This window comes from Streptosporangium sp. G11, assembly GCF_051192615.1.
GTDB lineage: Bacteria > Actinomycetota > Actinomycetes > Streptosporangiales > Streptosporangiaceae > Streptosporangium.
The window spans coordinates 1-54,761 of the sequence record NZ_JBPJUQ010000005.1 but is presented as its reverse complement, the minus strand read 5'-3'; the positions used below and the strand labels follow the sequence as shown (position 1 = coordinate 54,761).

Sequence of the window (54,761 nt, the reverse complement as noted above, 5' to 3'; positions counted from 1 at the left end):
ACGGCTTCCTGATCATGGCCACCTACATCGCGGCCCAGTATCTGCTGGCCTCGGGCGTCGTCGGCCGCCTCCGTCCCCGAAACCCGTCCGCGCGGAACGAACGCCCCGGCCCTCTTGGAGAAGTCTTGGGACCGGTGTGAGCGTGAAGGCGATCCGGGCGCGGTAGGAGACGGGGTAGTCCCGGCGCCCGTACGCGGGTACGGGCCGCGTCACGTCCGGTCGCGAGTGTCGGCGACCGTGACATGGCGCGGCGCGAGGCGGGCCGACGCCCCGGACGCCAACCGGGACGCGCCGCCACGGGTGACACCGACAAACCGATGGGCGACAGGCCCCGGCGATGGCTCGTCGAGCCCGGGACCGGCCCGAGCCCCAGGAGAGTTCAGCCATGGAAATGCCCGCGGTCAACGAGTGCCAGGTCGAGGCGTGCGCGTACAACACGGAACACGTCTGCCACGCCCTGGCCATCACGGTCGGCAACAGCAGCCACGCGGAGTGCGAGACCTTCTTCAAGGTCCCGTCGAAGGGCGGCGACCCGACCGCCACCGGCCGTGTCGGCGCCTGCAAGATGGCCAACTGCCAGCACAACGTCCAGTACGAGTGCCAGGCCTCCGGCATCGTCGTCGGCTACGCGCAGCAGGACATCGACTGCCTCACGTACGCGCCCGCCTGACGGTCGGCGACCCGGTTCGGGGCGGCGGTCACCATACCCTCGGGAAGTCGCGGTGACCGGCGAAGAACCGGGCCCTGGCGGTGGCGGCGGCTCACATGGTCAGGCAGGCCCGCGAGAGCAGGCGTCCCTTGGACGACGCTCCTGTCGGACGCCTTCGCCGTAGGCCGAGTCGTCCTGTATGAGGCACTCGGCGGGCTCGCCATCGGTCAAAACAGCTGAAGCCATCAGGGTGATCGAGGTGGTCGAGCACCCTGACGGTTCGCGGGGCAGGGGCAACGACGGCCGGTCATCCGTTCGCCTGGTCGACAGGCGCCGTGTCGCGTCGAACTCACCCCGAATGACCATGGCCTTCGAGCCGTGCGATCAGGTCGTCCATGTTTCTGGGTTCCGCCCATCCCGAGCGAGTGCCCGCGACGTCCAGCGGCTCGATTCCGCCCACGGGGGTCCGACCGCCCGCGCTTCTCTGCCGGACGAGTGTCTGATCCTCGAACACGAGGCCCTGGGGCAGCGGACTGGTGAGCACGGCGTCATCGGAGACGGCGGCTCCAGGCCTTACGACGGGATCTTCGCGGGGGATGTGCTCGGCTGTGAAAACCACGGCCCTGGTGCCGGTGGGGATGGAATTTTCGAAGTCTCCCAAAGATTTTTCGGGCAGCCACTCCTCGGGCTTCTTGGAGTCGTCTCGGACCACGGCGCTTCGGAACAGGTCGACGAAGACCATTTTCTTCTCCCCGACTCCCTTCAAAGGGTGGGTGACCTTGATCCTGAGAATGACACGATGTTCGAGTGGCCCGTTGGGGTAGGTGGCCAGAGCCGGACCCTCCTGCCAGCCGTCGACCACGCCCGCGGCGACGATCGACTGGATGTCTGCCAGTGCCTCCGGTGAGGGCAGGGCCTGGAAGTCGGATTCCGCGACCCGGAGAACCGAGACGTCGAGTGCCCGGTGATTTCCCTGGGCGATCTCGGCCGTAGCGGGGGCGCCGAAGGTCTCATCGCCTGTGCACCCGCTCAGGGCAAGGGCCGAAACAAGGGTCAGGGCAGCGATAGGGCGCTTCATCGACGGGCTCCTTTCTGTTTCAGGGCCACCAGGAGTCCGCGTGATCGAGGGGCCTGAACCTTCAGGCGGACGACTCCCCATCACTACCGGAGTCGGGGAGGGCAGGGAAGGTCAGGCGGGCGGGGAGGGCGAATATGACGGCCTTGCCGGGGGTGCCGGTGGTGTGGGTCGTGGTGGGGTGGACGTGACACCGCCCTTGGGAGAGCCGGTGGACCAGGAGCAGGCCGCGGCCGTTCTCGGCGAGCAGGGGCAGGCCGATCTCCTCCACCGAGTGGAGAAGGCCGAGAATGATGCGGACCTTGTGGAGGTCGGGGTTGCCGCCGCCGACCTCGCACCAGGCGGAGTGGGGTGAACGTCGAGCCCTGCTCGTTCGCCGAGGCTTCGGGAACAGCGTGCCCGGCGTGGCCGGTCTCTGGTCGTTTCCCCAGTTCGAACGGGCACGTGAGACTAAAGACGGTGCAAGCTGAATTCATGCGGACGTATAGGCAAGTCTGTTGCCTTGATGCTGGCAACCGCATTGACTACGCTGAATGAAACGGAGTGATCTGCTCGCTCGAATGGCGCGACTGGCCAGGCGGTACGGCTTCGAGTTCTCCAGGAAGCCCGATGTGCACGGTGGCGGTCATGACAAGTGGTACGTCCGGGGAGACGCGGTGATCGTGCCGCGTCACGTTGAGATCAACGAGCTGACGGCCAGGGGCATTCTCAAGGAGTGGGAGGCCCTGCTCGCCGAGGCTCTGCGGGACATGGAGAAGGACGACGAGGGGGAGGGCAATGAGTGAGTTCCGGGTCACGGCTCAGCGGTCCGGTGGCTGGTGGGCGCTGGAGGTCGAAGGGCCGGGATTGCGACGTCCCGCGCACACCCAGGTGCGGCGCCTTGACCAGGCAGAGGAGACGGTCCGCGATCTGCTGGCGCTCCGCTTCGACACCGAGGTGGACAGCCGGCTCGCGACCGCCTGGCGGATCACGGTCGTTCCCGTGCTGGGGGACGAACTCGCGACGGAGGTCGCACGGACCAGGGAGGTCCGGCGGGAGGCCGACAGGCTGCGCGACGATGCGGTCAGCCGTTCACGCCAGACCGCGCGGCACCTGCACGAACAAGGACTCCCGCATCGCGACATCGGCCTGCTCCTCGGGGTCTCCCACCAGGCGGTCGGCAAGCTCCTGGCCGGTTAGCGCCGTCCCCGGTGGTCGATCCCTGGTCGTTTCCCGGGGTGGGGTGGTGTTGGGCGCCCCTCCGTGATCACAATGGGTGGTCATTCGGCTACCGGTGGAGGGTGTCATGGGTGGGCAACGGAGTCATAAGGCTCGTCCCGAGCTGGTGAGGGCGCGGGTGCTGCGGGGGATGAGCCAGGAGGCGGCGGCGGAGGCCCTCGGGGTGACGCCGACGACCTGGGCGCGGTGGGAGCGCGGCGAGCAGGGAGTGCGTGCCTGCTACCGGCCGCGGATCGCCGCCGTGTTCGGGGTGGAGGCCGTCGAGGTCGAGCGGTGGATAGACGGCTGGTCCTACGGGGAGACGTCATCGTGGCCGATCGCGGGCTGTGGCGACGGCTCACCGGCGGCTACCGTGAGGTCGGCCGCGCTTCTGTGGAGGTTGGATGGATCCGTCCCGGCGTCACCTGCTGGCCTCGCTGCCGTTCGTGCCCGGAGCCCTGGGGGAGTGGCTGGTCTCCTGGAACTACGGGACCCCGGTCGCGTTGGCCGCCCGGCAGGGTGCGGGGCGCGTGGTGGGCCTCGCCGACGTGGCGCGGATCGTCGAGGCGCAGAGGGCGTTCGGCCAGGCGCTGCGACTGGCCAAAAGCGGCGACGACCCGCTGACCGGCGCCTGGGTGCTGGCGACGCTGACCCGGCAGGCCATTCACCTGGAGCAGGGCGCCTGGGCCGTGTGGCTGGCCCGAGCCGCCGTCGACACCGCTCGGCGGGCTGAGGCGTCCCCGCATGTCATGGCGTTGATGCTGGTCAGAGAGGCCTGGGCGACTGATCACCGAGGCTGAGCGGGCTTACGCCCAAGGAGTCAACGACCGTGATCCAGAGTGGGTCGGCAGATACGAAGAAGTGGAGCTGAACGCTCAGGTGGGTCGCTGTTGGAGCATGCTCGGTGAACACCGGCGGGCGGTAGGCCCTGCGGAAGCAGCCGTGATCGAGTTCAGTGAGCGGATCCCTCGGACCGCCCAGTTCAACCAATTGCATGCCGCCGAGGCGTATCTCGGCATGGGCGAGCTGGAGCAGGCCCTCGACTCCGCCCGAGCCGCGATCCCGGCGACCAGAACGCTGACTTCCGCCCGCACGGTGGAGCTTGCCCGTCAGTTCGCCGGACAGCTCGACCCGTACGGGGACAGCGTGATGGTCCGTGAGTTCCGCGATCACCTGAACCGTGAGCTGGTCGCCTGACCAGGTGCGATCTTTCATGGGGGGCGAACCGTCCGGGAGTGCGACGACGGTGAGCCAGGCGGATGGGGTGAAGTTCGCGAGAGTCATTTTTCGCCGATGACCACCGTCGGAGAGCTGATCAAGCCCGGGGTGGCCACCGTCCCCCAGGCGCCGATCAGGGCCGGGTGGCCCGGCGGGAGGTGGTCACGTCGATGACGGCCACGACCAGCGCGACCAGTACGAAGGCGATGGTGACCAGCAGCGAGTGCCGGAACGCCGAAGCGTAGTCGCCGTGCGAGGAGGCGACCTCGGAGAAGAACGCCGAGCCGATCGCCGCGATGCCCACGGCGGCGCCGATGCGCTGTCCCGTCTGGAGCACGCCCCCCGCGGCGCCCGCTTTGGAGACCGGCACCTCGGAGAGGGTCAGCGTCTGGTTCGGGGAGATCACCAGGCCGCTGCCCAGGCCGGCGAGGAGCAGTGGCACCGCGGTGGCCCAGGCCACGTGCGTGCCGGGGACCAGTTCCACGGCGAGCGCGGTGACGGCCAGGAAGACCGAGACCAGCACCAGCCCGGCCACCACCAGCGGGCGGCCCAGCCGGGTGACAATCCTGCCGCCGAACAGGGCGGTCACGGCCGACCCGGCGGCGAACGGCGTGGTCGCCAGCCCCGCCTCCAGGGCCGAGTAGCCCAGGCCGTTCTGCAGGTACAGGGTGAGGATGAAGAAGATCGCGGTGAAACCCGCGAAGTAGAGCGCCCCGAGCAGGGCGCCGAGCGCGTACGAGCGCCTGCGGAACAGGGACAGGTCGACGACCGGCTGGTGGTGCCGCCCGTACCGGCGCTCCCAGGCCGCGAAGGCGGCGAGCACGGCGAGCCCGGCGAGCAGGGCCGGCCACCTCGCCGAGGCCTGCCACTCCTGCCCCTCGACGAGCGGCAGGAGCACCAGCACGACGCCGGCGGCGAGCAGCAGCACGCCCACGGGGTCCGTGCTCTCCCTGGGGCGCCTCCCGGCCGCCGGGGGCCGGATGTAGCGGTACGCCAGGACCACGGCCAGGATGCCGATCGGCACGTTGACGTAGAAGACGAGGCGCCATCCGTCGGTGTCGCCGCCGAGGTTGATGAGCACCCCGCCGAGCAGCGGGCCGATCGCCGTCGAGACGCCGATGACGGTGCCCAGCATCCCGAACGCCCGGCCCCGCTCAGATCCCCGGAAGAGCTGCTGGATCAGACCGCTGACCTGCGGGTTGATCACTCCGCCCGCCACTCCCTGCACGAGTCTCGCGATGACCAGCAGGATCGGGTTCTGGGCGATTCCGGCCGCCGCGCTGGCCACGGTGAACAGTACGACGCCGAAGACGAACGCGTTGCGCCGGCCGTACATGTCGCCGAACCGCCCGGCCGGGACCAGTACCAGCCCGAAGGTGAGCGCGTACCCGGACACCACCCACTGCAGGGTGCTCTGCGGGGCGTCCAGTCCGGTGCGGATGGAGGGCAGCGCCACGTTGACGATGCTGACGTCCAGCAGGGTCATGAAACCGGCGACGAGGCAGACGGTCAGCGCCTTCCACCGGCGCGGATCCGGCCCCTCGTGATCCTGGGTGGACGTCACCCCGTCCGGCCCGGTGCTCATCCGGTCGGGTGGGAGAGTGGTGCCCCGGCCCGTGATCGGAGGATCGTCATGACCGCCTCGTTTCCCGTCTCCGGCTGAGCTCTCCACCTTTCAGCAGCGCGTATGTACCCTTTTCCACCTTCTCAACCACAATTCACGATCCGGGCCGCGATCCGCCCTTCGCGGGGTACCCGCGAGAGGCGAGGGCCACCTCGCAGGGGCCACTTAGCGGGGCCGTCTCGCGGGGATCGCCTGACCGGGGTGGGCATGCGGCGTGCGGCGGGCGTGTCATGTGGGGGCGTGCGGCGTGAGGGCGTGTGGCGGGCGTGTCATGTGGGGGCGGGCGGCCGGGCGTGCCACGTGCGGGAGCGCGGTCGAGCGTGTCGCGTGAGGGCGTGTCGCGTGAAGGCCGCCGCGTGAAGTGAACGTGAAGTGAAAAGGTGCGGCGGGCGGCCCCAACGCCGCCCGCCGCACCGGTCCGTCCGGGTATGGCCGGTGAATCCCCCGGACGACGTGGTCACCGTCGGCCCGGGGGACCGTCCTGTGTCACGGGCAGGAAACCTCGCCGCTCGTGGCCGGGACGTTCACCGCGCTCCAGGCGGCCTTGACCGCGTTGACCTCGACGCACCCGCTCGGGAAGAGCGACTTGGCGGCGGCCACGGTGGCCCTCCGCGCCTTCGCGTGCGTCCACGGGGCGGTCTTGGTGTTCAGCCCGGCCATGTAGATCCGTCCGGCCTTCTGGATGCCGATGCCGGTCAGGCTCGTCGGGCCCGAGCAGACGGAGCTGGCCGGCTTGCCCACCGGGTTGGTGCCCTCGGAGAGCAGGTAGAACCAGTGGTTCTGCGGGCCGGCCGCCGCGTGCACCTGGGTGGAGGGGATGGACGAGCTGTAGCAGTTCGGGTGTCCCTTGGCCGAGGGGTTGTACATGTTGCGGATCTCGCCCGCGCCGGTCAGGTTGACCTCCTCGCCCACCAGGTAGTCCGGCGGGTCGAGGGTGGCGGGCTGGTTGGCGTAGTGCTCGGTCAGCGCGCCGAAGATGTCGCCGGTCGACTCGTTCAGGCCGCCGGACTCGTTGCCGCTGCCCCCGCCGCCGCTGCCGGAGGTCTGGAAGATGGCGTGGCCGTACTCGTGGCCGACCACGTCCATCGGGGTGGCCTGCCTGGTGTTCGCGCTGTTGCGCCCGAAGCTGGTGTAGCTGCCGTTCCAGTAGGCGTTGACGGCGCTCAGGCCGACCCGGGCCGGGAAGGCGCCGCCGGAGCCGTTGAACCCGTTACGGCCCAGCCAGTTGCGGAGCATGTCCCATTCCTTCTGCGCCGCGTACAACGCGTCGACGCAGGCGGTCTCCAGGTTGGTGCCCGAGCCGTTGCCCCAGGAGTCGTCGGTCCCGGTGTAGGTGGCACCGTTCTGCCCGCCGCAGCGCAGGCCGGGGCGGGTGGTGTCGGTCATCGAGTACGAGCTGCCCGAGCCCGAGGTCTGGATGGTCACCGGGTTGCCGTTGTAGTAGCTGTTGCCGGTTCCGGCGTGCACGTCGTCGTAGGAGTCGACGATCGACCCGTCGAGGGCGTCCACGAAGACGTGCAGGACGCTCGGGGCCTCGGCGGTGGCGCCGTTGACGACCACCTCCCAGGCCAGCTTGGGCGTCGTGGTGGTCGCGTGCACGACCAGCTTGGGCGTGGCCACGGTCTCCACCACGGGCAGCTGCGCGCGGGCGGTGGCGGCCGCGGTGGCGGCGTCCACCTTGCTCGTGACGTCGACCGTGATCCTGGCCTGCTGGCCCGAGCTCACGGACCCGACGAGCTCTCCGGCCCTGTCGGTGGCGACGACCACGTCACCGCCGTGGACCGGCAGCCCGCGGTAGGTGCGCGTGTAGGTCAGGTACTGCAGGCCGTGCGCACCGGCGATGCTCTTGCTCAGGGTGAACTTCTCGTTCTGCCCCTTGAGGACGGCTTCGGATCTGGCGGCGAGGGTCGCGTTGGCGGTGGTGACCGCGCGGCTGCGCGACTCCGCGTCCGGCGGTGCGAACACCGGCGGCTCGGCGGACACGGTGCGGGTGGTGTCGGCCGGGGCGGTGGCGGCGTTCACCGCCGTGGGGGTGGTCATGGCGGCGACGGCCAGTACGGCCATGGCGCCAAGCTTGACCTTCGGATTCACGCGGGGTGACTCCTCTCGGTGTCCCTGGGGGGGTAGGAGGGATGCAAGGAGCCCTAAGAGTCCGGGCTCCATAAAGTTGGCACCGGGAAGGGCCGCTGAGTACCTCGCAAAGTTCCATAACGTCGTGATATGGGCTGGTACGCATACCGGCGCAGACCTCCATGCGGGGCCTTCACCTGCGCGGGAGCGTCCTCGGACGGGCCGGGCCGTGCCCGCCGTTTCATGACCGGGGAGGATTACCCGAGTCGGGAGAGCCCGCAAGGTTGGGTCTTCTCAAGGGCCCGCCCGGCGGGTTATCAAGAGCCGTGGGGCGCGTGCGCTCCAGCGCCTCCACCCCTCCACCCCGCTCCAGCGCTTCCACCCCCTCATCGGACCCGCCGTGACCCACCCCGTCCCGGCTGCCCGCGGCTACCCGCCCCGAAGTTGATCAAGGACGACATGCGTCAGCACCGGCAAGTGATCTCGCGAATTCTCCGCGTCGCCCTCATGCTCGCCGCCATGCTCGCGGCCGGGCCTCCCCCGGCCGCCGCGAGCGCCGAGGCGGCCGGCCCCGGGCCGTGGGGATTCGCGTACGTCAGGAGCGCCTCCGTGGTGGACGCCAACCGCCAGGGAGGCTCGTGGCCGGCCGGGCTCAAGGCCGAGGCCTCCCCCGGAGGACCCGGCCAGGTGTTCGTGAGGTTCCCGCAGATCGGCATCGCCTCCGGGGGAGTCGCCCACGTCACGGCGATATCCCGGTCCGCCGACTGGTGCCAGGTCCAGGAGTGGCGGCAGTCGGGCACCGACGAGATCGTGGCGGTGCAGTGCTACCGCTATGGCGGGACCCCGGTCTTCACCCCGTTCTCCGTCGTCTTCGGGCACAGCACCGAGATCCTGCGCCCGCCCGCGGCGTTCGGCTACGTGCACTGGGACGGCTCCGCGGTGGCCGGGCAGTTCAACTCCTCGGCACCGGCCGCCGTGAACTCCGTCCTGGCCTCGTCGTCCCCCGGGATATGGCAGGCCACCCTGCCGGGGCTCGGTTCGGCGGGCCACGCCGGAAACATCCAGGTCACGGCGGTCGATCCGGCCGTGCCCGCCCGCTGCAAGCTGGGAGGGTGGACCTCGTCGGCCACCGAGCAGAAGATCGTGGTGAGGTGTCACGACGCGACCAACGTGCCGCTCAACACCGGGTGGAGCCTGACCTACCACCGCGAGCGTGCCGTCGCCTCGGCCTTCCCGCAGTACCGCTTCGCCTACACCTTCGACAACGCGCCCGACACGATAGGCGGCTACCGGCCGTCGCCGGTGGCCCTCAGCCACAACTCCCGGGGAGGAGGCGTCCAGATCGACCACGTGGGGACCAACCGCACGAACGTGCTTTTCGGCGAGGTCAACGGATACCGGGACAACGTCCAGGTCACCGCCTTCGGCTACGGGCCCGAGTTCTGCAACCTGTACACCCCCTGGGAGCTCTACTCCACCTACGTCACCATCCGGTACGTCATCTGCTACAACGGCACCACCCAGGTCAGGCACCCCTTGATGGTCACCTACCTCTCCGCCTACGGCTCCATTTCCTGACCACCGGGCGGTTCCCCGGACGGACGACGGCGACGCGGCGTTCGATCGCGAGGCGACCCGTGTCGGAAAGGACAGGAATCCCAGGTTTTCCGACCTGTGCGACCGCCCCCCTTGGCGCGTCCCCGGTACGGCGGCACGGTTGGACCATGACACAGACAGCACCGACCGCACGCCGCCGGTGGGGCCGCTTCGCCTGGCACTACGTCGAGATGGTCATCGCGATGTTCGTCGGGATGATCGTTCTCGGAACGCTCCTGTCCGCCGCCGGGCTCGGCTTCTCCCACGACCGGCAGCCTGAGCTCGCCTACCTGCTCATGGCGCTCACCATGTCCGTCGGCATGGCCGTCTGGATGCGCTTCCGGGGCCACGGCTGGATTCCCACCCTGGAGATGTGCGCCGCCATGTTCGTCCCCGTCATACCGCTCTTCCCGCTGCTCTGGCTGGGTCTCATCGACGGCGGGTCGCTCATGGTGATCGCCCACGTGGCGATGTTCCCGCTGATGCTGGCCGCCATGCTCCGGCGCCGTGACGAGTACGCGGGCCACGCGGCCTGAGGTCGGCGACCGCTCGGATCGCGTTCCCCGCGGGGCCGGAACGGGCTCCGGGCGGCCGGCCTCTCGGATCACACGAACCTGGCCGGATCCGGCCTGCCGCCCGGGTCGCGACATGTCCGGCCGGGCAGGGCCTTCCCGTACAGAATCCCGGACAGGGGCGAGCCCGGCACGGGTGTCTCCGAACGATCCTCTCGATGGAAAGGCGCGTGGAAGACTCGCATACTTGTGCGCATGGAAACACACGTCACCGACGCGGTTGCGGGAGAGCTGACGCTCACGCTGGATCGAGACGGCGGCACCATGCGAGTCGAAGGCGACGCGATTCCCGCGATCGTCGTGCGCCGATCCGCCGAAGCCGTCGTGCGGCGGCACGTTCCCATCGGCACCCGCGACCCCGACCGGCTGACCATGACCCTCGACGGCGCCCCCGTCCCGCTACGCCCCGGGCCGGGGCGCGTCACGCGCCACTCCTACCGGATCGAGGTGGACCGCGCGGGGAACGTCTACACCCTGATCCCCACCTCCGAGGAGTCCAGCTCCCTCTTCCGCGGTGAGCACCACCTCGGAAACCTCACCACCATCACCGACGGCGAGGTCAGGGCCGAGTGGGTCGCCTCACCGACCCCGGAGGAGGTCGCCATCGGCTACGCGCTCGCCACCTGCTTCGGCAGCGGAGCGGAGCATCCCCTCTCGGCACTCGTCGGCATGTTCACCTTCTGAACCGGCGCCGGACAAGGTCGGTGGCCCGCCGCCGATCCTCCTGCGTGGGGTTCACGATCTCGTGGTCGCCGGTGGTCGGCTGTTCGAGCGGCGTCGCCTCGAGAAAGGCGCCACGCCGTGTTGGAAGGTCGGGTCGCGAGCGCGAGCCCTCCGGCAGGCGCCGCGAGACGACAGAGGACCTGTCCGGCGGGCGATCAGCCGGTGGCGTGTTCCCAGTAGGGGTCGCGGTAGAGCATGACCGAGGTGCCGCGGAGCAGTTCGTCGGGGGCGGAGATCAGCGCGAGCTCGCCCGCCGCCTCCAGGCCGCGCAGGATGTCGCGGACGCGCGGGCCGACCGGCAGGCGGCCCGCCGGGAGGTGGAGGGTCTCGCGGACCAGGTCGGCCACCTGGGAGAGCCGGAACGGCTCGGTGAGACCGGCGATCAGCTCGCGGACGATCTCGACGGTGATCACGGACTCGGCCTCGAGATGGGCGAGCTGCCAGGTCAGCTGGATCCTGCGCCGGCCCGTTCCGGCGCAGGCGGTGCACCGCTGGGAGAAGCCTGGCACGACGTCCTCGACGGCGGTGCCCAGGCAGACGGTGCACTGGCCGGTCTCCGACGCGTGCGACTCCGCCGCCGCCCGGTCGGCCGGCCGCCTGCCGCATCCGCACAGATAGACCCGGAACCCGCCGCGCACCAGCACGAGGTCGTCGGCATTGTCGGGGATCTCTTCCCACAGTGCGGTGATCGTGTGCTTTCTCATCGTCGTGTGACTCTACCCATCCGGGGCCCACCCGGGTCCCGTCACCGGAGCATGACCGGGACCAGCCTCATCGGAGCGCTCCACAGCCACTCCTCGGTGATGTAGGTGGAGGTCAGCAGCGTCATCAGGCCGAGGGTCCGCTCGGTCGCGGTGGAGGGGTGGGCGCCGCAGTCGCCGAAGCGGCACATCCACAGCTCGAACATGCTGTCGTCGGAGAGCTGCTCGTGGACCGAGGGCCGCCCCGCGGGGAGCCCGTCGCGCCAGATGTCGACCGACGGGCTGCTGGACGGGAACGCCCCGGCCAGCACGCCGCCGCCCGAGGTGACCGCCCGGCCGACCCCGTCGCGCACCGGCAGGATGCCGCCGGACTGGAAGAGCACCACCCCGCCCCCCGGCGGGCTGGCCACGCGCAGGACCTCCACGTGGGAGGCCTGCTCCGCGCTCCGCAACTCACCGGTCTCCATCGGCGGGCACGACTCCGGCGCGGCGCCCAGGCGCCGGATGACCTCGTCCTCCGGCACCTCGCCGACGAACGCCACGCACAGTTCCTCGTTGTAGTCCTCGTACGAGAACATCATCGCGTCGACGGTGTTCTGGAGCTCGCGGAGCCTGGGGCTGACGCTGGGGGCCCCCGGCAGGTGGGCGAACAGGTCGGCCATCTCGGTGAAGAGGGCCTGGGCGCCGGGGGAGCGGCCCGCGATGCACGGCCGCCAGGGGTCGGCGCCCGCGGCGAGCAGGATTCGTACGGCGTCGTCCCAGCCGTGGCGGACGGCCTCCCACAGCGGAGTGGCGCCGTCGGTGTCGACGGGGTCGACCTCCGCGCCCGAGGCCAGCAGCAGCTCGATCACCCGGGTGGCGCCCTCCTGGGCGGCCTGGTGCAGGGGGGTCGTGCGCAGCCACGGCAGTCGTCGGCCGGGGTCGAACCCGTTCGCCAGCCGCTGACGGATCTGCGCCAGGTTGGTGTCGCGCCACGCGTCGACGTCCTCGGCCCACTCGTCTTCGCCCACTTTTATCCCATCTTGTCGTACTGAGCGGATCCAACCAGTTCCGTACGACAGTTCTCGGTCAGTGTCCGTCGTGAGAGGCGGTCGGAGGCGCGGGTGGTCTCGGGGAGGCGGTAGCGGGGCGTCAGGTTCAGCACGTTGTGGCAGGCGGTGTCGAGGTCGACGCGGTGACCGGTGGAGACGAAGACGGGCTTGACCCCGTCCCGGGTGCGCAGCACGCGGCCGACGACGTCGCCGTCCAGCGTCAGGTCGGTCCACGCGCCCCGCTCGGGCGCGGGCTCGGGGTAGGTGCCGACGAAGGCGGTCTTGCCGACGCCGATCGTGGGCAGTCCCGTGAGCACGCCGAGGTGGCAGGCCAGGCCGAAGCGGCGCGGATGCGCCAGCCCGTATCCGTCGCAGACGACCAGGTCAGGGGGCATGGACAGCCGTTCAAGGGCGTCCAGCAGCGCGGGGACCTCCCGGAAGGCGAGCAGTCCCGGGACGTAGTCGAAGGTCACCCTCCCGGCCACGGCGACCTCTTCGACGATCTCCAGCGTCGTCCCGTCCAGGACGGTCACCGCCGCCGCCAGCCGGTCCCTGTCGTAGGCGACGTCCACTCCCGCGATCCTGGAGGGGTGGTGGGGTCCAGGGCCGGTCAGATCGAGCAGTGCCCTGAGCTCGTCCTGGATGGCCTCGGCCTCCGTGACAGTGCGCGGCATTTGTACCTTCATGACTCCATGATCGCTACTTTTATAGTATGACGTCATATTTCGGTACTGTTTATCGGATTCTTCGGTGGCCGGTGAAGTCCCTGCGGGGCGAGGAGCTCCGCGAGGCGCGTCTCGACGATCGGGGGCTGGCCGGAGACCGGGCCTACGCGCTCGTCGACGAACGGGAGAACCACGCGGGCAAGGTGCTGTCCGCGCGGCGCCGGGTGGAGACGCTCCACTGGCGCGCCACCTACGGCTCTCCGGAGAGCGGTCCCCAGGAGAACGCCTCCCCCGAAAGCGGTCTCCCCGAAAGCGGTCTCCATGGGAACGGCTTCCGGGGGGACGGCGACGCGCCGACACTGACCGGGCCTGACGGCACCACATGGCACTGGGACGCCCCCGGCCTGGCGGACGCGCTGGCGGAGTCGCTGGGCCGGGTGAGCCTGCGTGCCGCCGACGGGCAGCAGGACCGGGGCCCGACCGTGCTGGTCACCTTCGAGGCGTCCCTGGCGGCCCTGGGCGACGAGCTCGGCAGGCCGGTGGACCTGCTCAGGTTCCGGCCCAACCTGCACCTCACGACCGACGCGCCCGCGTTCGACGAGGAGGGCTGGGCGCCCGGCACCACGGTCACCGCGGGCGAGGCCGAACTCACCGTCACCGGCGAGCAGGCGGGGCCCTGCGTCAGGTGCGTCGTGCCCAGCTGGGACCCCGAGGGGCGCGAGCGCTGGCCCGATCTGCAGAAATGGCTGATCGGCGAGCACGAGAACAAGTTCGGCGTGATCATGCGGGTCACCCGCCCCGGCACCGTCCGCCTCGGAGACCGTGCCACCGCCACCCCCGTCCGCCCCTGACCCCTCACCGCAGCCCCGCCCCCCACCGCCCCGTTCGGTACGGCGCCCCGGCCCTCGGCCGCGCCGGATTGCCCGCCGGTCCGGCCGGAAACTAGGGTGCGGGGGAGAGACGCGGGGATTCGGGGAAAGGGCGATACATGTCGGTGCTCGTGGCGTTCAGCGTGACCCCCATCGGAGCGGGGGAGGACGTCGGCGAGCTCGTCTCCGAGGCCGTGCGCGTCGTCCGCGCCTCCGGCCTGCCCAACAGGACCGACGCCATGTTCACCACGGTCGAGGGCGAGACCTGGGACGAGGTCATGGCCGTCGTCAAGGACGCCGTCGCGGCGGTCGAGGCCCGCGCCGGCCGGGTCAGTCTCGTCCTCAAGGCGGACATCCGCGAGGGGGCGGGTGGCCGCCTGGAGGCCAAGGTCGCCACCGTCGAGCGGCATCTCGCCCCGTAACGTCCCTCGTGGCCGGGGACGCCCGCCGTGTGCCGGTCATTCGCCGTGCCCGCTCGCTCCCCGGCGGCCCGTGACGTCCTTCGGGGCCGGGAGACGCGCACGCGGTGTCTTCCGCCGAGGGCTTCAGGCCCCCGCGCGTCCTCGTGGCCCGGGTCGCCGGTCTCGCCCAGAGCGTAATGGGAACACCAACGGGGGCGAGATCGTTCTGCAGGCACGGGCGACTTCAGGAGCGTGAGCCGCATGGCGGGCAGCAGATCGATCGGGCGTCTCCTGGCGGGCGGGCTGGCGCTGGCCGCCGCCGGGTGGGTGCTGAAGGACATTCCCTCGGAGCTCGGGGGCAAGGCCGAGGGGGAGCGGCTGGAGCGGATGCGCCGCTCACCGCAGTTCCACGACGGCGTCTTCCGCAACTCCACGCCCGGCGGCTTCGTGCCCTCCGCGCAGAGCACGCGGGAGATCGCCTGGAACATGCTCCGCGACCCCGAGGAGCGCCGTCCGGCCGCGCCGATCCCCGTGGTGACCTCACCGGCCGGTGGGCCGTCCCCGGCGGGGCTGAGCGTCATCTGGTACGGCCACGCCACCGCGCTGCTGGAGATCGAGGGGCGCCGGGTGCTCGTCGACCCGGTGTGGAGCAGGCGCGCCTCGCCCTCCCAGCTGGTCGGCCCGCGGCGCCTGCATCCAGCGCCGGGGCCGCTGGCGGGCCTTCCGCCGCTCGACGCGATCGTGATCTCGCACGACCACTACGATCACCTCGACCGCGCGACGGTCCGCGGGCTCACCGCGCTGCAGACCGCCCCGTTCCTGGTGCCGCTGGGCATCGGCGCCCACCTGGAGCGGTGGGGCGTGCCCGCCTCGCGGATCATCGAGCTCGACTGGGACGAGGAGGCGATCGTCGCGGGCCTGCGGTTCGTCGCCACCGCCGCCCGCCACTTCTCCGGCCGCACCTTCAATCGGAACGTCACCCTGTGGGGTTCCTGGGTGATCGCCGCAGGGGAGAAGAAGGTCTTCTACGCGGGCGACTCCGGATATTTCGACGGATACGCGAGGATCGGCGCCGCGCACGGCCCGTTCGACCTCACGCTCATGCCGATCGGCGCCTACAACGCCGCCTGGCCCGACATCCACATGGACCCCGAGGAGGCGGTCAACGCCCACCTCGACCTGGGCGGCAGGTTGCTCCTCCCGGTCCACTGGGCGACCTTCGCCCTCGCCACGCACCCGTGGGCCGAGCCGGTCGACCGCCTGTGGCGCGAGGCCAAGGCCCGCGATGTCCGCATCGCCGTTCCCCGTCCAGGTGAGCGCGTCGACACCGCCGACGTGCCCATGCTGGAGAGCTGGTGGGAGATGCTGCACGGTGGTGAGACGTCCCGTCCGCCCCGGCAGGTGCCGGCGTCGCCGCCCGCCTCTCCACCCCTGGGCTCCGACCCCAGGCTCTGACCGGCGGGTGCGCGACACCCCGGGGCCTCCAGCCCTGACCGGCGGGCGCGACGCCCCGGGGCCTCAGATCCCGGCGGTCCTCGCCGACAGGCGGGTACGGACGACGAGATCGTGCACCGCGCCCGCCGACGGCGCGGTGTCGGGAAGGCGGGAGGACTCCTGTGCCTCCTCCAGCTCCCCGGCCAGCCGGGTGACGTCGTCCGCCAGCCGCTCTGGGCCCGGTGCGCCCGACGGCAGCGGGCCGTGCTCGGCGGAGCGCTTGGCGGCCATCAGGTCGCCGAGATACGGCGGGCCGCCGGGCAGCCGGGTGAGGTCGGCCTCCAGCTCTCCGGTGCGCATCAGGTGGATGCCGGTGAGCAGCACGCGGAAGGTGTAGAGCAGGGGCTTGAGCTCGCCGGAGCGCTCGAACAGCCGCCACTGGGTGCGGGCGAAGCCCAGATAGTGGTGGGCGTGGTGGCGGGTGACGCAGCCGGGGGCGACGGCGATCATCTCCTGGTGGACCGGTGAGGTGGTCACCACCAGCGGGGAGAGCAGCTGCTCCAGCACGTAGCCGTTGCGGCGCAGCAGCAGGCGGCAGAACTTGGCCAGGTCGTGGGTGACGAGGTCGACCTCGACGCCGTCGCGGACCCAGGAGCGGGTGAGGGTCTCCTCGCCCGTCCGCAGGCCGACCACCTCCTCCAGCGGCAGCAGGTGCACGCCGCGCAGGTCGACGTCGGAGTCGGCCGAGGGAAAGCCGTACAGGTGCGCCCCGCTGACCGTGGCGAACGCGGCGGGGTGCGCCTGTTCGGCGGGGATCTCGGCCAGCCAGGAGGGCAGGGTGACGGTCACAGCGCGGCCTCCCTCGTGCTCGTCAGGTATCGCTCCACGCGCCGCAGGTCGGGCTCGGCGGGCAGCACGCCCGTACCGTCGAACCCCGCCAGCAGCTCGCGGCGCCAGCGGTCGACCTCGGTCCAGGGGAGCTCGCCCCGCCGTACGGCGAGCAGCCGGTCGCGGTGGGCGTCCATCCGGACCAGGGGCTCGCCGTGGCGGGCCAGGTGCAGGCCGCTGAGCAGCAGGCGGATCATGTGCATGGCCTGCTTCCATTTGGGGTGCGCGGGGTCCAGGCGGCGGAACTGGGCGTTGGCGTATCCCACGAAGGTCTGGTTGGCGCGTTCGGACAGGAAGGCGTCCCGGATGGCGAGGAGTTCCTCGCCCGCCGCCGTGGTGTGCTCGACGATCGGAGACCACAGGCACTCCAGGACCGTCGGGTTGGCCTCCAGCGCGAGACCGCAGAACCGCTCGACCTCCCACGAGAACTGCTCGGGCAGCGGCCCGTCGAGGTGCGTGGGCGGCTTGGCCAGCCGCCAGAACAGCCGGGTCGGCGCCACGAAGACCCCGCGCCGGTCGACGTCCGACCCCTCGGTCTCCAGCCCGTATGCCCGCGAGCCGACCACCACCGACAGCACCGAGTGATCCGGGACGTACCGTACATCCATCCGCACAGCCTGCCAGGCCCGCTCCCGGCGCGGGTACGGGTTTTCGCGCGCGGGGCGGCGGGAGGCCGATCCGTTCGCGGGCGAGGAGTCGGTACGAGGAGTCGGTACGAGGTCCGTTCGCGGGCGAAGGGTCGGTATGAGATTCGTTCGCGGGCGTGGGGTCAGTACAGGTTTTCGCGGGCGTCGACGCTCAGGTCGTCGTCGATCACCTTGGCCGACCACTCCAGGTCCAGCTGGTCCTTGAGGATCCGGCCGAGCGTGGGCAGCGACTCGCGGGCCGGCCACCGCTCCGGCTGCCAGAGCGCCGAGCGCCGGAAGGCCTTGGAGCAGTGGAAGAAGCACTCGCGCACCTCGACGCTCACCGCCAGCGTGGGGAGTTTGCCCTTCACACGCAGGCGCTCCATGTACGGGGCCTGGCTGACCACCCGCGCCACCCCGTTGACGCGCAGGGTCTCCTCGGTGCCCGGCACCACGAACAGCAGGCCGACGTGCGGGTTGGCGACGATGTTGCGCAGGCTGTCAACCCGGCGGTTGCCGGGCCGGTCGGGGATCACCAGCGTGTGGTCGTCGAGGACCAGCACGCCGCCGGGCTCCTCGCCGCGCGGGGAGACGTCGCAGGTGCCGTCGGGTCCCGAGGTCGCCAGCAGGACGAACGGCGAGGCGGCGATGAAGTCGCGGGCGTACTCGTCGATGTGGCCGATGTCCTTGCGCAGGACGACCTCCCCGACCTCCCCGACGATCCGGCGAAGCTCTTCTTCCGAGGTGACCGTGACGATCTGACCGGTCTCACCGGTATCGAGGGAAGTCATGCGGTAAGGCTAGCCTTGCTCGAATCCCGCCTCAACGTCCCCTTGGCCGTTTCCGAATGGGCACGGGTGAGCCTCCGGCCGTTTCCCGGCGGGCGCGCGTGAGCGTCCCCGGGGCGGGGCCGGGCGGGCGCGGGTGGGCCTTTGGGTGGGGCCCGGCGGGACGCCCGCCAAAGGCCCTCGGCCGGTCCGGTGGCGGGCCGGATCTCACCGTCAGGCGGCGAGGGTCGCGTGCATCTCCCAGACCAGGATCTCGGTCGGGTCGGTCGCGGTGACGCGCCGGCCGCCGGTGGCGGTGAGGCGGGCGGCGTCGCCCTCGGCGAGGTGCCCGGCCCCCTCCAGGTCGACGGTGCCGCGAGGGACGAACAGGTGCAGGAACGGGGCCTCGGGCAGTTCCACGCTCTGGCCGGGCTGGAGCCTGGCCACGTGCAGCGCGGCGTACCGGTTGTTGATCCGGATGGCGCTGCGGTCCTTGTCCCTGGCCATGCCCGAGGCCACCGGGATCAGGGCGCCGCCGAGCAGTTCGGCGTCGATCTCCAGTTGCTCGTAACCGGGAGTGAGCCCGTCCTCATCAGGTACCACCCACATCTGGATGAAGTGCACCGGATCGGTATGCTGCTCACCCTGGAGCCGCCACGAGTCGTTCTTCTCCGAATGGAGGATGCCCGTCCCCGCGCTCATCCGCTGGGCCAGTCCCGGATAGATGACCCCGGAGTGGCCCTCGGAGTCCTGGTGGACGAGGGATCCGCGCAGCACCCAGGTGACGATCTCCATGTCCCGGTGGGGGTGGGTGTCGAAGCCGGTGCCGGGCTTGACGATGTCGTCGTTGTTGACGAGAAGTACGCCGTGGTGGCTGTTGGCCGGGTCCTGGTGGCGGCCGAAGGAGAAGGAGTGCTTTGAGTCCAGCCACTGGATCTTGGTGGCGGCACGCTCGCCGGACCTGCGGATGTCGATGCTCATGTCTGGTCTTCCTCTCACCCTGCTTTGTTGAAACTTAAACTAGAGAGCCGCCTGAAATGTTCCTCACATCTCCGGGTTGGGGAGATCTTGCTTACCGATCCGAATATGATGTGTGGCGATTTATCACTACGCGGGCCGCGGCTGACCTTGTCCTGACGGGAAGCGGCCTACGCGATCTACCAGGGGGAACAGTGCTGGGCTTGCTTTCGCGTGCTCCGAGGCCGCTGGGTCGATGAGCGCCCCCGCCGACGCCGCGAAAATCGCTCCCTACGACTACGAGAGGTTCAGCAGGCTCGCCGGGCCCGTGACCGAACCGGAACCCGGGGTGCCCTACCGCGTGAGCTACCGCTCCCTGCTGGCCACCGAGCCACACCGGGTGCGGGCGGTGCTGCTGATGGTCGCGGCGCTTCTCGTGGAGTTCACCCTGATGGTCTGGCTGCTGCTGCCCGACCACTGGACCGTACGGCCCGACCCCTATGGCACGATCCCGTGGTATCTGCCGGTGGCCGACCGCATCATGCTCGTCGCCATCGCCCTGATCGAGGTCTTCCGGCTGGTCAGCGTGGTCTCCAACGTGCACGCCATGCTGGCGGCCAGGGACCCGGTTCCGGTCGCGCCCGAGGCCGGCACCCGGGTGGCCTTCATCACCACCTGCGTGCCCGGCAAGGAGCCGCTGGAGATGGTCAGGGAGACCCTGGCCGCCGCGCTGAAGATCCGCCACGACGGGGTGCTCGACGTCTGGCTGCTGGACGAGGGCGACGACCCCGACATCCACGAGCTCTGCGACTGGCTGGGCGCCCACCACTTCACCCGCAAGGGCGTGCCCGAGTGGAACCGGCCCAAGGGCAGCTTCCGGGCCAAGACCAAGCACGGCAACTACAACAGCTGGCTGGACGCGCACGGCGACGACTACGACTTCTTCGTCTCGGTCGACACCGACCACGTACCGCTCCCGGAGTTCTGTGAGCGCATGCTCGGTTACTTCCGCGACCCGCGGGTGGCCTTCGTCGTCGGCCCCCAGGTCTACGGCAACTACGACGCCGGGGTCACCAAGGCCGCCGAGAGCCAGCAGTTCCTGTTCCACTCGCTGATCCAGCGCGCGGGCAACTTGTACGGCGCGCCGATGTTCGTCGGCACCAACAACGCCGTGCGCATCCGCGCGCTCAAGCAGATCGGCGGGCTGTACGACTCGATCACCGAGGACATGGCCACCGGCATCGAGTTCCACCGCTCCCGCGACCCGGAGACCGGGCTGCGCTGGATGTCGGTCTACACCCCCGACGTGCTGGCCGTGGGGGAGGGGCCGTCGTCGTGGACCGACTTCTTCACCCAGCAGCTGCGCTGGAGCCGGGGCACCTACGAGACGCTGCTCACCCAGTTCTGGAGGGCGGCGCCGAAACTCTCGCCCGGACGGTTCTTCAACTACACCCTGATGGTGACCTTCTACCCGATGTCCGCGCTCAACTGGCTGCTGGCCGGGCTCAGCGCCACCCTGTTCATGGCCGTCGGGGGCTCCGGCGTGACCGTGCCGATGGACGTGTGGCTCATGCTGTACGGCGACGCGGCGCTGCTGCAGGTCATGCTCTACACCTGGAACCGGCGGCACAACGTCAGCCCGCACGAGCCGGAGGGCTCCTCGGGGGTGGCCGGGATGGTCATGTCGGCGTTGTCGGCGCCCATCTACGTCACCTCGCTGATCGGCGCCGCGCTGCGCAGGCCCAGCAAGTTCGTGGTCACCCCCAAGGGCGACTCGGCCAGCCCCGACCAGATCGCCACGTTCCGCATCCACCTGTGGTGGGCGGCGATCTTCGGCGGCGGCCTCCTGCTGACCGTTTTCTGGACCGGCCACATCCACCTGGTCATGACCCTCTGGGGAATCCTCGCCCTGGTCATCTGCCTGGGACCGCTCACGACCTGGGCCTGGAACCTGCGGGCGGCCAAGGCCGGCCTGCGAGCGGTCGGTGACGAGTCGTGAGCCGCCTGCGCAAGCACCTGGTCGGGATGGCGGTGGTGGCCGCCGTCCTCGCGATCAACCTGCCCGCCGTCGCGGGCTTCGCCACCGAGAAGTGGCGCGACTACCGCATCAACCAGGACGAGTACAAGGCCTCCCACGGCCACTGGGCCTTCCTCGACGTCCCGGAGAAGTTCAAGGTCAACGCCATTCACGCCGCGCTGCTGCACACCGGCAAGGTGCTCATCGTCGCCGGCTCCGGCAACAACGCCGCCAACTTCGACAAGGGCACCTTCAAGACCGTGCTGTGGGACCCGGCGAAGCCGGGCGGGCCGGATGAGTTCAAGCTGGTCGACACACCCGTCGACTTCTTCTGCGCCGGACACGTGATGCTGCCCGACGGCAAGCTTCTCATCGCGGGCGGCACGGGCCGGTTCGAGGTGCTGAAGGCCAAGGTCAAGCGGGCCGCGGGCGCCCTGACCATCAAGAACGAGGACCCCGACGCCGAGCCCAGGGAGTTTCACCCCGGCACGCTGCTGACCGCCCCCGGCGGGCAGGTCTACCGCACCACCGCCCACGTCAGCGTGCCGCCCGCCAAGAAGGTCGAGACCGGCCTGCCGGGCAAGGTGCGGATCCGGCCCAGCCAGACCAAGGTCTTCGCCGAGGCGGTCGAGGAGGGCGCGGCGGGCCTGCTCACCGCCCCGGCCGGCTCCCTCAAGTACGAGATCCAGGGACTCAAGGGCCGGGAGAAGCGCGACCTGTACGCCATGGGCGGCAGCATGACGATGGACAAGCAGGACTTCCAAGGCATCAGGGACGCCTACGAGTTCGACCCCGTCACCGAGCGCTACAGCAAGGTCCAGGACATGGCCGAGGGGCGCTGGTACCCGACCATGACCGCCCTGCCCGACGGCAGGGTGATGACCGTCTCGGGACTCGACGTCGTGGGGCAGATCACCAGGGACAACGAGATCTACAACCCCCGGACGAAGACCTGGCGGCCCGGCCCCAAGAGGTTCTTCCCCACCTACCCCGCGCTGTTCCTGCTGGAGGACGACACCCTCTTCTTCTCCGGCATGAGCGCCGGGTACGGCCCCGGCCAGCTCGCGCTGCGTCCCCCCGGCATCTGGGACTACCGCCGCGACACCGACCGGCCGGTGAAGACCGTCGGCGGCGTCGGAGGTGTGGCGCCCGACGAGATGGAGGCGTTCACCCCCGTACCCGGGCTGCCCCAGCCCGAGCTGAACGAGACCGGCGCCTCCGTGCTGCTGCCGCCCGCGCAGGAGCAGCGGGTCATGGTGATGGGCGGTGGACCGGTCGGGGAACGCCAGCCGGGCCTGCCCAACGCCACCGCCAGGACCGCCATCGTCGACCTCACCGAGGCCAGCCCGCGCTACGTCAGGGGGCCCGACCTGTCCGACCCGGTGCGCTACCCGAACGCCGTGCTGCTGCCCGACGACACCGTGCTCTCCTTCAACGGCTCCAGCGACTACCGGGGACGCGGCGCCAGCGACGTCCTGCGCGCGGAGGTCTACCGCCCGGAGAGCAACAGCTTCCACCAGGCCGCGGCGCCCGCCGTCGGCCGCAACTACCACGCCGAGGGTCTCCTGCTGCCCGACGGGCGGGTGCTCGGCATGGGCTCCGACCCGCTCTTCGCCGACAAGGCGGGCTCGCTCCCGGGCACCTTCGACCAGCGCATCGAGATCTACACGCCGACCTACCTGTACAACGGCGAGAAGGCGCCGGTGTTCACCGGCGGGCGCGAGAGCGTGTTCCTGGGCCGCAGGGCCGGCTTCCAGACCCCCGACGCCGAGCGCATCCACCAGGTACGGCTGATGCGCCCGAGCGCCGTCACCCACGTCACCGACGTGGAGCAGCGCTCGATCAGGCTGGACTTCACCCGGGTGAGCACCGGGATCATCGCGGAGATACCCTCCAATCCGGCCCTGGTGCCCCCAGGGTGGTACATGCTGTTCGGGGTCACCGAGCGGGGAACGCCGTCCCCGGCTCGCTGGGTCCACATCCAAGGAGAGGGCTGACATGTTCCCAGCGGCCCTCTCGCGGCGTACGGCGCCCCCCACTTCTGCTCCCCGAAGCCGCCAGGCCCGGGATCCCCACGCCGGAGGTATTCGATGAACAGGTACGGCCTCGTAGCCGCGCTGGCTCTCGCTCTCGCGACGGCGGCCTGCACCGGTGACCCCGCGCCGCCCACCGCCTCCGGGAGCGCCCCGTCCGGGGACGCCGTCTCCGGTCCCGCGAGCGGTTTCTACGTCGACCCCGACGGCGCCGCCGCCCAGGAGGTCCGCAAGCTCGAGGGGGAGGGCAGGACCGAGGAGGCCGGGCTGATCCGTAAGATCGCCGACCGGCCCAACGCGATCTGGATCGGCGACCAGGATCCGCGCGACAGGGTCGCCGCCATCACCACCAAGGCCCGGGAGGCGGGTCGGATCCCGGTCCTGGTGGCGTACCACATCCCCAACCGCGACTGCGGGCAGTTCTCCGCGGGCGGCGCCGCCGGCGCGGAGGAGTACCGCTCCTGGATCGGCCGGTTCGCCGAGGGTATCGGCGACCGGCCGGCCCTGGTCGTCGTCGAGCCCGACGCGCTCGCCCACATCCTGGACAACTGCACCCAGGGCGGCCAGGCCGGCGAGCGCCTGGACCTGCTCCGCGGCGCGGTGGAGACGCTGAAGAAGCAGCCCGCCGCCAAGGTCTACGTCGACGCGGGGAACGCCGGCTGGATCAAGAACCCGGGCGAGTGGGCCGAACCCATGCGCAGGGCCGGGGTGCCCCAGGCGGACGGCTTCGCCTTCAACGTCAGCAACTTCTTCACCGTGAAGGAGAGCGTCGCCGTCGCCGAACGGCTCTCGGACGCGGTCGGCGGGGCCCACTACGTCATCGACACCTCCCGCAACGGCAACGGCCCCGTCCGCGACGCGCAGGGCGACGACGCGTGGTGCAACCCCAAGGGCCGCGCGCTCGGCGCGGAGCCGACCACCGAGACCGGCCAGGAGCGGGTGGACGCCTTCCTGTGGATCAAGCGGCCGGGGGAGTCGGACGGCGAATGCCACCGGGGAGAGCCCCGCGCCGGCGACTGGTTCCCCGAATACGCGCTGGAACTCGCGCGTAACGCGAGATAGCCGCTTATTCGTTATATCTTCGATCTTGCAGGTCAAGATTGCTTCGCAGGAGATTGACCGGAGTTGTCAGTTTTTCAGCGACCCTCTGGGAGCTTTCCTCGATGAACAGATGGAAGACGGTCATCGTCGCACTGGCGGTAACCCTGCCAAGCGGCGTCCTACCGGCCGCGGTGCTTCCCGCCGGTGTGCTGCCCACCGGCGCGTTGCCCGCCGCCACCGCGCTGTCCGCGGTCCCCCCGATCGAGAACGGTGAGACCCAACCGGCCTACTCGCGCGCCGACGCGCTCACCGAGACCGTGTTCGTCGAGGTCGCCGGGGTCGACAGTGACGCCGACGGCCGCCCCGACCGGGTCGCCGTCGACATCATGCGCCCCAAGGAGACCGCCTCGGGGCTGAAGGTCCCGGTCATCATGGAGGCCAGCCCCTACTACGCGGGCGGCAACGACGTGCCCAACCACGTCGTCGACCTGGACGGCTCCGACCCCGCGGGCATGGAGTACCGGCGCAACAAGTTCAACGACCTGCGCGACGAGATGTTCGGCGTCGACGGCTCCGACGTGAACCGCGCGGTCGCGGCGCCCTTCCGCGGCTACTACGACAACTACTTCGTGCCGCGCGGCTACGCGATCGCGCTGGTGGAGAACCTCGGCTCGGGACGGGCGACCGGCTGCCCCACGACCGGCCTGGACAACGAGACCGCGGGCCCCAAGGCCGCGATCGACTGGCTCAACGGCCGCGCCCGGGGGTTCGACGCGGCCGGGAACGAGATCAGGGCCGGCTGGTCCACCGGGAACGTCGGCATGATCGGCGTCTCCTACAACGGCACGCTGCCCAACGCCGTCGCGGCGACCGGGGTCAAGGGGCTCAAGGCGATCGTGCCGATCGCGGCCATCTCCTCCTGGTACGACTACTACCGCGCCAACGGCGGCGTGCTGGCCCCCGGCGGCTACCAGGGCGAGGACGCCGACGTGCTCGCCCGCTACGTCCTGACCCGCGAGAACGCCACGCAGACCTGCGGCGCGCTGATGGACCGGATCAAGGAGGACCAGGACCGGGTCACCGGCGACTACTCCGACTTCTGGGACGAGCGCAACTACCTCACCGACGTGCGCAAGGTCCGCGCCGCCGTCTTCCTGGTGCACGGCCTCAACGACTGGAACGTCAAGACCAAGCAGGCCGTCCAGTGGTGGGACGCCCTCGCGGAGCGGAACGTGCCCCGCAAGATCTGGCTCCACCAGGGCGCGCACTTCAACCCGTTCTCCTTCGCCGGGCGCAACGCCGAGTGGCTGCGCCAGCTCCACCGCTGGTTCGACTTCCACCTGTACGGCCTGCGCAACGGCATCATGGACGAGCCGCAGGCCGACGTGGAGTCGGGCCCGGGACAGTGGGCCCAGCACGCCTCGTGGCCGCTGCCCGGCACCCGCGCCGCGCGGCTCCACCTGGCCGCCGGCGGGGAGGGCCGCAACGGCACCCTGAGCGCCGACCGCTCCCGGGGCCGCACCGTCGAGTCCTTCGTCGACCAGAGCGCCCGCACCGCCGAGCAGCTCGCGGAGAACGCCGAGGCCGTCGACCCCAACCGCCTGGCCTACCTGTCGGGCCCCCTGGCCCGCGACGCGCGCCTGTCCGGCACCCCAGAGGTCTCGGTGCGCGCCGCGTTCAAGGGCGGGCGCTCGCCGTACCTGACGGCGCTGCTCGTCGACTACGGCACCGACACGCGCGCGTACGGCAACGTCGTCTACGGCGACACCCAGGTCTGCTACGGCCAGGGAGTGCCCGGCGACACCGGTTGTGCCCGGCTGGCCGAGCACGCCACGGCCACCGCCCCCTACAAGATCATCACAAGGGGCTGGCTCGACGTCCGCAACCGCCACTCCGCCTCCAGGACCGAGCTCCTGCGCGAGGGCCGCTTCTACGACTTCCGCTTCGATCTCCAGCCGAACGACTACGTCGTCAAGGCGGGCCACCGGATCGGCGTCGTGCTCGTCTCCACCGACCGCGACTTCACCCTGCGCCTGCCCCCGGGGACCGGCGTCTCGGTCGACCCGGGGTCCAGCTCGGTCACCCTGCCGGTCGTCGGCGGGCGCTTCGCCCTTCGCTGACGTCTCCGGGCTCCCTCTGAGCACGCGGGCCCCTGCGAAAAGCACGGCCCGCGCCCTCCACCGGGAACACGAAGTGCGCTCCTGAGAGCACACCCCCCGGCCCTCTCCCGGGCCGGGGGGTGTCATGGCGCGCGAGACCCCGCCGGATCAGTAGTGCTCGAAGACGCAGTGGGCCGCCACGGTCTCGCTCGAACCGTCCGCCCGCACGCCGGTGATGCGCTCGGCCGGCTTAAGCGCGCCCGGGAGGTCCCCCTCGGCGTCCTCGCCCGCCAGTCCGAGCTCGGTCCGCTCGGCGAGGTACGCGCCGGAGGCGTCGTCGCCGGGGAACATCCAGTCGAAGCCGAGGGCGTACCGCCCTCGACAGGGGCGGTGACCGGGTGATTTTCCGCGATTTAGAGGGATTTGGAAGTCCGGCGAAGGTGCGATCCCCTTCAGGTCATGGAAAACCACTGCTTCCGGGCCCCCGGACGGCAGGGAGAACCCTGGCTTGTCCCTGACATCGGGGCTCCGGCCTGCCGCCGGGCCCGGCGGGGGCCTAGCGTGGAGTGCATGGGACGAATTCTTCTGATCGTGGCGGCCGTGGTGATCGGCTTCCTCCTGCTGGGCTCGATTCTGGGCTTCCTCTTCACGCTCCTCAAGTGGGCTCTGATCATCGGCCTGGTGGGCGTGGTGGTCATGTTCGTGAGCAGGCTCTTCCGCTCCTCGAACGCGCGCGACTGACCGGCGTCCGGCGGCAGCGGCCCCGGCGAGACCGGCGCCCGGCCCGGGCGCCGGGCCGTCGCCGGTCGCCCGGGACCGGCAGCATCGTCGCCAGGACGGCCGCCCTGGTCTCGCGGGCCGGGACGCTCTCCGGCAGCCAGCTCTCCGCCTCCGGCAGGTGGTCGCCGATCAGCGCGGTGACGTCCGCGCGATCGCCCGCCGACAGGGGGGTGCGGCGCTCCAGCAGCGGGACGGCGACCTCCCGGGCGGCCGCGGCGACGTCGTCGTGGAACGAGAGCAGGGTGAGGCGGCGGTACGGGGTGGGCACGGCGGGCAAGGTCTCGGCCACCGGGTCGCCGGCCGGCCGATCCACCGGGAGCCGTGCGGCTCGCGGTGGTCGTTCGGCCGGGACACGACCTCGCCGGAGGCCAGGAGGGCGGGGAGCACGATCCGGCGTCGCCGCAGCAGGATCTCGGCCGTCCGGTCCATCGTCTTCTCTCCCCGGCGGAAACTCCCTGCCGAAGAACGCGAAGAGGGGCGGAGAGCGGACGCGCTAGACCTTTTTAGCCAAAAAAAGAAAGAAGAAGGAAGCACGTCCAGGAGCCGCCCCTCGGGGGGTGACCGTACTGGCCCCCGCCCCTTTTGTCGTCCGGTTTCCGGTCCCCGCGCCCGCCGGCGTCCCGGCGGGCACGTGCCCGCCGGGACGCCGACAGGCGGGTGTCTCCCGCCGTCTCCCGCTGTCCTTCGCCGTCTCCGGTCAGTCCCGGGACACGTGCTTCAGCTGGAGGTCGTCGAGCAGGGTCCGGGTCGCGGCGGCCACCGCCTCGACGGCTCGCTCGAAGGCCTCCGCGTTGCGCGTCGACGGGGAGCGGAAGCCCGACACCTTGCGGACGTACTGCAGCGCGGCGGCTCGTACGTCGTCGTCGGTCACATCGCTGGCGTAGGGCTCACGAAGGGTCTTGATACTCCGGCACATGACAGGACGGTACTCCGTCTCGCGGCCCTCCGGCTCCCTCCGGCCTCGCCGGGACCGTCCGGTGGGTCCTGCCCGCCGGGTTCGCCCGGCCGGGCTCGACCTGAGCCCGGCCGCCGGATCGCGCCGAGGCGGGTGGCCGCCCGCCGGGGAGCGTCGGTGGTCAGCCGTCGCGCTCGCACTGGATCGCGTCGGCGCTCAGGATGGCGCCGAGAAGCCCGGGAAAGAGCGCGTCGAGGTCACGCCGGCGCAGCGCGTTCATCTTGGCCGTGCCCCGGTAGACCTGGTTGATCACGCCCGCCTCGCGCAGCACCCGGAAGTGGTGGGTGGTGGTCGACTTGGTGATCACCAGGTCGATCGCCGAGCAGGGGGCCTCCCCGTCCTCCCCCAGCCGCCACAGGAAGCGCACGATCTGAAGGCGCATCGGGTCGGACAGCGCGTGCAGCACGCCCTCCAGACGGATCTCCCCGCACGCGGGGTGCTCCAGAGCCCTGACGGACGCGGTCGACACGGTGGTTCCTCCTGTGAGTCGACTCGATTGTACGAAATCAATCGTAGTTTGACATCTGTCGTAGTACGTAGACTATCGTATTACCTGCGAAGCCGGGGCGCCGCCCCGTGACCCCTCCCGAAGGAAGAAGGAACACGACAGTGAGCGCCCTGTTCGAGCCCCTGACGTTGAGGTCCCTCACCATCCCCAACCGGATCTGGATGGCCCCGATGTGCCAGTACTCCGCGGCGGTCGAGGGGCCGGAGCAGGGGGCGCCGACCGACTGGCACCTGTCCCACCTGGCCGCCCGCGCGGTGGGCGGTGCCGGGCTCATCCTGACCGAGGCCACCGCGGTGACGCCGGAGGGCCGCATCAGCCCGGCCGACCTCGGGCTCTGGAACGACCGCCAGCTGGGGGCGTTCACCCGCATCACCCGCTTCCTGCTGGAGCACGGCACCGTGCCCGGCATCCAGCTCGCGCACGCGGGACGCAAGGCCTCCACCCGCCGCCCCTGGCAGGGCGGCTCGCCCACCGGCCCCGGCGAGCACGGCTGGCAGCCGGTCGGGCCGAGCCCCATCCCCTTCAACGACGGCCATCCCGCCCCCACGGAGCTGAGCGCCGCCGACATCGACCGGATCGTGGACGACTTCGCCGCCGCGGCGAGGCGGGCCCTGGCCGCGGGCTTCCAGGTGGCCGAGATCCACGGCGCGCACGGCTACCTGATCGCCGAGTTCCTGTCGCCCTTCAGCAACCACCGCACCGACGCGTACGGCGGCTCGTACGAGAACCGCACCCGGTTCGCGCTCCGGGTCGTCGACGCGGTGCGCGCGGTCTGGCCGGACGAGCTTCCCCTCTTCTTCCGCGTCTCGGCCACCGACTGGCTGGCCGAGGACCCCGCGGACGACAGGGAGGGCTGGAGCGCGGACGACACCGTCCGCTTCGCCAAGGACCTGCTCGCCCACGGCGTCGACCTGCTCGACGCCTCGACCGGCGGCAACGTCGCCGGGGCGCGCATCCCCACGGGGCCCGGCTACCAGGTGCCGTACGCGGCCAGGGTGAAGGCCGAGACCGACCTGCCGGTGGGCGCGGTCGGTGAGATCACCCGGCCCCGGCAGGCCGAGGAGATCATCGTCTCGGGCCAGGCCGACGCCGTCCTGCTCGGCCGCGAGCTGCTGCGCGACCCGTACTGGCCGAACCTCGCCGCCCGTGAGCTCGGCTCCGCCGGAGCCCGCTGGCCCGACCAGTATCACCGCGCGGTCTGACCCGGCTCCGGCCGCCACCCGCGCACGTCCCCTCCGCCGGGCGGGGAGGTGACCCGTCCGGACGAGGGGACGCGCGCGGGTGGGGCGGAAGGCGACGAACCGGTCCGCCAGGGGGGACGCGGGCCGGTCCGCCCGTCAGGGGGAGTGGCGATGAACGGACCGGCCCGCCAGGGGGCGAACCCCCGGGGGTCGAGCGGGCCGGTCCGGGATCATGGGATGGCGCGGCGCAGGGCCACCGCGTCCCGGCGGACCGCGGCGGGAGCGTGGCCGTCGACGAGCAGGCGGCGCATCAGGACCGCGACCTCGCCCATGGTCTCCGGGCGGAAGCCGCGGCGGGTCACCTCCTGGGTGCCGATCCGCAGGCCCCGCGCGGGCTCACCGGGAGGCTGTCCCGGGAGACGGACACCGCTGAGATAGACGCCGCCCTCGGCCAGCAGCCGGGCGGCCTCGTCCCCGCCGCCGAACGCGGCGGCGTCCACCGCCACGTGGTGCGAGGCGGTCCAGCCCCGGTGGGCGGCGGTCACGGCGAAGCCCTCGCCGTCCAGCGCCGCGGCCAGCGCCCCGGCGCCGGCGAGGCAGCGGTCGGCGTACGCGGAACCCCCCGCGGCGTGCTCGGCGGCGGCGAGGGCCAGCGGCGCCAGGCGCGAGGCGTCGTAGTTGGCGGTCAGGCCGGGGTAGGCGGTCGCCGACACCTGACGGGCGAGATCCTCGTCGCGGGTCACGACGGCCGCGCCGGGCGGGCCGCCGAAGGACGTGTAGGTGGACATGGTCACCAGGTGCGCGCCCTCGTCCAGCGGCCGCTGGAACCGGCCGCCCGCGATGAGTCCCGCCACGTGCGAGGCGTCGTAGACCAGCAGGGCGCCCACCTCGTCGCACGCCGCCCGCACCGCCGCGACGTCGTACGGGAACAGCATCAGGCTCGCGCCGACCACCACCAGCGCGGGCCGGTGCTCGCGCAGGAACGCCGGCAGGGCGGCGTGGTCGACGTCGAGCCGCCCGGCGTCGTAGGGCAGCTCGGCGACCCGCAGGCCCCGGATCCCGGCGGCGCCCTGGGCGTGGTGGCTGGCGTGGCCCCCGGCGGTCTCCGGCAGCACCGCGATCGTGTCGCCGGGGCTGGTGAACGCGCCGTAGCAGGCGAGGTTGGCCAGCGTGGCGCTCTGCAGCCGCACCTCGGCGAACTCTCCGCCCATCAGCGCCGCGACCTGGAGCGGGGCCAGCACCTCCAGCACGTCCAGCTCGTCCAGGCCGGTCTGGCGCTTCTCTCCCGGCCAGCCCATCGACGGGCGGCAGCCCAGGGAGATCTCGTGCGCGGTCCTGGCACGCTCGCTCATCGTGTTGGTGCCCGCGTACAGCACCACGCCGTCCTCGTCGAGGCGGCCGCGGTGCTCGGCCAGCACCGCGTCGACCAGCCGGGAGATCGCGTCGAGACCCAGACCGTCCACCTCGGCCTCGAGCTCGGCCAGGCGCAGCTGTGCGCGCGGCGGCGCCCACGGGGCGACGCGGCTGCGCTCCTCCACGAGGTTCCTTTCACCGGGCGATCGGGCTGCTCCCACAGGGCGGACTCCCAAAATGAACAAGTGCGACGCTACGGCTCGGGCCAGATCGCGTCATCGTTCCGCCGCCGGAGATCCTTCCTACATCTGTAGGATTGGAACGTGATAGCGGATGACGTTCAGGACCTGCTGGAGTCGCTCGCCGCGGCCGTGGGCCGGGGCATGTCCGTGGACGACCTGGAGGGCCGGGTCGTCGCGCACAGCGCCCACCACGGGGAGGTCGATCCGGTCAGGGCACAGGCCATCCTCTCGCGGTCGGTTCCCGCGGAGGTGGGGGCCTGGCAGGAGGCGCACGGGGTGGCGGTGACCCGCGATCCGGTACGGGTCCCGAGAAATCCTGACCTGGGGATGGCGGCCAGGCTCTGCGTGCCCCTGCTCCACCAGGACCGCCGCGTCGGCTACCTCTGGATCATCGAGGGGCCGGACCCGCTGAACCCGCAGGAGCAGGACAGGGCCGTGCGCGACGCCGCCGCGATCGCAGCCCTGCTCGACGACGGAGGCAGCTCCCACACCCTCAGCCAGCTGCTCACCGGTGAGATCGGCGTGCGGCGGGCGGCCGGTGTGCTCGGCGAGGGGCCGCTGCGGATCCTGGCGCTGCGGGGCGACCCGGACGGCCTGCGCGAGGCGGTCGGCGCGGAGCTGGGCAGGGCGCGCCGCCCACCGGCCTTCACGATCCTGGACCGCCACGCCGTGCTGCTGCTGAACCGCGGCGAGGACGCGGTGGCGCTGGGGGAGCGGCTGGCCGCCAGGACCCGCTCGGGCGCAGGGATCAGCGCCCCGCACCCGGGGCTGGAGTCGGCCGTGCGGGCGCACGAGGAGGCGCTCACCGCGGCCAGGGCCGCGGCGGCGGAACCCGCGCTGCGGCCGGTCGCCCGCTGGCCGGACCTGGGCGTCTACCGGCTGCTCACCGAGCCGGTCGCGGGCCAGCAGGGCCCGGCCGGCGGCCCGCTCGACGCGCTGCGCGAGCACCCGGCGCTCCTCGTCACCCTGGAGACCTATCTGGACAGCGGGGGAGACGCCCAGGAGACGGCCAGGCTGCTCCACCTGCACCGCACCAGCCTCTATTACCGTCTCACCAGAATCGAGCAGCTGGCGGGCCGCAATCTGAAGAACGGAACCCACAGGTTAGAACTCCATCTCGCGCTCAAGCTCGGTCGCTGGAATGCGGTGTAATGACCGGATAATTCGGGCACAGCACTCCGGTGCTGCAGTTGATCAACGAGATCATGACCATCATCGTCGTGCTCACGCTCATCCCGCTGTCGTTGGTCCTGGTGTCCGTGGTCGTTCTCGTCGCGCTGGCCGCGTTGGCTCTGGCGACCTCGCGGGAGCAGGATGGGAGCACGACATCCCGGAGGTAAGACGGTGCGGCAGCTCAGCGCGGTGGATACGCAGTTCCTGAATTTCGAGACCTCGACGAACGTCGCGAACATCGGGGGGCTCGCGATCCTGTCGGGCGAGCTGTCGCGCGCTGACCTGGTGTCGCTGCTGGCCCGGCGGCTCCACCTGGCCGCGCCCTTCAGCGCGAGGCTCGCCTTCGTCCCGTTCGGCCTGGACCATCCGTACTGGACCGAGGACTCCGAGATCGACCTCGACTACCACGTGCGCGAGATCGCGCTGCCCAGGCCGGGCAGCGACAAGCAGCTGGGCGAGCAGGTGGCCAGGCTGCACGCCCGCCGCCTCGACCGGCGCCGCCCGCTCTGGGAGATGTATCTGATCCACGGCCTGCGCGGCGACCGTACGGCCCTCTACATGAAGGTCCACCACGCGGCGGTCGACGGCGTCACCGGCGCCGACGTGCTGGCCGGTCTGCTGGACACCTCCCCCGAGCCCGCCGAGGTCGGGCCGGCGCCCGAGGGCGAGCCGGAGGAGGAGATCGACACGGGGGAGATGGTCGCCAGGGGGCTGGCCAAGGCCGTCGTCAACCCGGCCAACACGATACGGTTCCTGATCGGCGCCGTCCCCCACCTCGACGAGATCCCGCTGATCTCCCAGGTGCCCGGGGCGGGGCTGGTCTCGCGGCTCACCAGGGACCTGGTCACCTACCTGTCCGGGTCCGGGGCCGCCGAGGTGCCCGCCATGCCCCGCATGACCGTTCCCCGCACCCCGTTCAGCGGCAGGATCAGCGCGCACCGGCGGTTCGCCTACACCACCCTGCCGCTGGAGGACGTCAAGCTGGTCAAGAACGCCTTCGGCGTCACGGTGAACGACGTGGTGATGGCCCTGTGCGCCGGGGCGCTGCGCCAGTGGCTGCTCAAGCACGACGCGCTGCCCGAGCAGCCCCTCGTCGCCGGGGTGCCGTTCTCGCTCCGTCTCCCCGGAGACCAGAGCGAGGGCAACCAGGTCAGCATCATGATCACCACGCTGGCGACGCAGGTCGCCGACCCGGTGGAGCGATTGCTGGCGGTACGGGACGCCATGCGGCTGATCAAGGACCGCTCGTCGCTCGCCCCGGCGCGCTGGCTCCAGCAGCTCAGCGACATGATGCCCTCCGCGCTGACCGGCCTGGCCTCCCGGGCGGCCTTCAACCTGTTCGCCGGCAGCTCGGGCCCGATCAACGTGGTGATCTCCAACGTGCCCGGCCCGCAGCTCCCCCTTTACGTGAGCGGGGCCAGGCTTCTCTCGTACCACCCGGTCTCCGTCGTGACCGACGCCAGCGGCGGTCTCAACATCACGGTCTTCTCCTACGACGGCTCACTTGACGTCGGCGTGATCGCCTGCAGGGACATGGTCCCCGACGTGTGGACCGTCACCGACTATCTCAGGGACGCCCTCGTCGAGCTCAAGTTCCTCGTTGAGGAGCAGTGACAGGCCGGGGGCGTCCTCGACGAAGCGCAGGGCCTTCTCCAAACAGACGATCGACCCCTTCTCGTGCCTGTTGACGAACCGGATGTCGTCGGCCAGGGCCTGCATGATCAGCAGTCCCCGGCCGTGCTCCGAGGTGGGGGCGGGGGACGTTGCGCGGGAGAAGTCGAAGCCGTTGCCCGCGTCCACCACCTTGATGACGCAACGGTCCCTCGACAGCTCGGTGCTGACCATGTAGTCGTCGCTGGGCGTGGCGTGCTGGATGACGTTGGAACACGCCTCCGAGAGCATGAGCTGGATGTCCTCGCGAATCTGCGGTATCACGCCCAGGGCGTGTAGCGAGGAGTCGAGAAGTTGCCTGATCACGGGAACACTCGCAGCGTCACGCGGCAGACGCAACGCGATCGTGGCCTCCACGGTCCCCTCCTTTCGCAGCCGATGTAGAAGCCTTGCCCCGGGCGCCCCGTCCTAATCGGGGATGGGTGATCGTGTCCCTGGAAAGCGGCACGACATGGCAAAGCAAAGCTTCTGGACAAATGGCCGGATGTGCGGAGGATTCCCTCCGGGGCCGGGCGCGGAACGCCCGCCGGGCGGGGGTCACAGGCCCCCGCCCGGCTTCGGTGATCGAGGGACGCTAGCCCGAGAAGGCGTCCACCGCGGCCTGGCAGAAGGCCTTGAGATCGTCGGGCCTGCGGCTGGTGATCATCGTGTTCGGGCCCGAGGAGCAGATCACGACCTCCTGGTCCTCCCAGGTCGCTCCGGCGTTGCGCAGGTCGGTACGCAGGCTCGGCCAGGACGTGACCTTGCGGCCGCGTACCGCGTCGGCCTCGATCAGTGTCCAGGCCGCGTGGCAGATGGCCGCGACGGGCTTGCCCGCGTCGACGAAGGCCTTCACGAAGCCGACGGCCTCCGGCACGGTCCGCAGCAGATCGGGGTTGGCGACGCCGCCGGGCAGCACCAGCCCGTCGAAGCCGGCGGCCGAGGCCTCCTGGACCGTCGCGTCCACCGGGAACCTGTCGGCCCTGTCGAGGTGGTTGAACGCCTGGACCTCGCCCCGCTCGGTGGAGATGAGCCGGGGAGTTCCCCCCGCCTGCTTGACGGCCTTCCACGGCTCGGTGAGCTCGACCTGCTCGATGCCCTCCGGGGCCACGAGAAACGCGATCGTCTTGCCGTTCAGCATGTCGTCCCCTTCGTTGACGTGCGGTTATGTCATCAACGGGATGCCATGCCCGCCGTGCCGGGATCTATGCGAGAGCTGTCGGCTCCAGGACGGACCTTGCGCCGGCGGAGGCCGGAGGCGATGAGCCGGGTGACGAGCTCGCGCGAGGACACGGCCTCGGCGCCCAGCGCGACGGCCCGCTCGTAGACGGTCTCGGGAACGTCGTAGTGGTCGCGGTCGAACGCCCGGCGCGGCGCGCCGAGCAGTTCCGCGAAGGCGTGCAGCTCCCCGGTCGAGTTGTCGCTGACCAGGTGCGACCAGAGCAGGCCGTGCGGACCCGGCCAGTTGGGCGGGTCGATGAGCACGCTCACCGCCGGGCGAGGTCGAGCGCGACCTCCAGGGCGGCGGCCTGGCGTTCCTCGTCGGAGATCTCCTCGCCCCTGAGCATGAACCACGAGGCGTGCAGCGCGAACAGGGCCATCGAGTGCCTCAGCTGGGTGGGCAGGGGGTCTTCCGGATCGACGAGGAAGGTGAGCAGCTCGAACATCCGCTCGCGGTTCTTCTCCATCGTCGGGTGGTTCTTGAGCGAGGCCTGGTTGCGCTCGAAGAACCGCATGATCTCGTGGTGCCTGCCCCGGTGCAGGTCGTGGGAGTAGCGGCGGATCAGCTCGTCGCGCGTCTCGTCGGTGCGCGGCTGGGACCGGGCCCAGGCGATCAGCTCCTCGATGGCCCTCACCCGGTTCTCCGCCAGGCTGGCGATGATGTCGTCCTTGGTTTTGAAGTGGTAGTAAAGGGCCGCTTTGGTCACGCCGAGGGCCTCCGCGATCTCGCGGAGCGAGGTGACCTCGTACCCCTGCTCCGTGAAGAGCTTCAGGGCGATCTCCTGGATGCGTGTCCGTGTGTCGGCGTTTTCCCTCATGGTTCCCTTACCGAGAAACTGACTTGACGGCCGGCAAGTAAGCGGCTTACATTCCAGCATATCCGACGCTAGCCGGTCGGCAAGTAAGTAAGATCAAAAACAGGGGGAAACAGAAGTGAAGGAGACCGCGGCCGCGCCGGCGCGGCGTCGCGAGGTCATGGTGGTGCTGCCGGGCCTGATGCTCGCGATGGTCCTGGCCATGCTCGACAACATGATCGTCGGCACCGCGATGCCGCGCATCGTCGGCGAGCTCGGCGGGCTGACGCACCTGTCCTGGGTGGTGACCGCCTACGTTCTCGGCACCACCGTCTCGACCCCCATCTGGGGCAAGATCGGCGACCTGTACGGCAGGAAGAACATCTTCCTGGCCTCCATCGTCATCTTCATGATCGGCTCCGCGCTCTGCGGCATGGCGGGCTCCGAGATGCTGGGCGGGCCGTCCGACGGCATGATGCAGCTCATCGCCTTCCGCGCGCTCCAGGGCCTGGGGGCGGGCGGCCTGATGGTCAACGCCATGGCGATCATCGGCGACCTCGTCCCGCCCCGCGAGCGCGGCCAGTACCAGGGCATCATGGCCGCCGTGATGTCACTCGCCATGATCGCGGGCCCGCTCGTCGGCGGGTTCATCACCGACAACCTCAACTGGCGCTGGGCCTTCTACGTGAACCTGCCCATCGGGTTCGTCGCCCTGGCCCTGCTCGCGGTCAAGCTGCGGCTGCCCAAGCTCCGCACCGAGCACCGCATCGACTGGCTGGGCGCGGCCCTGCTCTCGGTCGGCATCACCGCGCTGGTCCTCATCACCACCTGGGGCGGCAACGACTACGAATGGGGATCGTGGCAGATCCTCGGGCTGGCGGGGCTCGCCGTGGTCACGCTGGCGCTGTTCGTCATGGTGGAGCGCCGCGTCGCCGAGCCCATCATGCCGCTCAACGTCTTCCGCGACCGCAACTTCAGCCTGATCTCGGGCGTGGGCTTCCTGCTCGGGTTCGCCATGTTCGGCGCGATCAACTTCCTCCCGCTGTTCCAGCAGACGGTCCAGGGGGCCAGTGCCACCAACTCCGGCCTGCTGCTGCTCCCGATGATGGGCGCCGCCATGGTGATCTCGCTCTTCGTCGGCCGTGCCATCACCCAGACCGGTAAGTACAAGCTGTACCCGATCCTCGGTGGCGTGGGCATGGCGCTCGGCATGTGGCTGCTCTCCCTGATGGACGTCAACACCCCCTCGTGGCAGACCGGCGTGTTCATCGCGGTGCTCGGCGTCGGCATGGGCTTCCTGATGCAGACCACCATGCTGATCGCCCAGAACAGCGTCGAGCAGAAGGACCTCGGCGTCGCCAGCAGCGCCTCGACCTTCTTCCGTTCCATCGGCGGCTCGTTCGGCGTCTCGCTGTTCGGCGCGATCTTCAACAACCAGCTCACCTCCAACCTGGAGAGCAAGCTGGGCGCCGCGGGCGAGCGGCTCGCCTCCGGCGGCGCCCAGTTCGACCCGGCCGCGCTGCACGAGCTGCCCGCCAACGTGCGGGTCGGCTTCCTGGAGTCGCTGGCCGAGTCCATTTCCGGCGTCTTCTGGTGGGCGATCCTGTTCGCCGTCCTGGTGCCGCTGCTGGCGGCCTTCATCAAGGAGATCCCGCTGCGCGGCGGACCCGAGACGTCCGAGGACGACCAGGTCCGGTCCCCCGTCCCGGTGCTCGACTGACCCACCGGTCAGCCGGCCGGCTGATCCGTCGACCGGTCGGCCGGCGCCAAGTGCCGACCCAGCGATCCCCAAGCCGCCCCCGCCACGATGAGGGCATGAAGACAACCATCCCCGCCATCGCCGGGCACGTCACCCGGCGGCCGCTGGCCGCCGACGCCCGCGAGATCCACGAGCTGATCTCGCTCTGTGACACCCAGGTGATCGGCAAGGCCGACATGACCCTGGACGACGTCGCCGACCAGCTGAACGACTCCTCCTTCGACGGGAAGTCCGACGGCTGGCTCGTCCACGACGAGACCGGGCGCCTGGTGGCGTGGGCCTGGGCGTGCCGCAAGGGCTTCAGCGACAACGTCGACGTCGACGTCGTCGTGCACCCCGCCACGCCGGAGCTGACCGGCCCCCTCTGGGACACCGTGACCGAGCGGGCCAAGGAGATCACCACCGGGCTCGGTCACGAACGTGCCGTGGTGGACATCGGCCTCTACCGGGAGGACAGCGGCAAGCGCGCCATCGCCGCCTCCCGCGGCTTCGCCGCCGCCACCAGCTTCATCCGGCTCCGTGCCGACCACGAGGGGACGGTGCCCCGGCCCGAGCTCCCGGCCGGGATGACGGTGCACGACGGGCTCACCGAGGAGGTGCGCCGCCAGGGCCACGCCGTGCAGCAGGCCGGTTTCGCCGAGCACTTCGGATTCACCCCGAAGGACTACGACGAGTGGTACGGCGAGCTGGACTCCTCGGTCAGCACCGACTGGGCGCAGCTGACGGTCGCCCGCCTCGACGGCGAGCCCGTGGCGATGCTGCTGGGGACCAACGCCTTCCTCGGGGACGAGAACTCCGGCTACGTGCGCCAGCTGGCCGTGCTGCCCGCCTTCAGGGGCCGGGGCCTGGGCCGGTTCATGCTGCGCGGGGCGTTCGCCGACGACGCCCGCCGCGGGCGGGTCGGCACCTATCTCCACGTCGACGCCAACAACAGCACGCCCGCCCTCGACCTCTACCTCTCGGTGGGCATGCGCCAGGTGCTGGCCATCGACGTCTGGCAGCGCACGATCTGACCTCCGCCCGCTCCGCCGTGCGACACCGCCCGCCCACACCCTCCACCGTGCGGACACCGGCCGGGCCTTCCCGTACGAGACCGCGGGAAGGTCCCGGCGGCGCGGCGGCGGCGCGCGTCGCCTGGACCAAGGCGCACCCCGGGGCCCCGCCGGTCGCCCACACCCACCCGGTGACCCGTGGGGGAGAGCCCGGCCGGGTCATCCGTCCGGGGTCACCCGGTGCTTGGAGAGGTGGGCCAGCACCGCCTGGTTGGCCTCCCAGCCGTCGGGGAACTTCACCGGCACGCCGAGCTGGACCGGCTCGGACGACGGGTGGGCGTCCAGGAGTTCGGGAATGCCCGCCCTGGCCACCACGACGCAGGCGTGGCGGTGCCGGGAGGTGAGCACGCACAGCCGCCCCGACTCCAGGTGGAACGCGGTGGCGTCGCGGCGCCCGGAGAGCGGGTGGAGCACGATCGTCACGTCGTACTCCCGGCCCTGCAGGCGGTTGGCGGTGTCCACCGTGATCTCCGGCGGCACCCCGGCGGCCCTGATCGCGGCGACCTGGTCGCGGTGCGCGGCGCCGATGGCGATCCTGTCGGCAGTGACGGGGTGGCTGCCGCGCTCGGAGTGCGCGATCGGGCCCCGCTGGAGCAGCCGCGTCGCCAGGACCGCGGTCGCCGCCACGGCCTCCGCGTCGGTGCGCACCGTGTGGCGGCTCGGCAGCTCGTACAGCGCCCAGCCCGACACGGCCGCCTCCTCCAGTGCCCGGTCGTGGGAGGTGCGCATGCCGTTCACGGTGAACTCCAGCGACCGGTCGCCGGGGCCCGTCCCCGAGCGGAACCCGGTGAACGGGTAGAACGCCTCGGAGACCACCGGCGCCGCCGAGGCGGGCAGCCGCCAGGAGACCGGCAGCCGGTGCACCGGCAGGTCGCGGTTGTGCCGGAGCAGCACCGAGACCGCGCTCTGCACCGGATCCCACGACAGGCCCGCCCAGCGGTCGCCGTCCACGATCGAGAACGGGTCGAGCTGGCCGGGGTCGCCCACGAACAGCGACCGCTCGAACAGCGAGGCGATGCGCAGCAGCTTGTCCGAGCGCATCTGGTACGCCTCGTCGACGATGGCCCAGGGCCAGGTACGGTCGCCGATCCAGGCCCACTTGTCGGCGGTGGCGATCACCACGGCCGGGTCGCCCAGGTCGGGCAGCTTGCCCGCGACCGAGACGTTGGGGTGGGCGAGGATGCGGCCGGGCGTGATGTAGCCGCTCGCCGACAGGCGGCCGATCGGCAGGTCGGGGTGCTCGACCGCGAGCCGCTCCACCAGGTCGTCGACCTGCTCGTTGGTCTGGGCGACGATCATCAGCGGCTCGCCGGTCTCCGCGATGTGCCCCGCCGCCCGCACCACCAGCGTGGACTTGCCCGCGCCCGGCGGCGAGTCCACGACCACGCCGCGGTGGCGGGGCAGGTCGGCCAGCACGGCCTTCACCACGGCCGCCGCCTCCTGCTGCGGGGTCATGCCGCGCCCCCGTCACGGCCCGCCGCGCGGGCGGCGCGCGCGGCGAGACGGGACACCGCCCGGCGGCGCGAGGTCGGGTGAACGCTCAAAGCCATTCCTCCTGCGCGTCGTCGTCGCCGGGTTCGTACTCCTGCGGGGGCCCGCCGTGGGTCCACGGCGTCTGCTCGGGGTCGGGCAGCGACGCCGACGACTGGAAGTCGTCGGTCAGCGAGGTGTACGAGACCAGCTCGCCCGGCTCGGGCACCGAACCGGGGGCCGGTGTCCTGCCCCGCCCCATCCCCTTGGTGATCTTAAGGGTGATCTCCCCGTCCTCGATCTCGACGATCTCGGCGGCGTGGCCGCGCCGGTCGGGGCTGCCGACCGTGGCGCCGGGGGAGAGGCGCACCGGGTCGCCGGTCCTTACCGTGATCAGGGGCCGGAGCTTGCGTGAGCGGCCCTCGCCCTCGCTGTGCTCGGGGTCGGCGGAGGTCACCGTCCCGGCGAAGGCCTCGCCGCTCAGCCGGTACTCGGCCATGAGCAGCGGGTCGTCGTGGGCCCGCTGCACGTCGTAGCTCGCCCGCGCCCGCTCCAGCCCCGCCAGCCGCGCGGCGGCGCCGACCGCGCCGTCCCTGCGCGCCTGAGGCGGCCCGCCCTCGGCGATCCGCTCGACGAACCGGGTGAACGACCCGCGGTCGATCTCCCAGCGGTCCTTCACCCGCGACCCCTCGGGCAGGGAGCGCAGCAGGTCCACGCTCCGCCACATCAGCCGCCAGGTGGGTTCGAGCTGGGTGCGCAGCGCCTGGCTGACCCGGTCGACGGCGCGATCGGTCGGCGCCTCCTCGTAGGCGCGTATCGCGGGGCCGAGCACCTCGTTGTCGAAGCCGGGGTCGGTGGCGGGGCCCGCCGGAGGCCAGAGCAGCGGGTCCTCGGCCTCCTCGGCCGCCCGGCGCCCGGACATCCCCGGCGGCGGATCGATCCAACCCAGCAGCGCCGCCAGGTTGGCGTCCTCCAGGCCGCTCTGCCCGGTCGCCCAGTGCAGGCTCAGCGCCTCGGTGGCCGCGAGCAGCATCGAGGAGCCCGGCTGCCGGGACCGGTCGGCCAGGTAGGTCAGCCACCGGCCGAGCAGCGGCACCGAGGGATGCACCGGGTAGGGGCCCTCGGCCCTGCGGAACCGGGTGGACCGGCCCAGCAGCGCGGCGAACGAGGCCGCGGGCCGGTTCGGCACCAGGATCTGCGGCGCGTCCAGGCACCGCTCGTACGGCTCGCCGCCCCTGCGCTCGACCGTCTCGGTGCTTTTCTCGAACCCCTCGATGTAGGGCAGCAGCACCTCGGCCAGCCCGGCGGCGAAGGCGAACCGCAGGTCCCGGTTGCGGGGCTGGGGAACGATGAGCAGCCGGGGGTGACCCGGGTCGGTGCCGACCATGGCGGCCAGCGGCGCGGCGGCCTCGCCCGCGAGCTTGAGCGGGATGAACACCAGCGGCTGGGAGGAGACGTGGCAGTGCCGGACCGTGGTGATCCGCTGCGCGACGCCGTCCCTGGCGGCCCGCAGCTGTGCCAGCGCGGTCAGCGCGCTCACCTGTCGCCCTCCGTCCGCCTCGCGGCCACCTCGCCGCCCCCCGCCGCGGCGGCCTCCGGCGCGGATGGTCCGCCCGTGCTCGTCGCGGTGGCTCCACCGGAGGTCACCTCGCCGGTTTTCGCCGAGGTGACCTCCGGCGCGGACGGTCCGCCCGTGCTCGTCGCGGCGACTCCTCGCGCGGCCGGTTCGCCCGTGCTCACCGCAGCGACTCCTCGCGCAGCCGGTTCGCCAGCCGGAGCAGGCGGGCGATCTCCTCCTGGCCCTCGGCCGGTTCGCGGGTGCCCTCGGCCAGGCCGAGGGCCTCGTCCATGCCGGAGACGCCGCCCAGCTGGTCGCGTACCTGGCGCCCGAGCAGGTCGGTGGACCCGCAGGCGCGGGCCTCGTGACGGCAGAACATGCACATGTCGCAGGTGGACAGGCAGTCGGGCGCGTAGCGGGCGGGCACCTGGAGCAGTGCCTGGGCCAGCTCCTCCGCCGAGCGGGTCGGCACGCCGTCCTCGCCGGGGGCCAGGTCGAAGGTGAGGTCGCCGGGCAGGCCGTCCAGCAGGTGCTCGACCCTGGTCATCCGGGTCAGTTGGCGGTTGAGGACCGAGAGGTGCTTGCGCACGTCGACCAGTGCCGCCGTCGGACGGTTGGCGAAGTTCTCCGGGCAGACCAGGACCACGTCGTGGGAGACACGCTCGGGGTCGTGCCCGAGGTCGGCCATGAGCGTGCGCAGCGCCAGGACGTAGACCGCCGCCTGCCGTGCCGCCGCCGCGACCTTCTCCGGCTCGGCCTGGTCGTCGATCATGCTGAACGACTTGATCTCGACGATGTGGAAGCGCCCCCCGATCTGGAAGGCCACCACGTCCGGCTCCAGGTAGGAGGTGTGCCCGGCGATCTCCAGGCTGAACAGCGGGTGGTCGTAGAAGACCGCCGTCCCGTCGTCCTCGCGCGCCGCGCGGTCGATCAGCGCCCGGGTGTGCGAGTGACGCAGGTGGGAGCCGACACTCTCCACGTCCCGGTAGCCGACCTGGGCGACCTCCAGGCCGAGCAGCCCGCGCAGGAGCCGCAGCAGCTCGGCGCAGCCGTTCTCCTTCACCAGCGCCTCGAACACGTTCCCGCGGGCGATCGCGAACTGGGACTGGCCGAACGGCGCGGGAAAGCCGACGTGCCGGGCGGTGAGGTCCTTGTCGATCCCCGCCGCGTCCATCACCGCCCGGCGCGCGCAGCCGGGGTTGGCGGCCAGCGCCGCGATGGCCCGCGCGTCGTGCGGGTGTGACGGCATCGGCCCGCGCAGTTCGTCAAGCCTGTTCAGGAAGGCCCTCTCCCTGAGCTTGTTCATGAGCCGGTCTCCCCGTCCAGCCTGGTCTTCAACAGGCCCCCCTCAAGGTGTTCATCGCGGTGGCGCCGAACAGGCGCTCCACGTCCGGTAGTTGCCGCGCCGCCCGCGCCGCCACGTCGGCCCGTTGCGCGGAGTCGGCGGCCAGGTGGACCTCCAGCTCGGCCCGTGCCGCGCGGATCGCGGTCGCCGGGTCGGCCGGGGCGAAGCCCTCGACGGCGCCTGGGATGTTCTGCGCCATCCGCGACAGCAGCCGCACCGCTCCCGCGGGCGGCTCCGCCAGCCGTGTCAGGTGCTCGGCGACGCGCATGGCCGAGGTGAGGAAGTCGACGCGCGGGCTCAGCGGTCCCAGCACCCGCAGCTCGGGCGGCCAGGTGCTGTCGGCGAGCAGCCCCCTGGCGGGGGAGAGGCGGTCGGTCAGCGCGGCGCACAGGTAGTACGGCCTGGCGTAGGGGGCGCCGCGGAACGAGCGCTCCTCGTCGCGCCGCAGGCTGGTCAGCTGGGAGCCGCGCAGCTCGCGGGAGAAGAAGGCGTCGTTCACCGCCACGATCAGCTTGGCCGACATCGGTACGCCCAGCATGGCAAGTGCCTGGTGCACCTGCTCCCTGATGGGCAGCAGCGAGGTCTCGGGCTCGTGCGGCGCGGCCGGGGCCTCGGAGGTTATCGCCGCGTCCCACGCCTGCTCCGCCCTGCGTAAATCCCCGCGCAGCGACCGGGCGAGCGAGTTCTCCTTCGCTTTGACCGCCCGTCGGACCTCGGCGCGAAGGTCGGCTATTCGCCGTTCCAGCGCGTCCAGTGAATCACTCACGGCCCGGAGCGTAACAGGAGTTCCACCAGCCTCCCTTGATTTCCAGCGATTTCCAGCATTGTGGCGAGGTCGCGTAATGGTAATAACGGGGCGAAAGGGTCATTTAATGCGAAAACTATCGCGAGGTGTGCTGTCCGCCCGCTGGGCGTGGGGAACCCGGCGGGAGCCGCCCGCGCCGCCCGCGCCGCCGCTGTGGTGCCCTGACGCACCGGCCGCGTAAGCGAACGGAATGGTGAGCCCGGGGTGGTTCACATCACAGGTTCGTGTCTGAGTTTGTGGTGGTACGGATGAGTTTGGTGCGGCTTTTGCGTGGGGCGGCCGAGCGGGGCGGCTGAGTGCGCATGTGGTCGCGCACCCGGTTCATGATGTCGCCGAGGTGGTCCAGATCCTCTTCGGAGAGAGGGGCGAACAGCAGCTGGCGGACGACTTGGATATGGCCGGGCAGGACGGCGGCGACGCGGGCGAGACCCGTGTCGGTGATGGTGACCAGGGTGGCGCGTTCGTCGTCGGGGCAGGGGCCGCGGGTGATGAGGCCTGCCTTTTCCAGCAGGGCGGCCTGGTAGGTCAGGCCGCTGCGGCTGTAGACGACGCCGTCGGCCAGGGCGGTCATGGTCAGCTGTCCCTGGGCGTCGGCCAGGCGGGCCAGGAGCTGGAACTGCACGTAGCTGAGGTCGACCTCGGCGCGTAGCTGCTGCTCGACGGCGTGCTGGAGCAGGTTGACGGCTTCCATGAGCGCGAAGTAGGTCCCCAGCTGCTCGGGCCTGAGGCCGTCGCGGTCATCGGTGTCGGTCATCCCCCTACCGTACGTGCTTCGAATTCAAAACGTAGTGACGGTTGTCACACCGCCGCGGGGTATTGCTTCGAACTCGAAGCAGGTTACTGTCTCTACATGCTTCAATTTCGAAGCAAACAAGTGGAGGAGACAGACCATGAAGGCAGTGCGTTACCACCGCTACGGCGACAGCGACGTCCTGGCCCACGAGGAGGCCCCCCGTCCGGTGGCGGGCGCGGGGCAGGTGGTGGTGAAGGTGGCCGGCACCTCGTTCAACCCGGTGGAGGTGGCGATCCGCGCCGGCTACCTGGGCCAGGTGTTCCCACTGGTCTTCCCGCATGTGCCCGGGATCGACGTGGCCGGGACCGTCGCCGAGGTCGGGGAGGGCGTCACCGGCTGGAGGGCCGGAGACGCCGTCGTGGCTTTCCTGCCGATGAACGCCGATGGCGCGGCCGCCGAGTACGTCGCCGTCCCGGGCGAGGTGCTGGCCGCCGCGCCGCGCACGGTCGAGCTGGCCGACGCCGCCGCGCTCCCGGCGGTGGGGCTGACGGCCTGGCAGGCGCTGTTCGACCACGCCGCCCTGAACGCGGGGCAGTCGGTGCTGATCAACGGTGCGGGCGGCGCGGTCGGTGGATACGCCGTCCAGCTCGCCGCGCAGGCCGGGGCACTCGTCACGGCGACCGCGAGCGCCCGCAGCGCCGACCGGGTCCGCGGCCATGGCGCGGACCGGGTCGTCGATTACACCGCCACCCCGCTGGCGCGGGCGGTGGCCGGACAGCGATTCGACGTCGTGCTCAACCTGGTGGCCACCTCGCCGGAGGAGACCGCCGTGCTGGTCGACCTGGTCGCCGACGGTGGCGTGTTCGTCAGCACCACCACCCCCGGCGTCGAGGACGCCGGGCGCGAGGTGCGGGCGGTGAGGGTCTTCGCCCGCAGCGACGCCGCCCAGCTCGCCGAGCTTGTCAACCGCGTCGACGCCGGGCGGCTGCGGATCGATGTCGCCGCCCGGCGGCCCCTGGCCGATCTGGCCGCCGTCCACGACGAAGCCGTCAGCGGCCGGCTGGCCGGCAAGACCGTCCTCACCCCCGCCTGACCCTGCCCCTCACCCGTATCGCTCACCCGTATCGCTCACCGCGAGGAGAAACCGCCATGCCCTTCACCCTCGACCCCCAGGTCGCCGAGGCCCTCGCCCCGATCGCCGCCGCGATGGCCGAGGCCACACCCCCGCCGGTCGGTGACGTCGCCGCTCGCCGCGCGGCCCTGGAAGGGCTCATCGGCCACGCCGACACCGCCCAGCCGACCCCGGACGACGTCACGATCACCGACCACCACCTGATCACCGCCGACGGCGCGACGATCCTGCTGCGCTGGTACGCCAAGCTGGGCACGGGCGGCGAGCCCGGCCCCGCGGCCGTCTACTTCCACGGCGGCGGCATGATCCTCGGTCACGTTGGCCTGTTCGACGGCTCGGTCTCCCGTTACGTGTCGGCCAGCGGCACCCCGATCCTGTCGGTCGACTACCGGCTCGCCCCCGAACACCCGTATCCGGCCCCGGTCGAGGACGCCTACGCCGCTCTGGTCTGGCTGCACGAGCACGCCGCAGACCTCGGCGTCGATCCCACCCGCATCGGCGTGTTCGGCGACAGCGCCGGTGGCGGCCTGGCCGCCGCGGTGTCGATCCTTGCCCGCGACCGCAAGGGCCCGGCCATCGCCCGGCAGATCCTCGTGATGCCGATGCTCGACGACCGCACTCTCACTCCCGATCCGCAGCTCGCGCCGTTCGTCCTGTGGTCGTGGGACGACAACCGCACCGGCTGGCAGGCCCTGCTCGGCGACACCGCCGCCGGCCCCGACACTCCCGCCTACGCCGCCCCGGCCCGCGTCGTCGACCCGGCCGGGCTGCCGCCGGCCTACATCGAGGTCGGCCAGCTCGACATCTTCCGCGATGAGGACCTCACCTACGCCCTGCGTCTCGGCCAGGCCGGCGTCCCGGTCGAGTTCCACCTGCACCCGGGCGTCCCGCACGAGTTCGAGAGCATCGCCTTCACCTCCGAGGTCGCCCGCCGCGTCATCGCCGACCGCGTCCGCGCCCTCGCCTCCCTGTGACCCCCTGATGACCGGCCGGTCGCGTTCCGGCCGGCCGGCTCGCCTCCCCGCCTGCCCGAATCACTCCGCCGCTCGTCGTCGAGTCCCGTGCCGGTCGTCGCACGTCATCTCCAAAAACCTTAACTGAGTTAAGATATTGACCGAGTTGTGGTTCTGTTAGGTTGGAGCGCGTGACAGGACTCCGTGAACGTAAGAGGCGGCAGGTCCACGAGGCGATCTCGGCGGCGGCGATCGCGCTCTTCCTGGAGCGCGGATTCGACGAGGTGTCGGTCGCGGAGGTGGCGGCGTCGGCGGGGATCTCCAAGCCGACCCTGTTCAAATACTTCCCGACCAAGGAGGACCTCGTCCTGCACCGCATCTCCGACCATCAGGGAGAGGCCGCCAGGGTCGTCCGCGAGCGCGGGGCGGGCGAGGCGCCGCTGGCGGCGCTGCACCGGCACTTCCTGGCCGGGCTTGAGCGGCGCGATCCCGTGACGGGGCTCAACGACCATCCCCAGGTGCTCGGTTACCACCGGATGGTCTTCTCCACGCCCGGCCTCGCGGCCCGGCTGCTCCACTACATGGCCCACGACGAGGAGGCTCTCGCCACCGCGCTCGCCGAGGTCACGGACGAGCTCACCGCGCTGCTCGTCGCCGGTCAGGTCCTCGCCGCGCAGCGGGTGCTGGCCCGGCGGAACTGGCTGGCCCTGGTCGAGGGGGCGACGGCCGAGGGGATCCACCCCTCGGCCGTCGCCGCCGCCGACCGCGCGTTCGCACTGCTCCCCGAACTTCCCTGAGCGCGGTGCCGGGACGGGGGAGGCGGGGGCGGCACCGCGCCGCCCCCGGGGTACTAGCTCTCGACCTCCGTACGGTCGGCCGACCACAGGGTGTGGAAGGAACCCTCGCGGTCCACCCGCTCGTAGGTGTGCGCGCCGAAGAAGTCACGCTGGCCCTGGATCAGGGCCGCGGGCAGGCGCTCGGCGCGCAGCCCGTCGTAGTAGGCCAGCGCGGTCGAGAAGCCCGGCGCCGGGATACCCAGCTCGGCGGCCTTCGCCACCACCCGCCGCCACGAGCCCTGAGCCAGGGTCAGTGCCTCGGCGAAGTAGGGGGCGGCGAGCAGGGTGACCGGCTTGTCCTGCGCCGCGTACGCCTCGCGGATGCGGTCGAGGAAGACGGCGCGGATGATGCAGCCGCCCCGCCAGATCGTGGCCAGCGCGCCGAGGTCGAGGTCCCAGTTGTACTCCGTGCTGCCGACCCTGAGCTGGTCGAACCCCTGGGCGTAGGCGACGATCTTCGAGGCGTACAGCGCCCGCCGCACGTCCTCGGCGAAGTCCTCGCCGACGGCCCCCGCGGGCACGCCCGACGGGCCCGGCAGGCCGCGCGCGGCCGCGCGCAGGTCCGCGTGGCCGGACAGGGAGCGGGCGAACACCGCCTCGGCGATGCCGCTCACCGGAACGCCCAGGTCCAGCGCGATCTGCACCGTCCACCGGCCGGTGCCCTTCTGCTCCGCCCGGTCGGCGATCACGTCGACGAGCGGCTTGCCCGTGGCTGCGTCGACCTGACGCAGCACCTCGGCGGTGATCTCGATCAGGTACGAGGACAGCTCACCCTCGTTCCACTCCGCGAAGATGTCCGCGAGCTCCGCCGGAGTCCGGCCGAGCCCCTGCCGCAGCAGGTCGTAGGCCTCGGCGATGAGCTGCATGTCGGCGTACTCGATGCCGTTGTGCACCATCTTCACGAAGTGCCCGGCGCCGTCGGGGCCGATGTGCGTGCAGCAGGACACGCCGTCCACCTTCGCCGCGATGTCCTCCAGCAGCGGGCCCAGCGCCTGGTACGACTCCTTGGAGCCGCCGGGCATGATGCTCGGCCCGAGCAGCGCGCCCTCCTCACCGCCGGAAACCCCGGCACCGACGAAGTGGAGGCCACGCTCGCGCAGCGCGGCCTCGCGCCTGCGCGTGTCGAGGAAGTGCGCGTTCCCGCCGTCCACGAGCATGTCGCCCGGCTCCAGCAGGGGGGCGAACTCCTCGATCACCGCGTCGGTCGGCGCACCCGCCTTGACCATGATCAGAATGCGCCGAGGGCGCTCCAGCGCCGCGACGAACTCCTCGGGAGTCTCGCAGGGGACAAAGGTTCCCTCGTCCCCGTGTTCCTCGATCAATGCCTTGGTCCTGTGATGGGACCTGTTGTGTACCGCTACCGAGTGCCCGTGCCTGGCCAGGTTGCGGGCGAGGTTCGCCCCCATGACGGCCAGTCCTGTCACACCGATCTGAGCCTGAGTCATCTCTGACACTCCTTTGTCGTGTCCAAGAATGCCAGTTTGCACCCACCGCGATCCGAAGGTGCGGAGAGGTCGCGGGCGAAAGGGCGCGGGCGCCGCACGGATCCACGAACCGCCCGCCCCCGGGGGTTGCCGCGTCCGGCGGGAGCGGGGACGAGATGTCGGAGCCCGGCGCGCGAACGTGGGCCATCCCTGGAGATCCATGGAAAACCATGGGAATTCCTGGAGATCAGCGGCGGAACAGGGTTCCCGGAGCCTCCGAGCCGAGGACCCCGCCCAGGCAGCGATAGGTCCGCGCGCCGCCCTGGAACTGCTCCTTGGAGGGCGGCAGGACCGTGCTCCGCCACCTGGCCCGACCCACCCCGCGGGCGTCGCCGTACCGGGAGGAGAGCATGATCTGCGCCGAGCACACCTTCTTCACCGTCGGATGCCTCTCCAGGGCCGCCAGGTCGTAGGTGAGCGAGTCCCGCGGCAGCGGGGCGATCGCGAACGTCTCCCACGAGTGGGACTCCTCGCAGCCGATCCGCTTGGCCGTGGTGTCGCCCGCGATCGCGACGAGGCCGCCCCAGCACTCGGCCTCCGCCACGCACGCGGCCCCCGCACCCGCCACCCCCGTGGCGGGGCAGGCGGCCGTGACCGTGGCGACCTCGGGAACCTTGGACGCCGGGGACGCGCCCGCCTCCGGCGCTGTGTCTCCGCCGTCCCCGCCGTTCCCGCCGTTGTCGCCGCTTCCGCCCTGGAGGGCCTGCGAGCCCGGCTGCTGCTGTCCGGTGGACGGGGTCTGGTCGCGGTTCTCGACGTACATGAGCCCGATGCCGGCGATCAGCAGGATCGCGAAGGCCACGGCCACCGCGATGAAGATCCGCACGTTCGACGAGGCGGGATGCGCCTGCGCCTGGGCCGCCGTGGGCGACTGGGTACCGGAGAGCCCCTTCAGGCCCGGCGACGTCAGGTGCGACCGCACCGGCTCCCCGCCCGGCCCGCCGAGCCCCGGCGGGGAGCCGTACGGCGACGCGTGCGGGGCCTCCGGCGCGTACGGCGGCGCGGGGACCGGGCCCTTTCCCGAAACCGGGACCGGGACCGGGGAAGGGGTGACGGGACGCGGGGCACGGGACCGGTGGGCCGGGCCGCTCCCCTCCAGGCGCAGGTCCGTGAGAGCGTCGCGCAGTGCGGACACCGAGGGGGTACGCCGCGCGGGGTCGCTGGCCATGGCCTCCCTGAGCACGGCGGTCAGCTCCGGCGGCACCCCCGGGATCTCGGGGATCGGAAGGCGGTGCAGGGCCATGATGACCGCGATGTTGACCACGCCGCTCTCGGGGAAGCGCGGCGGGCGCCCGGAGAGCAGCGCGTACAGCGTGGCGGCGAGGGAGTAGACGTCACCGGCGGCGGCGGGTTCGGTCAGCTCGAACGCCTCGGGCGGCGCGTAGGCCGGGGTGAGGGACTCCCGGGTCACCGACGCCTCACTGCCCGAGGACGGCATGGTGGCCAGGCCGAAGTCGGAGAGCACCACGTTGCCGTACCGGTTGATCAGGATGTTGGCGGGCTTGATGTCGCGGTGCAGCACCCCGGCGGCGTGCGCGGCCGACAGCGCGTCGGCGATCCGGACGCCGATGTCGGCGACCTCGGCCGGCGGCAGCCGCTTCTCCGCCCGCATGCGGTCAAGCAGCGACCCGCCGGGACACAGTTCCAGGACCATGTACGGCCGGCCGTCGGGCAGGACCCCCGCGTCGTAGACATGGGCGACGTGCGGGTGACCGGAGAGGGCACCGGCCGAGGTCACCTCACGCATGAAACGGCGCCGGTCCCGCTCGGAGACCAGCACCCGGTTGTCCACCTTGAGCGCGACCTCACGCTCCACCGCCAGCTGCCTGGCCCGGTAGACGATCCCGAAGCCGCCCTGGCCGAGCACCCCGGACACCTCGTAGCCCGGTACCGCAAAGGCGCCAGCTCCGGTCACCTGCCACCTCCTGAAGACGAGCGGCAGATTACCGGAGTTTCCAACGCGAACCGTGTCTGTATTCCCTTATGCCTGGTCAGACAAATGGCGCCCGCGAGCGGTGGGACGCCCGTCACCGAGTTCCGCCAGGAGCGCGTCCCAGCGGGCGCCGATGGTGTCGAGACCGTAGCCGGCGGCCGTCAGCACGGCGTTGCCGCCGAGCGTGCGGCGCAGCTCCCGGTCCTCGATCAACCGGCAGAGCGCCTCCGCGAGCGCCGCGGGCCTCTGCCGCGGGACCAGCAGCCCGTTGTGCTCGTGCGCGATGACCTCCCCGGGGCCGTGCGGGCAGTCGAAGCTCACCACCGGCACGCCCTTGCTCATCGCCTCCAGGATCGTCATGCTGAACCCCTCGTAGCGCGAGCTGACGACGTGGATCGACGACCTGGCCAGCTCCAGGCCGATCTCCGGCGAGCTGCCCATGAGCAGCATCGTGTCCGACAGCCCGGCCTCCTCGATCCTGTCGCGGAGCTTGCGCTCAGCCTCGGGCCCGCCGCGCCCGTAGAGGCGCAGCACCCAGTCGGGGTGCGCCTCCGACACCGGCTTCCACGCCTTGACCAGCAGGTCGAAGCCCTTGGCGTACACCAGCCTGCCGACGGCGATCACGACCTTCTCGTCCAGCTTCGAGATGTCACCGGCCAGCGCGGTCACGGCGTTCGGGATGCGCAGCAGCCGCCCCGGGGGTGTCCTCAGCGCCCTGCGGTAGCGCTCCAGATCCGTCTCGGTGAGGGTGACGAAGGCGTCCAGCCTGCCGTAGCGCCGCTTGATGAGCCGGACGACCTCGGGGGCGTGCACGTCGAGGGCCACGTGCTCCTGGCCGACGGTGATGACGCCCGGTGGCGCGAACAGCGCGGTGATCAGGTTGAATCCCGGCCGGGTGGAGATCAGCACGCCGGTGCGCATGGACCGCAGGAAACGGACCATGAGCAGGTCCGTCCGGAGCGAGACCGCCCGGTGGATGTTCTCCTGCCTCGGGATCAGGACACTCGGCAGCCGCGACAGCAGCCGCGCCACCGGACCCCGCCGCCCGGTCCTGTCGTCAAGGAACGACACCCGCACGCCCGGCGGGATGGGGAAGAACGGCTCTCTCGCCGTCCGGACCACGCTGACGATCTCCACGTCGCGCTCGCGCGCGAGGTGGCCCGCCAGGTTGAGCACGGTCCTGATCGTGCCGCCCATCCCGTACGCGTGCTGCAGCAGGATGCGGACCGTTCCGGTGTCGGGCGCCGGAGCGCGCCTGGCCCGCCTCGCGTTGAGCGCCCGCAGCAGATGGAACGCCGCGCGCCTGGCCTGGTTCCGGACCTTTCTCGATATACGTGATATCCGCGACATGCCGAGAGCCCCCCGCCCTCTCGCCCTCCCTGTTCTTCACTTCCCCGGAGCCGCTTTCCCCAAAGCGCACACATCACGACATCCTGGTAAGTATCCGGAGAGCTGCTCTTTCTCCCGCTCCCTGTGCTCCTCGTTCCTTCGGTCCGCACCGCTCGTCATTCGCCGAAGCGTGACAGCCGGCCGCGTACGCGAGCGTGGCGCAGCGCCCACGCGAACAGGCCGAGCGTGGCGAGGAGATAGACGGCGTCCAGCAGCGCCGCCCAGGCGAGGCTCTCCCAGGGCACGGCACCGCCGTTCAGCACGGTTCGCATGCCCGTGAAGACGTGGGTCGCGGGTATGAACGCCGCGACGGCCTGGAGAGGGCCGGGAAGCGTCTCGACGGGGTAGAAGATGCCCGCCAGCGGTTGCACGACGAAGACCAGGGACCAGGCGATCACCTGGGCGTTCTCGCCGAAGCGCAACACCGCGCAGATTCCGATCAGGCCGAGGGACCAGCCCATCACCAGCAGCAGCGCCATGAACGGCACCATCCCCGCGCCCAGGCTCGTGACGCCGAAGCCGTAGAGGACGAGGGCCAGCCCCGACATGATCGCGATGGCGAAGACGACCTTGCCGAACGAGAACACGATCAGCCCGATCACGTACTCGACATTGGAAAGCGGGCTGACCTGGACGTTCAGCAGGTTTCTGCTCCAGATGTCCTCAAGGAACGCTATCGAGATCTCGTTGCTGGCCTTCTGGAGCACCTGCCACAGCAGGACCGCGCCGAGCAGGAAGGTGGCGATGAACGGCACCCGCTGCGACTGCAGGAACAGCGTCACGAAGCCCCAGACGAACAGCTCGATCGTGGGCCAGAAGACGATCTCGAATATCCGGACCGGGCTGCGCCGCAGCGCCGCCAGGTCGCGGAAGACCACACCGCTGATGCGTTGCCTGCGCGCGGCCAGACCGAGCGGGGGATGGGTCAACGTCATGATCGCGCCACCTTGAGGAAGACCTCCTCCAGATCCTCCGCGCCGTAGACGTCGGTGAGCTCGGTGGTGCTTCCGCTGGCCACGATCCGGCCCTCGGACATGAAATGGATGCGGTGACACATCCGCTCCACCTCCTGCATGTTGTGGGACGTGATGAGCATCGCGCGCCCGCTCTCGGCCGCCACCCGGACGAGCAGGTTGCGGATCCGGTCGCCCGCGTCGGGGTCGAGGTTGGCGGTGGGCTCGTCCAGGATGAGCAGGCTCGGCTCGTTGATCAGGGCCTTGGCCAGCTGCACGCGCGTGCGCTGTCCGGAGGAGAGCTCCATCACACGGCGCCTGCGCAACGGGCCCAGGTCCAGCAGCTCGATGACCTCCGCCACCCGGGCCTTCGGCCTCCGCACGCCGTACAGCCGGGCGAAGGCGTCGAGCACCTCGCGCACGTGCAGGACACCGGGGAGGTCGACGTAGCTCGCGGCGAAGTTGATCTGACTGAGCACCTCGGTCCGGTTCCTGGCGAGGTCCAGGCCGAACATGTGGATGCTCCCGCTGTCGGGCGTGATCAGGCCGAGAAGCATGTGCAGGGTCGTCGACTTGCCCGCGCCGTTGGGGCCGAGCAGCCCTACGATCTGGCCCGCGTCGACGGTGAGGCTCACCTCCTGGACGGCGGCCACCGGGCCGAACCTCTTCGCCAGCGCCACGGCCTCAAGAATCACCACCACGCAAGCGTGCGGTTCGCCGCCCCCTCCGGGCAATCGGTTTTCCCCCGGGGAGCGCGGTTGATTTGACGAGGCGGGTCGGGGTTCATAAAGTTCACCAGACCCGAGGGAGACGGCGCCTGCGCCGGGGCCTCGGAACCCTCTCTAAGCGATCTTCATCCTTAGGGGATCTTTGTCCCCAAAAGGGTTTGATTCGACATGAATCGGACGATCAGGTAGCTTAGAACGGTTGCCCCGAAAGGGGAGGCTGTAAATTCTGAAACAGGTAAGCCGGATCGGGTCGGTTTGACACGAAAAAGCAAGCCTGAAAGAATAAAGGCACAACGAAAGAACAGAATAAAACAAAACGAACGCCCCGGAGTTCGGGTCGGCCGATCTGGCTGGTCAGGGTGATGGTGTACGCGTCCGTTTCTTGAGAACTCAACAGTGTGTTAAAAGCCAGTGCATGATGCACAACCCCGTTCAACCTGCCCTTTTGGGGTGGGGGACGGATTCCTTTGGTTGAACATCCACTGCGTTCCTTTTTCCGCCTTGTGTGGTGGTGGGGGATG

57 protein-coding genes and 1 pseudogene (1 of these 58 running past the window's edge) are annotated in these 54,761 nt (G+C 71.0%); 27 read left to right on the top strand and 31 right to left on the bottom strand.

Annotation, left to right across the window (positions count from 1 at the left end; genetic code table 11):
• Both ACSDR0_RS07095 and ACSDR0_RS07090 read left to right on the top strand, forming a co-directional pair.
• Positions 1–140, top strand: partial view of a lysoplasmalogenase gene (locus tag ACSDR0_RS07095; RefSeq protein WP_435287933.1) — the end only. Its footprint begins 565 nt before the window's first position; 140 of the gene's 705 nt are visible here — the last part of the coding sequence; its start codon lies beyond the left edge, outside the window; its stop codon occupies positions 138–140.
• Positions 141–385: 245 nt separating this feature from the next.
• On the top strand, positions 386–670 hold the full coding sequence (locus ACSDR0_RS07090; RefSeq protein WP_435287932.1) for a DUF1540 domain-containing protein: 285 nt from the start codon (positions 386–388) through the stop codon (positions 668–670).
• A 328-nt stretch (positions 671–998) separates the two neighbouring features.
• Here the strand turns inward: ACSDR0_RS07090 and ACSDR0_RS07085 are convergent, their stop codons facing one another.
• Positions 999–1,727, bottom strand: a complete 729-nt coding sequence (locus ACSDR0_RS07085) for a hypothetical protein (RefSeq protein WP_435287931.1) — start codon at positions 1,725–1,727, stop codon at positions 999–1,001.
• Positions 1,728–1,788: 61 nt separating this feature from the next.
• Positions 1,789–1,995, bottom strand: a complete 207-nt coding sequence (locus tag ACSDR0_RS07080; protein ID WP_435287930.1) for a hypothetical protein — start codon at positions 1,993–1,995, stop codon at positions 1,789–1,791.
• 262 nt (positions 1,996–2,257) lie between these two features.
• On the opposite strand from ACSDR0_RS07080, the gene ACSDR0_RS07075 reads away from it, so the two are divergent.
• The 5 genes and pseudogenes from ACSDR0_RS07075 to ACSDR0_RS07055 all read left to right on the top strand — a co-directional run bounded on the left by ACSDR0_RS07075 (position 2,258) and on the right by ACSDR0_RS07055 (position 4,118).
• Positions 2,258–2,509, top strand: a complete 252-nt coding sequence (locus tag ACSDR0_RS07075) for a type II toxin-antitoxin system HicA family toxin (RefSeq protein ID WP_435287929.1) — start codon at positions 2,258–2,260, stop codon at positions 2,507–2,509.
• On the top strand, positions 2,502–2,903 hold the full coding sequence (locus tag ACSDR0_RS07070; protein WP_435287928.1) for a hypothetical protein: 402 nt from the start codon (positions 2,502–2,504) through the stop codon (positions 2,901–2,903). Before ACSDR0_RS07075 ends, ACSDR0_RS07070 begins: the two co-directional genes overlap by 8 nt.
• Positions 2,904–3,009: 106 nt before the next feature.
• Positions 3,010–3,207 (top strand): annotated as a pseudogene (locus tag ACSDR0_RS07065) (helix-turn-helix domain-containing protein); the annotation flags it as partial.
• A 118-nt stretch (positions 3,208–3,325) separates the two neighbouring features.
• Positions 3,326–3,721 carry a hypothetical protein gene (locus ACSDR0_RS07060; RefSeq protein ID WP_435288142.1) on the top strand — a complete coding sequence of 132 codons (396 nt, stop codon included), beginning with the start codon at positions 3,326–3,328 and terminating at the stop codon, positions 3,719–3,721.
• 142 nt (positions 3,722–3,863) lie between these two features.
• A complete protein-coding gene (locus ACSDR0_RS07055) occupies positions 3,864–4,118 on the top strand; it encodes a hypothetical protein (protein ID WP_435287927.1) in 255 nt (84 codons plus the stop codon).
• 154 nt (positions 4,119–4,272) lie between these two features.
• Here the strand turns inward: ACSDR0_RS07055 and ACSDR0_RS07050 are convergent, their stop codons facing one another.
• Positions 4,273–5,724, bottom strand: a complete 1,452-nt coding sequence (locus tag ACSDR0_RS07050; protein WP_435287926.1) for an MFS transporter — start codon at positions 5,722–5,724, stop codon at positions 4,273–4,275.
• A 525-nt stretch (positions 5,725–6,249) separates the two neighbouring features.
• Positions 6,250–7,854: a M4 family metallopeptidase gene (locus ACSDR0_RS07045; protein ID WP_435287925.1), complete on the bottom strand. Its 1,605-nt coding sequence runs from the start codon at positions 7,852–7,854 to the stop codon at positions 6,250–6,252.
• 456 nt (positions 7,855–8,310) lie between these two features.
• Here ACSDR0_RS07045 and ACSDR0_RS07040 point away from each other — a divergent pair, with 456 nt between their 5' ends.
• The 3 genes from ACSDR0_RS07040 to ACSDR0_RS07030 all read left to right on the top strand — a co-directional run bounded on the left by ACSDR0_RS07040 (position 8,311) and on the right by ACSDR0_RS07030 (position 10,685).
• Entirely contained in the window at positions 8,311–9,411 is a 1,101-nt protein-coding gene (locus ACSDR0_RS07040; protein WP_435287924.1) for a hypothetical protein, read from the top strand.
• Positions 9,412–9,557: 146 nt separating this feature from the next.
• Entirely contained in the window at positions 9,558–9,965 is a 408-nt protein-coding gene (locus ACSDR0_RS07035) for a hypothetical protein (RefSeq protein WP_435287923.1), read from the top strand.
• Between the two features lie 231 nt (positions 9,966–10,196).
• On the top strand, positions 10,197–10,685 hold the full coding sequence (locus ACSDR0_RS07030; RefSeq protein WP_435287922.1) for a hypothetical protein: 489 nt from the start codon (positions 10,197–10,199) through the stop codon (positions 10,683–10,685).
• A 194-nt stretch (positions 10,686–10,879) separates the two neighbouring features.
• Here the strand turns inward: ACSDR0_RS07030 and ACSDR0_RS07025 are convergent, their stop codons facing one another.
• From ACSDR0_RS07025 to ACSDR0_RS07015, 3 genes are read right to left on the bottom strand one after another with little or no spacing between them, the layout of a single operon-like run.
• Positions 10,880–11,428 (bottom strand): hypothetical protein, encoded by a 549-nt coding sequence (locus ACSDR0_RS07025; RefSeq protein ID WP_435287921.1) that lies wholly within the window; start codon positions 11,426–11,428, stop codon positions 10,880–10,882.
• Between the two features lie 41 nt (positions 11,429–11,469).
• Positions 11,470–12,435 (bottom strand): ankyrin repeat domain-containing protein, encoded by a 966-nt coding sequence (locus ACSDR0_RS07020; protein ID WP_435287920.1) that lies wholly within the window; start codon positions 12,433–12,435, stop codon positions 11,470–11,472.
• A gap of 2 nt (positions 12,436–12,437) precedes the next feature.
• On the bottom strand, positions 12,438–13,142 hold the full coding sequence (locus ACSDR0_RS07015) for an endonuclease V (protein ID WP_435287919.1): 705 nt from the start codon (positions 13,140–13,142) through the stop codon (positions 12,438–12,440).
• 26 nt (positions 13,143–13,168) lie between these two features.
• Here ACSDR0_RS07015 and ACSDR0_RS07010 point away from each other — a divergent pair, with 26 nt between their 5' ends.
• The 3 genes from ACSDR0_RS07010 to ACSDR0_RS07000 all read left to right on the top strand — a co-directional run bounded on the left by ACSDR0_RS07010 (position 13,169) and on the right by ACSDR0_RS07000 (position 15,846).
• The gene (locus tag ACSDR0_RS07010; protein ID WP_435287918.1) at positions 13,169–13,972 is read left to right on the top strand and encodes an MOSC domain-containing protein; all 804 of its coding nucleotides are present in this window, start codon (positions 13,169–13,171) and stop codon (positions 13,970–13,972) included.
• Positions 13,973–14,109: 137 nt separating this feature from the next.
• A complete protein-coding gene (locus ACSDR0_RS07005) occupies positions 14,110–14,412 on the top strand; it encodes a thiamine-binding protein (RefSeq protein ID WP_435287917.1) in 303 nt (100 codons plus the stop codon).
• Positions 14,413–14,652: 240 nt separating this feature from the next.
• The gene (locus ACSDR0_RS07000) at positions 14,653–15,846 is read left to right on the top strand and encodes an MBL fold metallo-hydrolase (RefSeq protein WP_435287916.1); all 1,194 of its coding nucleotides are present in this window, start codon (positions 14,653–14,655) and stop codon (positions 15,844–15,846) included.
• Positions 15,847–15,909: 63 nt separating this feature from the next.
• Here ACSDR0_RS07000 and ACSDR0_RS06995 read toward each other — a convergent pair whose 3' ends face one another.
• The 4 genes from ACSDR0_RS06995 to ACSDR0_RS06980 form a co-directional block, all read right to left on the bottom strand.
• Positions 15,910–16,674 (bottom strand): nucleotidyltransferase domain-containing protein, encoded by a 765-nt coding sequence (locus ACSDR0_RS06995; RefSeq protein ID WP_435287915.1) that lies wholly within the window; start codon positions 16,672–16,674, stop codon positions 15,910–15,912.
• Complete coding sequence (locus ACSDR0_RS06990) at positions 16,671–17,321, bottom strand: nucleotidyltransferase domain-containing protein (RefSeq protein WP_435287914.1); 651 nt, start codon at positions 17,319–17,321, stop codon at positions 16,671–16,673. The genes ACSDR0_RS06995 and ACSDR0_RS06990 overlap by 4 nt, the downstream gene beginning before the upstream one ends.
• Positions 17,322–17,482: 161 nt before the next feature.
• Positions 17,483–18,130: a pyridoxamine 5'-phosphate oxidase family protein gene (locus tag ACSDR0_RS06985; protein WP_435287913.1), complete on the bottom strand. Its 648-nt coding sequence runs from the start codon at positions 18,128–18,130 to the stop codon at positions 17,483–17,485.
• Positions 18,131–18,340: 210 nt separating this feature from the next.
• A complete protein-coding gene (locus ACSDR0_RS06980) occupies positions 18,341–19,087 on the bottom strand; it encodes a pirin family protein (RefSeq protein WP_435287912.1) in 747 nt (248 codons plus the stop codon).
• A gap of 232 nt (positions 19,088–19,319) precedes the next feature.
• On the opposite strand from ACSDR0_RS06980, the gene ACSDR0_RS06975 reads away from it, so the two are divergent.
• The 4 genes from ACSDR0_RS06975 to ACSDR0_RS06960 all read left to right on the top strand — a co-directional run bounded on the left by ACSDR0_RS06975 (position 19,320) and on the right by ACSDR0_RS06960 (position 26,274).
• Positions 19,320–21,062 (top strand): glycosyltransferase family 2 protein, encoded by a 1,743-nt coding sequence (locus ACSDR0_RS06975; RefSeq protein WP_435287911.1) that lies wholly within the window; start codon positions 19,320–19,322, stop codon positions 21,060–21,062.
• Positions 21,059–23,077, top strand: coding sequence for a galactose oxidase-like domain-containing protein (locus ACSDR0_RS06970; RefSeq protein WP_435287910.1), 2,019 nt, complete (start codon positions 21,059–21,061; stop codon positions 23,075–23,077). The genes ACSDR0_RS06975 and ACSDR0_RS06970 overlap by 4 nt, the downstream gene beginning before the upstream one ends.
• Before the next feature lie 93 nt (positions 23,078–23,170).
• Positions 23,171–24,175: a glycoside hydrolase family 6 protein gene (locus tag ACSDR0_RS06965; protein WP_435287909.1), complete on the top strand. Its 1,005-nt coding sequence runs from the start codon at positions 23,171–23,173 to the stop codon at positions 24,173–24,175.
• A gap of 101 nt (positions 24,176–24,276) precedes the next feature.
• The gene (locus ACSDR0_RS06960; RefSeq protein WP_435287908.1) at positions 24,277–26,274 is read left to right on the top strand and encodes a Xaa-Pro dipeptidyl-peptidase; all 1,998 of its coding nucleotides are present in this window, start codon (positions 24,277–24,279) and stop codon (positions 26,272–26,274) included.
• Positions 26,275–26,421: 147 nt separating this feature from the next.
• Here the strand turns inward: ACSDR0_RS06960 and ACSDR0_RS06955 are convergent, their stop codons facing one another.
• Positions 26,422–26,604 (bottom strand): hypothetical protein, encoded by a 183-nt coding sequence (locus ACSDR0_RS06955; RefSeq protein ID WP_435287907.1) that lies wholly within the window; start codon positions 26,602–26,604, stop codon positions 26,422–26,424.
• A 219-nt stretch (positions 26,605–26,823) separates the two neighbouring features.
• Between ACSDR0_RS06955 and ACSDR0_RS06950 the strand changes: the two genes are divergently transcribed.
• Entirely contained in the window at positions 26,824–26,994 is a 171-nt protein-coding gene (locus ACSDR0_RS06950; RefSeq protein WP_435287906.1) for a hypothetical protein, read from the top strand.
• On the opposite strand, the gene ACSDR0_RS06945 is transcribed toward ACSDR0_RS06950, so the two are convergent.
• The 3 genes from ACSDR0_RS06945 to ACSDR0_RS06935 all read right to left on the bottom strand — a co-directional run bounded on the left by ACSDR0_RS06945 (position 26,948) and on the right by ACSDR0_RS06935 (position 28,457).
• Positions 26,948–27,322 (bottom strand): hypothetical protein, encoded by a 375-nt coding sequence (locus ACSDR0_RS06945; RefSeq protein ID WP_435287905.1) that lies wholly within the window; start codon positions 27,320–27,322, stop codon positions 26,948–26,950. The two genes, ACSDR0_RS06950 and ACSDR0_RS06945, sit on opposite strands and share 47 nt — an antisense overlap.
• 408 nt (positions 27,323–27,730) lie before the next feature.
• A complete protein-coding gene (locus tag ACSDR0_RS06940; RefSeq protein ID WP_362686632.1) occupies positions 27,731–27,949 on the bottom strand; it encodes a DUF2277 domain-containing protein in 219 nt (72 codons plus the stop codon).
• Between the two features lie 160 nt (positions 27,950–28,109).
• Positions 28,110–28,457, bottom strand: coding sequence for an ArsR/SmtB family transcription factor (locus tag ACSDR0_RS06935; RefSeq protein ID WP_435287904.1), 348 nt, complete (start codon positions 28,455–28,457; stop codon positions 28,110–28,112).
• A gap of 140 nt (positions 28,458–28,597) precedes the next feature.
• Here ACSDR0_RS06935 and ACSDR0_RS06930 point away from each other — a divergent pair, with 140 nt between their 5' ends.
• Complete coding sequence (locus ACSDR0_RS06930; protein ID WP_435287903.1) at positions 28,598–29,698, top strand: NADH:flavin oxidoreductase/NADH oxidase; 1,101 nt, start codon at positions 28,598–28,600, stop codon at positions 29,696–29,698.
• A gap of 209 nt (positions 29,699–29,907) precedes the next feature.
• On the opposite strand, the gene ACSDR0_RS06925 is transcribed toward ACSDR0_RS06930, so the two are convergent.
• The gene (locus ACSDR0_RS06925) at positions 29,908–31,215 is read right to left on the bottom strand and encodes a serine hydroxymethyltransferase (protein WP_435287902.1); all 1,308 of its coding nucleotides are present in this window, start codon (positions 31,213–31,215) and stop codon (positions 29,908–29,910) included.
• Positions 31,216–31,353: 138 nt separating this feature from the next.
• On the opposite strand from ACSDR0_RS06925, the gene ACSDR0_RS06920 reads away from it, so the two are divergent.
• Genes ACSDR0_RS06920 through ACSDR0_RS06910 form a run of 3 tightly spaced genes read left to right on the top strand, consistent with a single transcriptional unit; the run spans position 31,354 to position 34,059 of the window.
• A complete protein-coding gene (locus ACSDR0_RS06920) occupies positions 31,354–32,424 on the top strand; it encodes a PucR family transcriptional regulator (protein WP_435287901.1) in 1,071 nt (356 codons plus the stop codon).
• Between the two features lie 29 nt (positions 32,425–32,453).
• Positions 32,454–32,612, top strand: coding sequence for a hypothetical protein (locus ACSDR0_RS06915; RefSeq protein ID WP_435287900.1), 159 nt, complete (start codon positions 32,454–32,456; stop codon positions 32,610–32,612).
• A 4-nt stretch (positions 32,613–32,616) separates the two neighbouring features.
• Positions 32,617–34,059, top strand: a complete 1,443-nt coding sequence (locus ACSDR0_RS06910) for a WS/DGAT/MGAT family O-acyltransferase (protein WP_435287899.1) — start codon at positions 32,617–32,619, stop codon at positions 34,057–34,059.
• Here the strand turns inward: ACSDR0_RS06910 and ACSDR0_RS06905 are convergent.
• The 4 genes from ACSDR0_RS06905 to ACSDR0_RS06890 form a co-directional block, all read right to left on the bottom strand.
• Complete coding sequence (locus tag ACSDR0_RS06905) at positions 33,946–34,473, bottom strand: ATP-binding protein (protein WP_435287898.1); 528 nt, start codon at positions 34,471–34,473, stop codon at positions 33,946–33,948. The two genes, ACSDR0_RS06910 and ACSDR0_RS06905, sit on opposite strands and share 114 nt — an antisense overlap.
• A 217-nt stretch (positions 34,474–34,690) precedes the next feature.
• Positions 34,691–35,236: a type 1 glutamine amidotransferase domain-containing protein gene (locus ACSDR0_RS06900; RefSeq protein ID WP_435287897.1), complete on the bottom strand. Its 546-nt coding sequence runs from the start codon at positions 35,234–35,236 to the stop codon at positions 34,691–34,693.
• Between the two features lie 32 nt (positions 35,237–35,268).
• On the bottom strand, positions 35,269–35,586 hold the full coding sequence (locus ACSDR0_RS06895; RefSeq protein ID WP_435287896.1) for a DUF4031 domain-containing protein: 318 nt from the start codon (positions 35,584–35,586) through the stop codon (positions 35,269–35,271).
• The gene (locus ACSDR0_RS06890; protein WP_435287895.1) at positions 35,583–36,134 is read right to left on the bottom strand and encodes a TetR/AcrR family transcriptional regulator; all 552 of its coding nucleotides are present in this window, start codon (positions 36,132–36,134) and stop codon (positions 35,583–35,585) included. The genes ACSDR0_RS06895 and ACSDR0_RS06890 overlap by 4 nt, the downstream gene beginning before the upstream one ends.
• 115 nt (positions 36,135–36,249) lie before the next feature.
• On the opposite strand from ACSDR0_RS06890, the gene ACSDR0_RS06885 reads away from it, so the two are divergent.
• Complete coding sequence (locus ACSDR0_RS06885; RefSeq protein WP_435287894.1) at positions 36,250–37,830, top strand: MDR family MFS transporter; 1,581 nt, start codon at positions 36,250–36,252, stop codon at positions 37,828–37,830.
• A gap of 95 nt (positions 37,831–37,925) precedes the next feature.
• Positions 37,926–38,882, top strand: a complete 957-nt coding sequence (locus ACSDR0_RS06880; protein ID WP_435287893.1) for a GNAT family N-acetyltransferase — start codon at positions 37,926–37,928, stop codon at positions 38,880–38,882.
• 198 nt (positions 38,883–39,080) lie between these two features.
• Here ACSDR0_RS06880 and ACSDR0_RS06875 read toward each other — a convergent pair whose 3' ends face one another.
• The 6 genes from ACSDR0_RS06875 to ACSDR0_RS06850 all read right to left on the bottom strand — a co-directional run bounded on the left by ACSDR0_RS06875 (position 39,081) and on the right by ACSDR0_RS06850 (position 44,853).
• A complete protein-coding gene (locus tag ACSDR0_RS06875) occupies positions 39,081–40,376 on the bottom strand; it encodes an AAA family ATPase (protein WP_435287892.1) in 1,296 nt (431 codons plus the stop codon).
• Positions 40,377–40,461: 85 nt separating this feature from the next.
• On the bottom strand, positions 40,462–41,931 hold the full coding sequence (locus tag ACSDR0_RS06870; protein WP_435287891.1) for a hypothetical protein: 1,470 nt from the start codon (positions 41,929–41,931) through the stop codon (positions 40,462–40,464).
• Positions 41,928–42,131, bottom strand: coding sequence for a hypothetical protein (locus ACSDR0_RS06865; RefSeq protein ID WP_435287890.1), 204 nt, complete (start codon positions 42,129–42,131; stop codon positions 41,928–41,930). Before ACSDR0_RS06865 ends, ACSDR0_RS06870 begins: the two co-directional genes overlap by 4 nt.
• Positions 42,128–43,255, bottom strand: a complete 1,128-nt coding sequence (locus tag ACSDR0_RS06860) for a hypothetical protein (protein WP_435287889.1) — start codon at positions 43,253–43,255, stop codon at positions 42,128–42,130. The genes ACSDR0_RS06865 and ACSDR0_RS06860 overlap by 4 nt, the downstream gene beginning before the upstream one ends.
• 28 nt (positions 43,256–43,283) lie before the next feature.
• Positions 43,284–44,060 (bottom strand): hypothetical protein, encoded by a 777-nt coding sequence (locus ACSDR0_RS06855; RefSeq protein ID WP_435287888.1) that lies wholly within the window; start codon positions 44,058–44,060, stop codon positions 43,284–43,286.
• A 253-nt stretch (positions 44,061–44,313) separates the two neighbouring features.
• Positions 44,314–44,853 (bottom strand): MarR family winged helix-turn-helix transcriptional regulator, encoded by a 540-nt coding sequence (locus ACSDR0_RS06850; RefSeq protein WP_435287887.1) that lies wholly within the window; start codon positions 44,851–44,853, stop codon positions 44,314–44,316.
• 136 nt (positions 44,854–44,989) lie between these two features.
• Here ACSDR0_RS06850 and ACSDR0_RS06845 point away from each other — a divergent pair, with 136 nt between their 5' ends.
• The 3 genes from ACSDR0_RS06845 to ACSDR0_RS06835 all read left to right on the top strand — a co-directional run bounded on the left by ACSDR0_RS06845 (position 44,990) and on the right by ACSDR0_RS06835 (position 47,714).
• Positions 44,990–45,925, top strand: a complete 936-nt coding sequence (locus ACSDR0_RS06845; RefSeq protein WP_435287886.1) for an NADP-dependent oxidoreductase — start codon at positions 44,990–44,992, stop codon at positions 45,923–45,925.
• Positions 45,926–45,981: 56 nt separating this feature from the next.
• Entirely contained in the window at positions 45,982–46,938 is a 957-nt protein-coding gene (locus ACSDR0_RS06840) for an alpha/beta hydrolase (protein WP_435287885.1), read from the top strand.
• A gap of 170 nt (positions 46,939–47,108) precedes the next feature.
• Positions 47,109–47,714: a TetR family transcriptional regulator gene (locus tag ACSDR0_RS06835; RefSeq protein ID WP_435287884.1), complete on the top strand. Its 606-nt coding sequence runs from the start codon at positions 47,109–47,111 to the stop codon at positions 47,712–47,714.
• Positions 47,715–47,767: 53 nt separating this feature from the next.
• Here ACSDR0_RS06835 and gndA read toward each other — a convergent pair whose 3' ends face one another.
• The 5 genes from gndA to ACSDR0_RS06810 all read right to left on the bottom strand — a co-directional run bounded on the left by gndA (position 47,768) and on the right by ACSDR0_RS06810 (position 54,210).
• A complete protein-coding gene (gene gndA / locus ACSDR0_RS06830; protein ID WP_435287883.1) occupies positions 47,768–49,198 on the bottom strand; it encodes an NADP-dependent phosphogluconate dehydrogenase in 1,431 nt (476 codons plus the stop codon).
• Positions 49,199–49,424: 226 nt separating this feature from the next.
• Positions 49,425–51,152, bottom strand: coding sequence for a serine/threonine-protein kinase (locus ACSDR0_RS06825; protein ID WP_435287882.1), 1,728 nt, complete (start codon positions 51,150–51,152; stop codon positions 49,425–49,427).
• A 66-nt stretch (positions 51,153–51,218) separates the two neighbouring features.
• Complete coding sequence (locus tag ACSDR0_RS06820) at positions 51,219–52,520, bottom strand: glycosyltransferase family 4 protein (RefSeq protein WP_435287881.1); 1,302 nt, start codon at positions 52,518–52,520, stop codon at positions 51,219–51,221.
• Positions 52,521–52,675: 155 nt separating this feature from the next.
• Positions 52,676–53,494 carry an ABC transporter permease gene (locus tag ACSDR0_RS06815; protein WP_435287880.1) on the bottom strand — a complete coding sequence of 273 codons (819 nt, stop codon included), beginning with the start codon at positions 53,492–53,494 and terminating at the stop codon, positions 52,676–52,678.
• Positions 53,491–54,210: an ABC transporter ATP-binding protein gene (locus ACSDR0_RS06810; protein ID WP_435287879.1), complete on the bottom strand. Its 720-nt coding sequence runs from the start codon at positions 54,208–54,210 to the stop codon at positions 53,491–53,493. The genes ACSDR0_RS06815 and ACSDR0_RS06810 overlap by 4 nt, the downstream gene beginning before the upstream one ends.
• Positions 54,211–54,761: the final 551 nt, after the last annotated feature.

What these genes read in the sequence shown, in the direction of transcription:
- ACSDR0_RS06880 (WP_435287893.1), top strand. Translation starts at nt 37,926, where the DNA reads ATGAAGACAACCATCCCCGCCATCGCCGGGCACGTCACCCGGCGGCCG.
- ACSDR0_RS06940 (WP_362686632.1), bottom strand. Translation starts at nt 27,949, where the DNA reads ATGTGCCGGAGTATCAAGACCCTTCGTGAGCCCTACGCCAGCGATGTG.
- ACSDR0_RS06985 (WP_435287913.1), bottom strand. Translation starts at nt 18,130, where the DNA reads ATGACTTCCCTCGATACCGGTGAGACCGGTCAGATCGTCACGGTCACC.
- ACSDR0_RS06875 (WP_435287892.1), bottom strand. Translation starts at nt 40,376, where the DNA reads ATGACCCCGCAGCAGGAGGCGGCGGCCGTGGTGAAGGCCGTGCTGGCC.
- gndA (WP_435287883.1), bottom strand. Translation starts at nt 49,198, where the DNA reads ATGACTCAGGCTCAGATCGGTGTGACAGGACTGGCCGTCATGGGGGCG.
- ACSDR0_RS07010 (WP_435287918.1), top strand. Translation starts at nt 13,169, where the DNA reads ATGACGTCATATTTCGGTACTGTTTATCGGATTCTTCGGTGGCCGGTG.
- ACSDR0_RS07030 (WP_435287922.1), top strand. Translation starts at nt 10,197, where the DNA reads ATGGAAACACACGTCACCGACGCGGTTGCGGGAGAGCTGACGCTCACG.
- ACSDR0_RS06955 (WP_435287907.1), bottom strand. Translation starts at nt 26,604, where the DNA reads ATGTTCCCCGGCGACGACGCCTCCGGCGCGTACCTCGCCGAGCGGACC.
- ACSDR0_RS07025 (WP_435287921.1), bottom strand. Translation starts at nt 11,428, where the DNA reads ATGAGAAAGCACACGATCACCGCACTGTGGGAAGAGATCCCCGACAAT.
- ACSDR0_RS06975 (WP_435287911.1), top strand. Translation starts at nt 19,320, where the DNA reads ATGAGCGCCCCCGCCGACGCCGCGAAAATCGCTCCCTACGACTACGAG.
- ACSDR0_RS06840 (WP_435287885.1), top strand. Translation starts at nt 45,982, where the DNA reads ATGCCCTTCACCCTCGACCCCCAGGTCGCCGAGGCCCTCGCCCCGATC.
- ACSDR0_RS07085 (WP_435287931.1), bottom strand. Translation starts at nt 1,727, where the DNA reads ATGAAGCGCCCTATCGCTGCCCTGACCCTTGTTTCGGCCCTTGCCCTG.
- ACSDR0_RS06815 (WP_435287880.1), bottom strand. Translation starts at nt 53,494, where the DNA reads ATGACGTTGACCCATCCCCCGCTCGGTCTGGCCGCGCGCAGGCAACGC.
- ACSDR0_RS07060 (WP_435288142.1), top strand. Translation starts at nt 3,326, where the DNA reads ATGGATCCGTCCCGGCGTCACCTGCTGGCCTCGCTGCCGTTCGTGCCC.
- ACSDR0_RS07050 (WP_435287926.1), bottom strand. Translation starts at nt 5,724, where the DNA reads ATGAGCACCGGGCCGGACGGGGTGACGTCCACCCAGGATCACGAGGGG.
- ACSDR0_RS06850 (WP_435287887.1), bottom strand. Translation starts at nt 44,853, where the DNA reads ATGACCGACACCGATGACCGCGACGGCCTCAGGCCCGAGCAGCTGGGG.
- ACSDR0_RS06900 (WP_435287897.1), bottom strand. Translation starts at nt 35,236, where the DNA reads ATGCTGAACGGCAAGACGATCGCGTTTCTCGTGGCCCCGGAGGGCATC.
- ACSDR0_RS06980 (WP_435287912.1), bottom strand. Translation starts at nt 19,087, where the DNA reads ATGAGCATCGACATCCGCAGGTCCGGCGAGCGTGCCGCCACCAAGATC.
- ACSDR0_RS07075 (WP_435287929.1), top strand. Translation starts at nt 2,258, where the DNA reads ATGAAACGGAGTGATCTGCTCGCTCGAATGGCGCGACTGGCCAGGCGG.
- ACSDR0_RS06820 (WP_435287881.1), bottom strand. Translation starts at nt 52,520, where the DNA reads ATGTCGCGGATATCACGTATATCGAGAAAGGTCCGGAACCAGGCCAGG.
- ACSDR0_RS07005 (WP_435287917.1), top strand. Translation starts at nt 14,110, where the DNA reads ATGTCGGTGCTCGTGGCGTTCAGCGTGACCCCCATCGGAGCGGGGGAG.
- ACSDR0_RS07000 (WP_435287916.1), top strand. Translation starts at nt 14,653, where the DNA reads ATGGCGGGCAGCAGATCGATCGGGCGTCTCCTGGCGGGCGGGCTGGCG.
- ACSDR0_RS06890 (WP_435287895.1), bottom strand. Translation starts at nt 36,134, where the DNA reads ATGAGGGAAAACGCCGACACACGGACACGCATCCAGGAGATCGCCCTG.
- ACSDR0_RS07035 (WP_435287923.1), top strand. Translation starts at nt 9,558, where the DNA reads ATGACACAGACAGCACCGACCGCACGCCGCCGGTGGGGCCGCTTCGCC.
- ACSDR0_RS06860 (WP_435287889.1), bottom strand. Translation starts at nt 43,255, where the DNA reads ATGAACAAGCTCAGGGAGAGGGCCTTCCTGAACAGGCTTGACGAACTG.
- ACSDR0_RS06845 (WP_435287886.1), top strand. Translation starts at nt 44,990, where the DNA reads ATGAAGGCAGTGCGTTACCACCGCTACGGCGACAGCGACGTCCTGGCC.
- ACSDR0_RS07090 (WP_435287932.1), top strand. Translation starts at nt 386, where the DNA reads ATGGAAATGCCCGCGGTCAACGAGTGCCAGGTCGAGGCGTGCGCGTAC.
- ACSDR0_RS06990 (WP_435287914.1), bottom strand. Translation starts at nt 17,321, where the DNA reads ATGGATGTACGGTACGTCCCGGATCACTCGGTGCTGTCGGTGGTGGTC.
- ACSDR0_RS07015 (WP_435287919.1), bottom strand. Translation starts at nt 13,142, where the DNA reads ATGAAGGTACAAATGCCGCGCACTGTCACGGAGGCCGAGGCCATCCAG.
- ACSDR0_RS06950 (WP_435287906.1), top strand. Translation starts at nt 26,824, where the DNA reads ATGGGACGAATTCTTCTGATCGTGGCGGCCGTGGTGATCGGCTTCCTC.
- ACSDR0_RS06960 (WP_435287908.1), top strand. Translation starts at nt 24,277, where the DNA reads ATGAACAGATGGAAGACGGTCATCGTCGCACTGGCGGTAACCCTGCCA.
- ACSDR0_RS07070 (WP_435287928.1), top strand. Translation starts at nt 2,502, where the DNA reads ATGAGTGAGTTCCGGGTCACGGCTCAGCGGTCCGGTGGCTGGTGGGCG.
- ACSDR0_RS06965 (WP_435287909.1), top strand. Translation starts at nt 23,171, where the DNA reads ATGAACAGGTACGGCCTCGTAGCCGCGCTGGCTCTCGCTCTCGCGACG.